At 61.9% G+C, this 56224-nt stretch carries 59 protein-coding genes and 1 pseudogene (1 of these 60 cut by a window edge); 40 read left to right on the forward strand and 20 right to left on the reverse strand.

Annotation, left to right across the window (positions count from 1 at the left end; all coding sequences use genetic code 11):
- Nucleotides 1-98: 98 nt before the first annotated feature.
- Entirely contained in the window at nt 99-380 is a 282-nt protein-coding gene (locus tag MTX36_RS30560; protein WP_374230489.1) for an IS3 family transposase, read from the reverse strand.
- 14 nt (nt 381-394) lie between these two features.
- A complete protein-coding gene (locus MTX36_RS14500; protein WP_243620450.1) occupies nt 395-883 on the reverse strand; it encodes a helix-turn-helix domain-containing protein in 489 nt (162 codons plus the stop codon).
- 188 nt (nt 884-1071) lie between these two features.
- Here MTX36_RS14500 and MTX36_RS14505 point away from each other — a divergent pair, with 188 nt between their 5' ends.
- From MTX36_RS14505 to MTX36_RS14525, 5 genes are all read left to right on the forward strand, one after another.
- Nucleotides 1072-2079, forward strand: a complete 1008-nt coding sequence (locus MTX36_RS14505; protein WP_243620451.1) for an alpha/beta hydrolase family protein — start codon at nt 1072-1074, stop codon at nt 2077-2079.
- A gap of 76 nt (nt 2080-2155) precedes the next feature.
- A complete protein-coding gene (locus MTX36_RS14510) occupies nt 2156-2641 on the forward strand; it encodes a VOC family protein (RefSeq protein WP_243620452.1) in 486 nt (161 codons plus the stop codon).
- A 186-nt stretch (nt 2642-2827) separates the two neighbouring features.
- The gene (locus tag MTX36_RS14515; protein WP_243620453.1) at nt 2828-3595 is read left to right on the forward strand and encodes a CPBP family intramembrane glutamic endopeptidase; all 768 of its coding nucleotides are present in this window, start codon (nt 2828-2830) and stop codon (nt 3593-3595) included.
- Between the two features lie 51 nt (nt 3596-3646).
- A complete protein-coding gene (locus MTX36_RS14520) occupies nt 3647-5047 on the forward strand; it encodes an amidohydrolase family protein (RefSeq protein WP_243620454.1) in 1401 nt (466 codons plus the stop codon).
- Nucleotide 5048: 1 nt separating this feature from the next.
- Nucleotides 5049-6008 (forward strand): antibiotic biosynthesis monooxygenase, encoded by a 960-nt coding sequence (locus MTX36_RS14525; protein WP_243620455.1) that lies wholly within the window; start codon nt 5049-5051, stop codon nt 6006-6008.
- On the opposite strand, the gene MTX36_RS14530 is transcribed toward MTX36_RS14525, so the two are convergent.
- Nucleotides 5996-6223, reverse strand: coding sequence for a PLD nuclease N-terminal domain-containing protein (locus MTX36_RS14530; protein WP_243620456.1), 228 nt, complete (start codon nt 6221-6223; stop codon nt 5996-5998). The genes MTX36_RS14525 and MTX36_RS14530 overlap by 13 nt on opposite strands.
- Nucleotides 6224-7076: 853 nt before the next feature.
- Between MTX36_RS14530 and MTX36_RS14535 the strand changes: the two genes are divergently transcribed.
- Nucleotides 7077-7880, forward strand: a complete 804-nt coding sequence (locus tag MTX36_RS14535) for a DUF1906 domain-containing protein (RefSeq protein WP_243620457.1) — start codon at nt 7077-7079, stop codon at nt 7878-7880.
- On the opposite strand, the gene MTX36_RS14540 is transcribed toward MTX36_RS14535, so the two are convergent.
- Both MTX36_RS14540 and MTX36_RS14545 read right to left on the reverse strand, forming a co-directional pair.
- Nucleotides 7867-8367, reverse strand: a complete 501-nt coding sequence (locus MTX36_RS14540) for a nuclear transport factor 2 family protein (RefSeq protein WP_243620458.1) — start codon at nt 8365-8367, stop codon at nt 7867-7869. The two genes, MTX36_RS14535 and MTX36_RS14540, sit on opposite strands and share 14 nt — an antisense overlap.
- 256 nt (nt 8368-8623) lie before the next feature.
- The gene (locus tag MTX36_RS14545; protein ID WP_243620459.1) at nt 8624-10054 is read right to left on the reverse strand and encodes an MFS transporter; all 1431 of its coding nucleotides are present in this window, start codon (nt 10052-10054) and stop codon (nt 8624-8626) included.
- An 87-nt stretch (nt 10055-10141) separates the two neighbouring features.
- Between MTX36_RS14545 and MTX36_RS14550 the strand changes: the two genes are divergently transcribed.
- Entirely contained in the window at nt 10142-10633 is a 492-nt protein-coding gene (locus tag MTX36_RS14550) for a MarR family winged helix-turn-helix transcriptional regulator (RefSeq protein WP_243620460.1), read from the forward strand.
- Here MTX36_RS14550 and MTX36_RS14555 read toward each other — a convergent pair.
- From MTX36_RS14555 to MTX36_RS14565, 3 genes are all read right to left on the reverse strand, one after another.
- Nucleotides 10624-10929 (reverse strand): hypothetical protein, encoded by a 306-nt coding sequence (locus MTX36_RS14555; RefSeq protein WP_243620461.1) that lies wholly within the window; start codon nt 10927-10929, stop codon nt 10624-10626. The two genes, MTX36_RS14550 and MTX36_RS14555, sit on opposite strands and share 10 nt — an antisense overlap.
- An 83-nt stretch (nt 10930-11012) precedes the next feature.
- A complete protein-coding gene (locus MTX36_RS14560) occupies nt 11013-11774 on the reverse strand; it encodes a hypothetical protein (RefSeq protein WP_243620571.1) in 762 nt (253 codons plus the stop codon).
- Between the two features lie 263 nt (nt 11775-12037).
- Nucleotides 12038-12337 carry a 4a-hydroxytetrahydrobiopterin dehydratase gene (locus MTX36_RS14565; protein WP_243620462.1) on the reverse strand — a complete coding sequence of 100 codons (300 nt, stop codon included), beginning with the start codon at nt 12335-12337 and terminating at the stop codon, nt 12038-12040.
- 16 nt (nt 12338-12353) lie between these two features.
- Between MTX36_RS14565 and MTX36_RS14570 the strand changes: the two genes are divergently transcribed.
- On the forward strand, nt 12354-12779 hold the full coding sequence (locus tag MTX36_RS14570; protein ID WP_243620463.1) for an NUDIX domain-containing protein: 426 nt from the start codon (nt 12354-12356) through the stop codon (nt 12777-12779).
- On the opposite strand, the gene MTX36_RS14575 is transcribed toward MTX36_RS14570, so the two are convergent.
- Nucleotides 12757-12978: a hypothetical protein gene (locus MTX36_RS14575; RefSeq protein WP_141210693.1), complete on the reverse strand. Its 222-nt coding sequence runs from the start codon at nt 12976-12978 to the stop codon at nt 12757-12759. The two genes, MTX36_RS14570 and MTX36_RS14575, sit on opposite strands and share 23 nt — an antisense overlap.
- A 292-nt stretch (nt 12979-13270) precedes the next feature.
- Between MTX36_RS14575 and typA the strand changes: the two genes are divergently transcribed.
- From typA to MTX36_RS14605, 6 genes are all read left to right on the forward strand, one after another.
- Nucleotides 13271-15178 (forward strand): translational GTPase TypA, encoded by a 1908-nt coding sequence (gene typA, locus MTX36_RS14580; protein ID WP_243620464.1) that lies wholly within the window; start codon nt 13271-13273, stop codon nt 15176-15178.
- A gap of 156 nt (nt 15179-15334) precedes the next feature.
- Nucleotides 15335-17116: an ABC transporter family substrate-binding protein gene (locus tag MTX36_RS14585; protein WP_243620465.1), complete on the forward strand. Its 1782-nt coding sequence runs from the start codon at nt 15335-15337 to the stop codon at nt 17114-17116.
- Nucleotides 17113-17997, forward strand: a complete 885-nt coding sequence (gene mshB / locus MTX36_RS14590; protein WP_243620466.1) for an N-acetyl-1-D-myo-inositol-2-amino-2-deoxy-alpha-D-glucopyranoside deacetylase — start codon at nt 17113-17115, stop codon at nt 17995-17997. Before MTX36_RS14585 ends, mshB begins: the two co-directional genes overlap by 4 nt.
- 105 nt (nt 17998-18102) lie before the next feature.
- Nucleotides 18103-18261: a hypothetical protein gene (locus MTX36_RS14595; protein WP_169632341.1), complete on the forward strand. Its 159-nt coding sequence runs from the start codon at nt 18103-18105 to the stop codon at nt 18259-18261.
- Between the two features lie 67 nt (nt 18262-18328).
- Nucleotides 18329-18760 (forward strand): hypothetical protein, encoded by a 432-nt coding sequence (locus tag MTX36_RS14600; RefSeq protein ID WP_374230486.1) that lies wholly within the window; start codon nt 18329-18331, stop codon nt 18758-18760.
- A gap of 15 nt (nt 18761-18775) precedes the next feature.
- Entirely contained in the window at nt 18776-19621 is an 846-nt protein-coding gene (locus MTX36_RS14605) for a uroporphyrinogen-III synthase (RefSeq protein WP_243620467.1), read from the forward strand.
- Here the strand turns inward: MTX36_RS14605 and MTX36_RS14610 are convergent.
- Nucleotides 19581-21152 carry a PH domain-containing protein gene (locus MTX36_RS14610; RefSeq protein ID WP_374230487.1) on the reverse strand — a complete coding sequence of 524 codons (1572 nt, stop codon included), beginning with the start codon at nt 21150-21152 and terminating at the stop codon, nt 19581-19583. The genes MTX36_RS14605 and MTX36_RS14610 overlap by 41 nt on opposite strands.
- Nucleotides 21149-21652, reverse strand: coding sequence for a PH domain-containing protein (locus MTX36_RS14615; protein ID WP_243620468.1), 504 nt, complete (start codon nt 21650-21652; stop codon nt 21149-21151). Before MTX36_RS14615 ends, MTX36_RS14610 begins: the two co-directional genes overlap by 4 nt.
- An 82-nt stretch (nt 21653-21734) precedes the next feature.
- On the opposite strand from MTX36_RS14615, the gene MTX36_RS14620 reads away from it, so the two are divergent.
- The 5 genes from MTX36_RS14620 to dapC all read left to right on the forward strand — a co-directional run bounded on the left by MTX36_RS14620 (nt 21735) and on the right by dapC (nt 26847).
- The gene (locus MTX36_RS14620; RefSeq protein ID WP_243620469.1) at nt 21735-21923 is read left to right on the forward strand and encodes a hypothetical protein; all 189 of its coding nucleotides are present in this window, start codon (nt 21735-21737) and stop codon (nt 21921-21923) included.
- A gap of 106 nt (nt 21924-22029) precedes the next feature.
- Nucleotides 22030-24597, forward strand: a complete 2568-nt coding sequence (locus MTX36_RS14625; RefSeq protein ID WP_243620575.1) for a bifunctional FO biosynthesis protein CofGH — start codon at nt 22030-22032, stop codon at nt 24595-24597.
- Nucleotides 24597-25355: a hypothetical protein gene (locus tag MTX36_RS14630; RefSeq protein WP_243620470.1), complete on the forward strand. Its 759-nt coding sequence runs from the start codon at nt 24597-24599 to the stop codon at nt 25353-25355. Before MTX36_RS14625 ends, MTX36_RS14630 begins: the two co-directional genes overlap by 1 nt.
- Before the next feature lie 59 nt (nt 25356-25414).
- Complete coding sequence (gene fdxA / locus MTX36_RS14635; protein ID WP_094274276.1) at nt 25415-25738, forward strand: ferredoxin; 324 nt, start codon at nt 25415-25417, stop codon at nt 25736-25738.
- 5 nt (nt 25739-25743) lie between these two features.
- Nucleotides 25744-26847 (forward strand): succinyldiaminopimelate transaminase, encoded by a 1104-nt coding sequence (dapC, locus tag MTX36_RS14640; RefSeq protein ID WP_094274275.1) that lies wholly within the window; start codon nt 25744-25746, stop codon nt 26845-26847.
- 70 nt (nt 26848-26917) lie between these two features.
- On the opposite strand, the gene MTX36_RS14645 is transcribed toward dapC, so the two are convergent.
- Nucleotides 26918-27814, reverse strand: coding sequence for a helix-turn-helix transcriptional regulator (locus MTX36_RS14645; RefSeq protein ID WP_243620471.1), 897 nt, complete (start codon nt 27812-27814; stop codon nt 26918-26920).
- A 159-nt stretch (nt 27815-27973) separates the two neighbouring features.
- Between MTX36_RS14645 and MTX36_RS14650 the strand changes: the two genes are divergently transcribed.
- Nucleotides 27974-29233 carry an MFS transporter gene (locus MTX36_RS14650; protein ID WP_243620472.1) on the forward strand — a complete coding sequence of 420 codons (1260 nt, stop codon included), beginning with the start codon at nt 27974-27976 and terminating at the stop codon, nt 29231-29233.
- Between the two features lie 46 nt (nt 29234-29279).
- Nucleotides 29280-30323: an NAD(P)-dependent alcohol dehydrogenase gene (locus tag MTX36_RS14655; RefSeq protein ID WP_243620473.1), complete on the forward strand. Its 1044-nt coding sequence runs from the start codon at nt 29280-29282 to the stop codon at nt 30321-30323.
- A gap of 119 nt (nt 30324-30442) precedes the next feature.
- Here MTX36_RS14655 and MTX36_RS14660 read toward each other — a convergent pair.
- Both MTX36_RS14660 and MTX36_RS14665 read right to left on the reverse strand, forming a co-directional pair.
- Nucleotides 30443-30883: pseudogene (locus MTX36_RS14660) on the reverse strand (thiamine pyrophosphate-dependent enzyme); the annotation flags it as partial.
- On the reverse strand, nt 30849-31004 hold the full coding sequence (locus MTX36_RS14665; RefSeq protein WP_308198228.1) for a cyclase family protein: 156 nt from the start codon (nt 31002-31004) through the stop codon (nt 30849-30851). The gene MTX36_RS14665 and the pseudogene MTX36_RS14660, both read right to left, overlap by 35 nt.
- Before the next feature lie 300 nt (nt 31005-31304).
- On the opposite strand from MTX36_RS14665, the gene pruA reads away from it, so the two are divergent.
- The 4 genes from pruA (at nt 31305) to MTX36_RS14685 (ending at nt 37024) form a co-directional block, all read left to right on the forward strand.
- Nucleotides 31305-32948, forward strand: a complete 1644-nt coding sequence (pruA, locus tag MTX36_RS14670; protein WP_243620474.1) for an L-glutamate gamma-semialdehyde dehydrogenase — start codon at nt 31305-31307, stop codon at nt 32946-32948.
- A complete protein-coding gene (locus tag MTX36_RS14675) occupies nt 32945-33880 on the forward strand; it encodes a proline dehydrogenase family protein (RefSeq protein ID WP_243620475.1) in 936 nt (311 codons plus the stop codon). Before pruA ends, MTX36_RS14675 begins: the two co-directional genes overlap by 4 nt.
- Before the next feature lie 29 nt (nt 33881-33909).
- Nucleotides 33910-35328, forward strand: coding sequence for an acyl-CoA synthetase (locus MTX36_RS14680; RefSeq protein ID WP_243620476.1), 1419 nt, complete (start codon nt 33910-33912; stop codon nt 35326-35328).
- A 97-nt stretch (nt 35329-35425) separates the two neighbouring features.
- Nucleotides 35426-37024, forward strand: a complete 1599-nt coding sequence (locus MTX36_RS14685; protein ID WP_243620477.1) for a substrate-binding domain-containing protein — start codon at nt 35426-35428, stop codon at nt 37022-37024.
- Between the two features lie 54 nt (nt 37025-37078).
- On the opposite strand, the gene MTX36_RS14690 is transcribed toward MTX36_RS14685, so the two are convergent.
- Nucleotides 37079-38458, reverse strand: coding sequence for an amino acid permease (locus MTX36_RS14690; protein ID WP_243620478.1), 1380 nt, complete (start codon nt 38456-38458; stop codon nt 37079-37081).
- Nucleotides 38458-39411: a 2,3,4,5-tetrahydropyridine-2,6-dicarboxylate N-succinyltransferase gene (dapD, locus tag MTX36_RS14695; RefSeq protein WP_243620479.1), complete on the reverse strand. Its 954-nt coding sequence runs from the start codon at nt 39409-39411 to the stop codon at nt 38458-38460. Before dapD ends, MTX36_RS14690 begins: the two co-directional genes overlap by 1 nt.
- Before the next feature lie 48 nt (nt 39412-39459).
- Here dapD and dapE point away from each other — a divergent pair, with 48 nt between their 5' ends.
- The 10 genes from dapE to MTX36_RS14745 all read left to right on the forward strand — a co-directional run bounded on the left by dapE (nt 39460) and on the right by MTX36_RS14745 (nt 47874).
- Nucleotides 39460-40530 (forward strand): succinyl-diaminopimelate desuccinylase, encoded by a 1071-nt coding sequence (dapE, locus tag MTX36_RS14700; RefSeq protein WP_243620480.1) that lies wholly within the window; start codon nt 39460-39462, stop codon nt 40528-40530.
- A gap of 17 nt (nt 40531-40547) precedes the next feature.
- Nucleotides 40548-41351 (forward strand): TIGR00730 family Rossman fold protein, encoded by an 804-nt coding sequence (locus MTX36_RS14705; protein WP_243620481.1) that lies wholly within the window; start codon nt 40548-40550, stop codon nt 41349-41351.
- Complete coding sequence (locus tag MTX36_RS14710) at nt 41345-41908, forward strand: TIGR00730 family Rossman fold protein (protein WP_243620482.1); 564 nt, start codon at nt 41345-41347, stop codon at nt 41906-41908. The genes MTX36_RS14705 and MTX36_RS14710 overlap by 7 nt, the downstream gene beginning before the upstream one ends.
- Nucleotides 41909-41991: 83 nt before the next feature.
- On the forward strand, nt 41992-43764 hold the full coding sequence (locus tag MTX36_RS14715; protein ID WP_243620483.1) for a long-chain-acyl-CoA synthetase: 1773 nt from the start codon (nt 41992-41994) through the stop codon (nt 43762-43764).
- A 30-nt stretch (nt 43765-43794) separates the two neighbouring features.
- Nucleotides 43795-44694 (forward strand): dihydropteroate synthase, encoded by a 900-nt coding sequence (gene folP, locus MTX36_RS14720; RefSeq protein WP_243620484.1) that lies wholly within the window; start codon nt 43795-43797, stop codon nt 44692-44694.
- Entirely contained in the window at nt 44691-45626 is a 936-nt protein-coding gene (locus MTX36_RS14725; RefSeq protein WP_243620485.1) for a glucosyl-3-phosphoglycerate synthase, read from the forward strand. Before folP ends, MTX36_RS14725 begins: the two co-directional genes overlap by 4 nt.
- 32 nt (nt 45627-45658) lie before the next feature.
- Nucleotides 45659-46033: a DivIVA domain-containing protein gene (locus tag MTX36_RS14730; protein ID WP_243620486.1), complete on the forward strand. Its 375-nt coding sequence runs from the start codon at nt 45659-45661 to the stop codon at nt 46031-46033.
- Complete coding sequence (locus tag MTX36_RS14735; RefSeq protein ID WP_243620487.1) at nt 46026-46601, forward strand: DNA-3-methyladenine glycosylase I; 576 nt, start codon at nt 46026-46028, stop codon at nt 46599-46601. The genes MTX36_RS14730 and MTX36_RS14735 overlap by 8 nt, the downstream gene beginning before the upstream one ends.
- Nucleotides 46602-46746: 145 nt before the next feature.
- A complete protein-coding gene (locus MTX36_RS14740; RefSeq protein ID WP_003945169.1) occupies nt 46747-46914 on the forward strand; it encodes a DUF3117 domain-containing protein in 168 nt (55 codons plus the stop codon).
- A gap of 108 nt (nt 46915-47022) precedes the next feature.
- The gene (locus tag MTX36_RS14745) at nt 47023-47874 is read left to right on the forward strand and encodes a putative RNA methyltransferase (RefSeq protein WP_243620488.1); all 852 of its coding nucleotides are present in this window, start codon (nt 47023-47025) and stop codon (nt 47872-47874) included.
- Here the strand turns inward: MTX36_RS14745 and glgA are convergent.
- Nucleotides 47858-49033, reverse strand: coding sequence for a glycogen synthase (gene glgA / locus MTX36_RS14750; RefSeq protein ID WP_243620489.1), 1176 nt, complete (start codon nt 49031-49033; stop codon nt 47858-47860). The genes MTX36_RS14745 and glgA overlap by 17 nt on opposite strands.
- Before the next feature lie 108 nt (nt 49034-49141).
- Between glgA and glgC the strand changes: the two genes are divergently transcribed.
- Nucleotides 49142-50356, forward strand: a complete 1215-nt coding sequence (glgC, locus tag MTX36_RS14755) for a glucose-1-phosphate adenylyltransferase (RefSeq protein WP_094274254.1) — start codon at nt 49142-49144, stop codon at nt 50354-50356.
- 17 nt (nt 50357-50373) lie between these two features.
- Here glgC and MTX36_RS14760 read toward each other — a convergent pair whose 3' ends face one another.
- Nucleotides 50374-51003 (reverse strand): O-methyltransferase, encoded by a 630-nt coding sequence (locus tag MTX36_RS14760; protein ID WP_243620490.1) that lies wholly within the window; start codon nt 51001-51003, stop codon nt 50374-50376.
- 326 nt (nt 51004-51329) lie between these two features.
- On the opposite strand from MTX36_RS14760, the gene sigE reads away from it, so the two are divergent.
- The 4 genes from sigE (at nt 51330) to tatB (ending at nt 54422) form a co-directional block, all read left to right on the forward strand.
- Entirely contained in the window at nt 51330-51926 is a 597-nt protein-coding gene (gene sigE / locus MTX36_RS14765) for an RNA polymerase sigma factor SigE (RefSeq protein ID WP_094274252.1), read from the forward strand.
- Nucleotides 51927-51978: 52 nt separating this feature from the next.
- A complete protein-coding gene (locus MTX36_RS14770; protein ID WP_243620491.1) occupies nt 51979-52314 on the forward strand; it encodes an RNA polymerase subunit sigma-70 in 336 nt (111 codons plus the stop codon).
- Nucleotides 52315-52453: 139 nt separating this feature from the next.
- Nucleotides 52454-53932, forward strand: a complete 1479-nt coding sequence (locus tag MTX36_RS14775; protein WP_243620577.1) for a S1C family serine protease — start codon at nt 52454-52456, stop codon at nt 53930-53932.
- A 73-nt stretch (nt 53933-54005) separates the two neighbouring features.
- The gene (gene tatB, locus MTX36_RS14780) at nt 54006-54422 is read left to right on the forward strand and encodes a Sec-independent protein translocase protein TatB (RefSeq protein WP_243620492.1); all 417 of its coding nucleotides are present in this window, start codon (nt 54006-54008) and stop codon (nt 54420-54422) included.
- A gap of 82 nt (nt 54423-54504) precedes the next feature.
- Here the strand turns inward: tatB and MTX36_RS14785 are convergent, their stop codons facing one another.
- Together MTX36_RS14785 and MTX36_RS14790 are read right to left on the reverse strand one after the other, a co-directional pair.
- Entirely contained in the window at nt 54505-55641 is a 1137-nt protein-coding gene (locus MTX36_RS14785) for an Mrp/NBP35 family ATP-binding protein (RefSeq protein ID WP_243620493.1), read from the reverse strand.
- Nucleotides 55642-55692: 51 nt separating this feature from the next.
- A protein-coding gene (locus MTX36_RS14790; protein WP_243620494.1) for a lytic murein transglycosylase crosses the window boundary here: on the reverse strand, nt 55693-56224 show its 3' portion. The gene runs 326 nt beyond the window's last position; the window shows 532 of its 858 coding nt (coding positions 327-858); the start codon falls outside the window, past its right edge — the gene reads right to left on this strand; it ends in the stop codon at nt 55693-55695.

The raw sequence follows: 56224 nt of genomic DNA on the forward strand, positions 1-56224 counted from the left end.
TGCTCACCAGATTGGTGCTCCTTGTTTCTGGAATTTTTCAACTGTCGCAAGTCGAATTATCCCAGGTAAGGGCACCAATCTTTGTTGGTGACACGGGTTTACCGCGTATTACCGTGAAAGCCCGAGGTTAGTCCGAGTGCACGCATCAGTTTGAGCACGGTCTTCTTCGCCACCGACCAGCCAGCGTTGATCAGCACCTGGTGGATGCGGCGATGCCCGTAGCGGCCGTGGTTGTCGTCGAACGCCGCTGCGATCGCGGCCTTCAGTTCGGCATACGGATCTGGATTGCTCAGTCGGGCCTGGTGATAGAAGAATGTCGACCGGGCAAGGCCGGCAACCTCGAGCAGCGTGTCCAGGCCGTGCTCAGCCTTGAGGGAGATGACGGCGTGGACCTTTACCGTCGTTCCTGTGCCCTCAAGGCTCGCAGTTTTCCCAGGTACGCGACCTCTGCCCGCAACCGCTCGTTCTCCGCCCTCAACTGCTCCAACTCAGTGCCTTCACAGGGTTCGGATTCGACAGGTCTCGGCGGGCGGCCTCTGCGTTTGGGGCGTAACCCGTCCTCGCCCTCGTCGCGGTACTTCCGCGCCCACCTCTCGATCAGCTTCGGCGACGACAAGACGAATTCCTTGGCGAGCTCGACCTTCGTCTCGCCAGCGAGGAAACGGCGCACCACATCGAGTTTGAACTCGAACGAGAACGATTCCTTGTCCGGTTTGGTCACCAACGCTCCTCTGCCGCGAACTCGCCATCTGTCGTACAACTCGCGGATCGGGTGCACGCTCGTTCCCAATTGTGTCGCGACCGCGCACGTGCCCGCACCTTCCTCGAACAACGCTACCGCTGTGACCCGCTGCTTCTCGGACAGTGAACTTCGTGCATGCATAGAACTGCTCCCCGGACGTTGGAACTGAATTTCTCAGTCCAACTTCCGGGGAGCAGTTCAATCCGTGCGTGGGCCCTTTGTGATGTCTACGTTTCGGGCCTATGTCCACATTCCTTGTTTTATGATCGCCACGTCCATCGGTCGCCGGTCCGGCGGGTCCACATCGTCTGCTCTATAAGGAATCCCTTATGCGTGTAACCCGAATTGCCCTTGCCTGCGCCGTCTCGCTGGCGTCGGCGTTGTCCCTGCCGGTGATAGCAACAGCCGACGTGGTGGAACCGCCGGCAAAAACGGTGTCCGCCGATGCATCTCCGAGAATCGCTGAGGTCACCCGGATTTCGGATCGTGAGGTTCTTCTCGACATCGACAGCCCGGCGATGCAGCGAACGATGCAGGTGAAGGTGCTTTTGCCGGCAGACCCCTCGGAACCCCGCGGCAGCTTGTATCTGCTCGACGGAAACTCCGGCCAGATCGAGGACAGCAACTGGCTTGATCCGAATAATGGAAATGCTCGGGAGTTTTTCGCCGACAAGAATGTCTTCGTGGTTCTTCCGATCGGGGGAACCGGAACTATGTACACGGACTGGCAGGAAGACCACCCGAAGTTCGGCCGGCTCAAGTGGGAGACCTTCTTGACCAAGGAGCTGCCGCCCTTGATCGAGAAGAAGTTCGATACGAATGGACGCCGGGCAATCGGCGGAATCTCGATGGGTGCGGAGGCTGCACTCATGCTCGCTCAACGTTCTCTCGGACTTTATGACGCCGTGGCCGGATACAGCGGGTGCTATACGACGGTCGGCGGTTTCGGCAAGGCGCTGACAGACCTCGTGGTAATTAACGGAATGGCCAAGTCGGAGCAGATGTGGGGCCCGGTCGACAGTCCGGCGTGGCGTGAACACGACATCTTTGCCAACGCCGACAAGTTGCGTGGAACGAAGGTGTATCTGTCATCCGGTACCGGCCTTCCCGGCCCGCACGAAACGCTCGAGACTCCGGAACTTGCTCGAGTGCTGATCGTGGGCGGTGTTATGGAACTGGGGTCAACGCTGTGCACCGACCAGATTTCCCAGGTACTGCGTGACAACGGCGTCGACGTCACCCGAAGCGCGCAACCGGTCGGCATTCACGGATGGCCGTACTGGCGCGACGAGTTGGTCCGTTCGTGGCCGCTGATGGAGTCGGCCCTGGCCGGCTGATACCCGCCCTGGTCGTCCGATGATTTTCTGCCGCCCGGGCGGTCTATCCCTACGTACACAAACGTAAGGAGTAGCTATGCCCGCAATTACGCCATGCCTGTGGTTCGACACCCAGGCGGAAGAGGCAGCAGAGTTCTACATCTCCGTTTTCGGGAAGGGAAAGATCCTCGGAATCGAGAGATACGGCGAGGGTTCGCCGTCCGGTCTCCCAGCAGGGTCGGTGATGACGGTGAGCTTCGAACTGGACGGGCAGCGGTTCACGGGCTTGAACGGCGGACCGATGTTTACCTTCTCGGAGGCCATTTCGTTTGAGATTCCGTGTGTTGATCAGGCCGAAGTCGACCACTACTGGTTTGCTTTGAGCGAGGGCGGTGATGAAGGCCCGTGCGGTTGGCTCAAGGACAAATTCGGTTTGTCGTGGCAAGTTGTTCCGAACCGGCTAATGGAACTGATGCATGATCCCGACCGTGAGAAAGCTCAACGAGCGGTCGACGCGATGATGAAAATGAAGAAGATCGATGTTGCTGAACTCGAGCGAGCGGCTGCTGCCGGCGCACCCTGATCTTCACGGATGTCGTGGTCCCGTCGCTGTGAGTGTCGACGCAAAGGGTGGCGGGCACCACTGCAGCGTCGGTACACTGGACTGAGTGAACTTTCAGCTAACGGGCGCACAGTCGGTGTTTGCCCGGGCTGCCGGATCAGCAGTGGCTACTTGCGAGTGGGCTGCGGAAACAGGTGTCGTCCGCGTATGAGTGTTTCAACCGTGCCGAATGTTGCTGCTGTAGGTCTCGATCTTCCTTCTCCGCGCTTTCCGCGTCTGCATGCGTACATCGACATTGCCGTGGTCATTGCCGTGCTGGTGGGAACTAATCTGATTGCGCACTTCACGACGGTCTGGGCGAGTATCGCGACGGTGCCGATATCGGCGCTCGTGCTCTTGGCCATGAGCAAGCGTCGAGGGTTGGGCTGGGCCGAGTTGGGGCTTTCACGCAAGCACCTCAGAAGCGGGTCGAAGTACGCGCTCATTGCCGTCGGCCTAGTGCTGACCGTAGTTGCGGTGGGTGCTTTGCTTCCGTTGACCAGGCCGTTCTTCATGGCCGACCGGTATGCGACAGTCTCCGGTGCCATCATCGCGTCGATGATCGTTATTCCGCTCCAGACTGTGATCCCCGAAGAACTTGCTTTCCGCGGAGTTCTCCACGGGACATTGAATCGAGTGAGTGGATTCCGCGGTGTCGCGGCGGCAGGTTCCTTGACGTTCGGTCTGTGGCATATCGCGTCGTCGATGGGGTTGACCAGTGGTAACGCGGGATTATCGGGCTTTCTGGGCAACGGTGTGGCGGGTCAGATTGCCGGTATTCTGGGCGCCGTTCTGGCGACGGCGGCAGCGGGACTGGTGTTCACCTGGTTGCGTCATCGCAGCGGCAGTTTGATCGCACCCATCGCGTTGCACTGGGCGCTGAACGGTGCGGGCGCTCTGGCTGCGGCTTTTGTGTGGCACGCAACCATGAACTGATCGAGACAAATCCACCAAGCGCTGACGGTGTGACTGTGATTTGCTGAATGAGTGACACAGTTGCATCGGGGCCATGTCTTTCATATTTCCGGTAGCCCGACCGTCGACACGGCGGCCGACGCACTCGTCTCCGTTCCGGACGGGGTACTGGCGTTCGATGACAGTGGCATCGTCGTCTTCTGTGGTGATTACGAGAATCTGCCCGAGCAGTTCCGACAAGGTGAAATGCACGATCATCGGCCGGGGTTCCTGCTCCCCGGATTCGTCGACACTCACATTCATTTTCCGCAGGTCTATGCCGGAGACGCGTACGGCGGCGGGCAGTTACTCGAGTGGCTCGACCTCTGTGTCTTCCCGTCCGAATCGCGTTTTGCCGATCCGGAATTTGCCACTCATGCCGCCGCATCCTTTTGTGAGCGACGGATAGCCACCGGTACCACCGCGGCGATGGTTTTCGGCTCGGCATTTCCTCACGCGCAGGACTCCTTGTTCGCAGAAACTTTGCGACGCGGCCTTCGCGTAGTCAGTGGCCGAGGTATCCAGACGGTGGGGCCGGATTCGGCCGCAGCACTCATCACGTCGGAGGAAGACGCGATCAGCCTGACCCGCGCCGAGATCGAACGTTGGCACGGCGCAGACACGGGCGACATCGACACCGCACTCCTGCACGTTGCCGTCGTACCGCGATTTTCCTTGGCGGTCACGACGGAGACCCTCAAGAACCTGGGGGAGTTGTACGACGAGGTTCGGGAACGTGGCGTCTATTTTCACAGTCATCTCAACGAGAACAACAGGCCGGGAACCGGTGAGGTAGCGACTACCCTCGCGCAGTATCAGGTCAACACCTACCTCGACACGTACGACGGCAAGTTCCTGCCGGGCTCACAGCGCGGCGGAAAGTCGTTCCTCGGACCGCGCGCAATTCTGGCGCATTCTGTTCACTGCCAGGACGCCGAGCTGGCCCGAATGGCTGAGACCGGGACGTCGATCGCGCATTGCCCGACGTCGCAGCAGTTTCTCGGCTCGGGCACGATGCCGTGGACCCGAACTGTCGAAGCCGGCGTCAATATCGCGATAGGTTCGGACTTCGGCGGCGGTGACGAGTGCCTGATCTCGCAGGTTCTCGGCGACGCCTTCAAAGTACATATTTCCGAGGTCGGTGACGCCGGAATCTCGATGCATCCGGCGGAGTTGCTGTTCACCGGCACGTTGGCGGGGGCTCGCGCCCTGGACATGGAAAGCCGCTTCGGCAACTTCGACGTCGGTAAGGAAGCAGATTTTCTGGTTGTCGATCCGAGTCGCTGGGCGCCGCTCGAAGGTTTGATCAACCACGGAACTCGCTCGCCGGACCCGGTCCTGGCGCGCGATCAGACCTTGTTCGGGCTGCTGATGGCGATGCGTGAGCCAGCAATCTCGCAGGTCTACGTCCAGGGTCGCAGGATTTCGGACTGACGTGTCGGGTTCCGCGACGGTCGTCACGGCGTTTCACCGCCTCTCGAGCGGCAGCGGCGATGTGTTCGAGGAGTGGACTACCCGCGCCGTCGACGCGGCCAAGGTAGCGGAAGGCTATGTCGGCAGCTCGGTCAGCGACGGCTCCGGTCCTGCGGATTGCGGTGTCTCCCATACCTTTACCGGGGTCGAGCAGCTACATCGGTGGCTTGATTCGCCCGAGTATGCACAGGTTGCGGAAGACGGCGCGGCGTACGGAGTTCTTGCGAAAAGCTCGGATCTTGTTCTGGTGGATGGAATTCCGCCGCCACCGGGTATCGGGGTGTATGACCATACGGTTGTCGTCGGCAGGCAAACCGAATTTCTTCGGACGCAGCACCTCTTGATCAACGCGAGTTCCCACTTCTCCGGATACGAGGGAGCGTTGCTGCTCCGTTCGGTTCAGGACGAGACGCGGTGGAAATCGGTTCTGCGCTTCCGAACAGAACAGCAACTCACCGTGTGGATGAGGTCGCCGCAGCGGGCCGAGGTGCTCCCGGAACTACGTGCAGAGTTGGCCGAGGATTTCACCGAGACCGTGCGGTCGACACCGTTCGGCACGATCTTCCGCACCGAGAACGGACACACTCGCGTGACTCCGAACTGGAAGACCGCGATGATCGTTCTTCTGGTTCTCTACCCGACCGTCATGACATTGTCGCGGTTTCTCGGTCCGGTGCTCGACGACGTCGGTGCATCACCGTGGTTGTCGATGTGGTTGAGCCAGATCGTCAGTGTCGGTGCGATGACGTGGTTCCTGATGCCGGCTGCCACACGCTGGTTCGGTCGGTGGTTGGACCCGATCGATGGTGCGAAACGTCGCACCAACATCCGGGGCACCGTTGTTGTCCTGGGTGTCTACGCGGCGACACTCGCGCTGTTCGCTTCCGTCCGATGGCTGCAGTTCTGGGATTACTTCGACTGAATGCGTCCGCGCCGGAAGTAGGCGATAGGTCCGACGAAGTTGATGGCGATGATCGCAGCCCATTTGGTTTTGCTGCCGTTCACCGACGCTCGGTCGCGTCGAGCGAGATCCGTCCAGGCCGAGATGGCGAGGATCGATTGAACGGAGAACATTGCGATGATGACGCGTCGTTGGCGGGAGGAAAGCTCACTCCAGGACTTCTTTTTACCGGTCATGACTTCACTCTGCCGCTCTCTGCGGCCGGTGGTTGTCGTAACGCGAATCGAAACCACGCGAAATCGGTGTGAATAGCGTCACGGCCGTGCTGGTCGGGTTTGTTTCGAATCGAGCCCGAGGGATTCGAATCGAGCCTGAGGGGCTCGAACAAAGCGTAAAGAACCCATGAATGCGTGTCGTGGCTGACTGATTGCGAGCGGGCAGAGTGTCCAGGGCTTCTGTGACCAGTGGAAATTGATCACGGGAGGCTGGTCAGCTCTCTCGGTACACCCACACTAATTGCTGAATATTTGCCATTATCGGGAACGGTGTTCGGATATTGTAAAGAAGTGTGCATTTCATCGCGATTTGATTACGTAGTCCGGTTGCTACCTGTGCATATGTGGATGAGATCAACGCGGGGAAATGTAACGTGCTGGACACATTTGGTGTCGCAGAAGTAACGGAAGGGCTCTACTGTTATCCCCAGCAGCCAGACAGCGGCTCGCCATCACGGACAGTTCATCACTGACAGGAGCAATAACAATGCCTAGTTCTTCGGATATCTCAGACTTCCTCGGTGCCTTCTCTGCTCTGTTCAGCTTCCTCGACTTCATCAGCGGCAGCGTCGAAGGCGTAATGCCGAAGTAGGTTCAGAAGACTTACAGCAGATCCGAAGCAGTGCCCCCGAGTCTCGGACTCGGGGGCACTGCTTTGTGTCGGACAAGGGAGTGGGCTGAGCGGTCCGCGAAATTTGGGGCTGAAGTTCCGCAAGTGTCGGACGGGGCGGTAGGACTGTGATGGAATCGAGCCGAGACAGATATTTCGACATTTCGCCCAGATTGGGCGAGCCATGCCGCTGATCGGAGCACTGTGCACGTTTCACGAAGGAATTTGTTCAAGTACGCGGCCGCGGGGTCTGCTGCCGTAGGCCTGGCCGCGCTGAGTGGAACCACGTCGGTAGCGAACGCCGGCTCGTTGGGAACACTTCTCGACTACTCGGCCGGAGTCCCGTCGGCGCACGCGATCCGCGCGGGAGGCTATGCGGGTGCGATCCGTTATGTATCCGACCGTCGTCCGGATGCGAACTGGATGGTCGGGAAGCCGGTCCGCGCGAATGAAGTCAATGCGTTGACTGCGGCGGGACTGCAGGTTGTGTCCTGCTACCAGCTCGGCAAAGGCGCTACGGCGGACTGGCGGGAGAAATTCGAAGGCGGTCGGCGCCACGCCGCGCGTGGGCTCCAGCTACATCGGGAAGCCGGTGGACCCGCGGGAGTGCCCATCTACGCGTCCATCGACGACAATCCGAGTCCATGGGAGACGGCTAACCTGGTGCGGCCGTACCTCGAAGGCTGGGCGTCGGTCATCGGCAATCAGAATCTCGGTATCTACGGCAATACAAAAGTTATCGACGCCATGATCGGTGCCGGCGTCGGAACCTGGTTCTGGCAACACAATTGGGGATCGACGGGGGTGCACCCCCGAGCGCATCTACATCAGTTCGAGATCGACAAGCGGTCGGTCGACGGCGTGGGCGTTGATCTGAATGCGATCCTCGCCGTCAACTACGGGCAGTGGTCGATGGCAGGGTCGCCCATTCCCGGAGTGTCGTTCGGATCCGTCCTACCCGCCCTACCTCCGCTACCTCCTCTGCCCCTGGGCTCTATCGGGCTATAGCGCCGAATTTGTCCAACCAGGCGCGGGCATCCTCGGGGAGGTTGCCCGCGGCTTCGGCAGCCAGGCACCAGGCTTTGGTCATCGAGAGAAAGTTCATCGGGTTGTATGCGTCTTCTTCGCGGGACCACAAGCCGTCGCCCGCGTAGTGCAGGATCGTAATGTTTGCAGCGCCGTGCGTTGAACCGTCGCCCGGATCTTCCATCGGATTGTCGATTTCGGCGATGATCCATCCGCGCTCTTCGTCGATCACGTGCCAGTTGGCGGGAAACTCCGTCATGCGCTTTCCCGGAAACTCGGTCATCGTGCGAGTGACCCACTTGCGTACGGCTTCACGGCCGTTGAGGGTTCCGTAGGCATGTTCGACGTAGACGACGTCTTCGGTGAACATGTCGGCAAACGCATTCCAATCACCACTGCGGGTGCATTCGACGACGGTGTTCTGGAACCCCGCGAATGCGTGTTCGAGTTCTGAGCGTGTCCAAGCCATGGGTGACTCCTTGGTGGGGGCGTTCAAGGGATTAGACGATCGAATCAAATTAGAACATGTTCCTATTGGTTTGCGTCGGCGATTCGCCCGACTCCGACTGTGCGGTACCGTCGTTGCCGGGTCGGGAACCCCTTACACGGAAGGAATCTATTCATGGATCTGCTCATCAACTTCATTTACACCATGCTGTCCGCGTTGCAGACCGGCAGCATCGATGGTTCCTCGTCGAGCTAGCGTCACCGCGAGGCTGATTCCCTTATGCGGCTTTCCGTTTGGGAATCAGCCACGCGAACAACATGGTGGCGCCCGCGGCGATGATGGAGATCAGGAACGTCGCTCTGAACATGTCGAGTGTCGGGAAAATGCGGTCGTGGACAACAATCGTGGCGCCGGCCAATACGACGCTCACGACAGCGGCGGAACTCGACGTTCCGATCGATCGCATCAGTGAGTTCAACCCGTTGGCAGCAGCTGATTCGGTGATCGGCACCGCTCCCATGATCAGGGCGGGCATGGACGAAAATGTCAGCCCGACGCCGGCACCGATGATCATTCCGGCCAGTACGATCTGCCAGACCGTCGACGTCGCGAAATATGCGACGGCATAACCGAGTCCGACGATGAAGCCCCCCACAGTCAAGGTGATCCGGGGCCCTTTCCACATCGAGAGTCGAGCCGAGACCGGTGAGAGCGCCATCATGACAAGGCCACCCGGTGCGAGCGCCAACCCGGCGGCGACCATGGAAAGACCCATTCCATAGCCAGTTTCCTTGGGCGCCATCAGAAGTTGTGGGAATGACAACGAGTTTCCGTACATCGCAAACCCGACCGATATCGATGCAAGGTTTGTAAACAGGATCTGTTTTCGGGCGGCGATGCGCAGGTTGACCAGCGGCGCATCCAGTCGCAGTTCCCACAGTCCCCAGATAACAAAGATTACTACCGACGCCGCAAGCAGTCCTAAAGTCTTCGGATCACTCCATCCCCAGGTTCCGCCCTTGGTGATGGGGAGAAGTAATGCAATCAGGCCGGCCGCCAGTCCCAGTGCGCCGATGAAGTCGAAGCGGCCCGGACGGCGCACCGTGGACTCCGGAATGACGAAGTACACGGACAACATGCAAATGATTCCGAGTATTGCGGATACGACGAACAGGTAGTGCCAATCGGCGGTCTGGGCGATGATTGCGGCGACAGGGAGGCCGATCGCGCCACCGACGCCCAATGTGGCGCTCATGACGGCCATGGCGCCGCCCACCTTCTTGGGTGGCAGAACGTCGCGCAGGATGGCAATGCCCAGCGGGATTGCGCCCACGGATGCGCCCTGGAGTACTCGGCCGATCACCAGCACGATGAGGGAGGGCGCCAAGGCGCAGATGACGGAACCGATGACAACTAAGCCGAGGCTGGCCAGGATCATTAGTTTCTTGCCGAACATGTCGCCGAGGCGACCACTGATGGGCGTGATCACGGCGGCGGCGAGGAGTGTCGCGGTGATTGCCCACGAGGTGTCGGACGGGGAGGCGTCGAGCAAGCTCGGCAGTTGCGGAATGATCGGGACGACCAACGTTTGCATCAATGCAACGACGATCCCGCAGAGTCCCAGGACGGTCAGGATCAGTCGCGGTTTCACGGTTGGCGCCGGGTCGGCGTGAGTGCCCGCATTCAGTGGATCTGCGTGGACGGACATGTAACTCCCGATGAAATTGCGCGGTGCCTGGCTGTGCGGCAGGAACTCTAAGTGTGCACGCTACACATTATGTGTATCCTGCACAATATGACCGCCGTGCAAGAACCGACGCCTGATCGAAACAGTGATTTGGTCGATATCGAGTACGAACTGACTTTGTTGTCGCGATATCACGCACTGGCTCAACGCGCGGAGCTTCATCTGGACCGTTCCGCTTATCTCTTGCTCGGGCGTCTCGAACTGGACCATCCCAAGAGCCTCAAAGAATTGTCTTGCGCATTCTCCTTGGATATCTCGACCATCAATCGTCAGATCGGTGCGCTTCGACGCCAAGGACTGGTTGAGCGCGTCGAAGATCCCGAAGGCGGTTTGGCTCGAAAAGTTCAGCCGACGGCCGCAGGGTTGTCGAAACTCCGTGCGGACCGCGAGCATTCGATTGTCGGCGTCGAAAGGGTACTGGGGGATTGGTCGCCGGACTCGCGACGCGCGCTCAGTGAACTTCTGCGGCAATTCAATCAATCAGTCGAGAAACTCGAGGGCCGAGAGTGGCCGCGACCGAATCCGGTGGATCAGGTCTGAGAACCAGACAAACTCGAATCAGGTTCGGGCGCAATGACAACAAGCTTCGGATGATCCTCCGGAGACGAATGGTTTCCGCGCCACGACATCAGTGACCACCGCGAAAGTCCGGACAACGCCGAGCCCAGGCTGGCGAATGATCCGGAACTGAGCAATGACGCGGTCGAGCCGATACTTCCGACGGACAGAACCGAGAAGGCACTCCCGATCGAGAGGATCGAGTACGCGCTACCGATCGAGAGAATCGATCCTTCGGAGCGAATCGACAAAATGGATCTACTTCGTGAATGTCCCATTCCTTGGTCTATCACGGCACGGAACCACACAAAAGAGGCCCGCCGAAATTCGGCGGGCCTCTTCTTGCGTTGCGTGTGTCAGATCAAGCGACCGCGAACATGCCTATGGTCGGCAGGAAACTGCAGGTGATGCGCTCTGCGCCCTCAGGCTGTGTGGTCAGCGAACCGCTGATCACGGACAGTACGCGTCCCGGACCGGTGTCGGCGATTGCCGACAACGTGGCGGGGCCGTCCGGGTTGATACGGGCAGCGTTGGTGAGGTTCTGGGTAGCGCCGCGCTGGTTGTCGATGTTGATCCAGGTGACCGTCATCGGTACCGGCTGGTCGTCGGTAGCCGGAGCGGTTCCGAGGGCCGTGAAGACAAATCCGGCCTGACCGGCGGCAGGTCCCGGAGGCGGCAGGTGTGCCGGGCCGGGAACAGCGAGGGCGGTGCCGACGGAATCGGCGGTCGCGCCGATGCAGCCCTTGCCCAATGTGGGGTAGAGGAACTGGGCGATGACGGGTGCGTTCTCGTTCGGAATTTCCGGTCCGCCGCCGCCGCTGCCGTCGAGGAAGGTGATGACCTTCTCGAGGGTGGCCTTGAGTTCAGGCGGAAGTCCTGCGGAATTAAGAATCGCACGGGCCTGGTCGAGCAGTGCGGCCTGCGGGTTGCCGGCGACCTGCATGTTGCCGGTGGCATCCACGGGACCAGCTGCTGCGCCGATGATGGCGGGGGCAAATGATGCCAGGAACTCGATCGGCACACTTCCTGGTGCCGGCGGAGCGGCCGGATCGGCCATCGCCTGTGCCGGCAATGCCAGTCCTGCTACTGCGGCAATTGCGACGGCGGTGAACGCCTTACGCATACCTCGGGTTCGAAGCACTGTTTCCCCATCCATTGGTCATACTGCGCAGATGCCGGGGCACCCACGTTTGACGGCTCGAGGGGTCACTCTATGTACAGAGCCCCCGGGTTGTACAGCTGTTCAGTTTCTGATCAGCTACGGATCCCGCAGGAGTCTATTACATGACTGGCCCCGATATGATTTCTCGGCGACCATACCTGTGGCAGAAGTGATCTATGTGAATGTTGATGCAACTGTTATGTCGGCTTATTCAGTTTCGGGGCTTACCGGCTCACGAAATTCTGAATGAGGGCATCAATTTTCCGAGCAAACTTTACATCGAGTTCGGTGATACCCCCGGCCGAATGGGTCGACAGTGTGTAGGTGACTTTTCGCCAGCGGACGTCGATATCGGGGTGATGATCGGCGGCCTCGGCAGCGGCGGCGACCTCTTGCAGGAGCGCGATTGCGTCCGGGAAGGTCGAGGATTCGACGGTGCGCGCGATGGCATCTCCGGTGCGGTGCCATTCGGGTAGGTCGTCGAGGGCTGCGAGAATTTCGGAATCGGACATCACGGTGGCCATACTCCATCATGGTGTCATGAGCGACGAGCCTGCAAGGGTGTCCGTAGTGGTGGCCGGCGCGATCTTCCGCGACGGCCGGCTGCTGCTGGCGCAGCGCGTCCGGCCACCGGAGTTGGCCGGCAAATGGGAGCTGCCGGGCGGGAAGGTCGAGGAGTTCGAGTCGCCGCCGGAAGCGCTGGAGCGAGAATTAGCGGAAGAACTGGGCGTCGAGGTTCGGTGTGGATCCCGGATCGGCGTCGATGTTGCACTCGGTCAGGGGCGAGTGTTGCGGGCGTATCGCGTCGACATGCCGGAAGGCGAGCCCGAGGCGCTTGATCACGCGCAACTCGCGTGGGTCGACGCGGACAGCTTGGAAAAGTTCGATCTGGTGGCGAATGACGAGGCCTGGGTCCCGGATCTGCTCGCCGAATTGCGATCGCTCAGGCAGCCCGAGCCTTCTTGAGGCCCGCTTTGAGCTCCTTCTTGGATGCTCCGGCGCTTTCGAGCTTCTTCATTCGCATGATGACGACGGGGCATTTGATGCACCGGGTCTTCTTGCGGCAGCACTTCTTTTTAGGCTTGAGCTGTGAGACTTTGCTTGCCTTGACTTTACCCATGTGGCGCTGCGGCTTTCCTGTGTCGAGATGGCGGAGAAACCGCACTTCAAACAAGGTTAGCGTACCCTTAAGTGTGATGTTTGACCAGGCGTAACCCCGGATGGATTCAGGGTGTTGTAAATCACTATCTGCAGGTCGGGGCCGTGATAGACACCGCACTATGCGCGAGTCTGTGCTCAGAGCGAGTAGGATTTACTAGGCCGCGGTGCCTTCTCAAGGCGATTCGTGCACCTACTCGGATCACACATTCGTACAGCGGCCACCAGAAGAGCCGTGCGTGCGAGTTTCGCGTGGCCGAATCTACTCAGCCGAATTACTCAGCCAGGAGAGCCATCGCGTGACCACCACCAGCTTCCGTAACGTTGCCATCGTCGCACACGTCGACCACGGCAAGACCACCCTCGTTGACGCCATGCTTCGTCAGTCCGGCGCCTTCGAGGAGCGCGCCGAGCTGGTCGATCGCGTCATGGACTCAGGAGACCTCGAGCGCGAGAAGGGAATTACGATTCTCGCGAAGAACACCTCCGTACATAAGCGCAACGAGGACGGCTCGATCACCGTCATCAACGTGATCGACACCCCCGGCCACGCCGACTTCGGTGGAGAGGTCGAGCGCGGCCTGTCCATGGTCGACGGTGTTGTCCTGCTCGTCGACGCTTCCGAGGGCCCGCTTCCTCAGACCCGCTTCGTGCTCCGCAAGGCACTTGCTGCCTCGCTGCCCGTCATCCTGGTCGTCAACAAGACTGACCGCCCCGACGCGCGCATCGAAGAGGTCGTCGCCGAGGCTCAGGATCTGCTCCTCGACCTCGCATCCGATCTCTCGGACGAAGCGGCCGAGGCTGCCGAGCTCGCGCTCGGCCTCCCCGTCCTCTACGCCTCCGGCCGTGAAGGCAAGGCTTCGACCGTGCAGCCCGAGAACGGCCATGCACCCGACGCCGAAGACCTCGAAGCACTTTTCCAGGTTCTGATGGAGTACGTCCCGGCCCCCAAGGGCAAGGCCGACGCACCCCTGCAGGCTCACGTCACCAACCTTGACGCTTCCGCATTCCTCGGTCGCCTCGCGCTGGTTCGTATCCACAACGGCGAACTGCGCAAGGGTCAGACCGTGTCCTGGTGCCGCGAGGTCGACGGCGAGCCCGTCATCACCAAGACCAAGATCACCGAACTGCTCACCACCATCGGTGTCGAGCGCGTTCCCTCAGAGCTCGCTGTTGCCGGCGACATCTGTGCTGTTGCAGGCTTCCCGGACATCATGATCGGCGACACGCTCGCGGATCTCGACAACCCGGTGCCGCTGCCCCGCATCACCGTCGATCAGCCGGCCATCTCGGTCACGATCGGCACCAACACGTCGCCGCTCGTCGGCCGCGTCAAGGGTCACAAGCTGACCTCGCGCATGGTCAAGGCTCGCCTCGACCAGGAGCTCGTCGGTAACGTCTCGCTCAAGGTCCTCGACATCGGTCGCCCCGATGCGTGGGAGGTCCAGGGTCGTGGAGAGCTCGCTCTCGCCATCCTCGTCGAGCAGATGCGTCGCGAAGGCTTTGAGCTGACCGTCGGCAAGCCGCAGGTGGTCACCCAGACCGTCGACGGCAAGATCCACGAGCCTTTCGAAGAGCTGACCATCGACAGCCCCGAGGAATACCTCGGCGCCATCACGCAGCTTCTCGCAAACCGCAAGGGCAAGATGGTCCAGATGGCGAACCACGGCGCAGGCTGGGTTCGTATGGAGTTCATCGTTCCTTCGCGTGGCCTCATCGGCTTCCGTACGGAATTCCTCACGGACACCCGCGGAACCGGTATCGCCAACGCTGTCTTCCACGGTTACGCACCGTGGGCCGGCGAGATCCGTGCGCGCCACACCGGCTCGCTCGTTTCGGACCGCTCCGGCACGGTTACCCCGTTCGCCATGATCCAGTTGGCTGACCGCGGAACCTTCTTCGTCGAGCCCGGCGCCGACACCTACGAGGGCATGGTCGTGGGCATCAACCCGCGTCAGGAAGACCTCGACATCAACGTCACCCGCGAGAAGAAGCTGACCAATATGCGTCAGTCTTCCGCAGACGTGATGGAGACCCTCGCAAAGCCGATCAAGCTCGAACTCGAAGCAGCCATGGAATTCTGCTCCGGCGACGAGTGCGTCGAGGTCACCCCGGAGGACGTCCGCGTCCGCAAGGTGCACCTCAACGCAACCGAGCGCGCTCGTGAGCGCTCGCGCAGCAAGTCCCGCGACAAGGCTTCTCTCTAAGTCTTTCGCTGGTAACAACCTGACAGGCGAATGTGCCTTTTGCTCGGAGTTCTTCCGGCGAAAGGTACATTCGCCTTCATGGTTTCCAGGAACCGTGCACACCTGGAAGTCGTGGACTGAGGGGCGCCCTGCACCTCGTACGGAAGGAATTTTTCTGTGGTTGGTGGACGTCGTTACCTGGCGTTGGTAGTGGCTGTGACGGCATTGTTGTTGGCTGCTTGTACGGCAGATCCGCCTCCGCCGGTCGAGAGCACCGAGACGGTCAAGCCCACGCCCGCACCGGCGACTCCGGCGATGAAGGTCGTGTCGGTCGGCATCGACGAGGTAGGCGACGGATTCAACCCGCACCTCCTCGCAGACCTGTCCCCGGTTAACTCGGCAGTGGGTAACCTGGTCCTGCCCAGCGTTTTCCGTCCGATCAGCTCGGCCGTCAATCCGGGAGTGACCGAGTGGATGCTCGACGACTCGTTCGCACTGTCGGCCGAGGTGGTCTCCGAGGCGCCGTTCACGATTCGCTACCAACTCCGTAACGAGGCGCAGTGGTCGGACGGTGCGCCGATAGCGGCCGAGGATTTCCGCTACCTGTGGCAGCAGATGATTTCGGTTCCCGGCGTCGTCAATCCTGCCGGGTACCAACTGATTCAAGACGTGACGTCTTCCGGCGGCGGAAAGACCGTGAACGTCGTGATGCGTGCGGCCTATCCGGCGTGGCGTGAACTGTTCACCGATCTTCTTCCGTCCCATCTGATCAAAGACACCCTCGGTGGCTTCAGTACCGGTCTCAGTGAAGGAATCCCGGTGTCGGGGGCTCATTTCCACGTCCGTTCGGTCGATCGTGGCCGCGACGAGATCGTTCTCGAGCGCAATGACAGGTTCTGGGGCAAGCCTTCGGATCCGGACCAGATCGTGATGCGCCGTGCGGGAACCGGGGCACAAGTGGCCGACGCGATGCGTACCGATGACTCCCAGGTCGCGCAGATCCATGCCGGTAGTGCTACCGAGATTCAGCTGTCCGCAGTTCCGGGAGTGCAGACTGCCTTCACGTACGTGCCGCGCACTCTCGATATGACCGTGAACGGGCGCAGCGCCACTTTTGCCGATGTTCGTGTCCGGAAAGCCGTACTGGGACTTATGGATTCCGATCTCCTTGCTGTGGTGGCTGCGGGCAGTGAGTCTGCTTCGGCGCCTGCCAAAGCTCAAATTCTCTCGCCGTCCGACCCGGGTTACGCACCCACAGCGCCGCCCAAGCAGAGTCGCGAACAGTCGGTCGAACAACTCGTCGAGTCGGGCTACGTCGTGGAGCAGCCGAGCGGCCCCGTGCCGGTCGGAGGAACTGTCGGACAGATTGTCCGCGACGGTAAGCCTCTCACTGTGGTTGTCGGGGCTCCGGAAAACGACGATATCGCGATCGCGGTAGCGAACACCGCTGCCGACGAGCTACGCGATGCCGGAATTGCAGTAACTGTGAAATCCGTTCCAGCAGAAGAGTTGTACGGCAAGGAACTTACGACGGGACGCGTCGACATGGTGGTGGGCTGGGTTCGCGCCGGCGCAGACCCAGCGACGTCGTTGGCCTCTCGATTCAGTTGCCCACTGGTTCCGATCGCGGTGGCGTCGGCAACTCCGGCGCCCACCTCGGTGGCACCCACGCCGACCACTGCACGTGAGTTCAATTCCGAAGCGCCGAGCAATATCTCGGGCCTGTGTGATCCGTCGTTGCAGCCACGGATCGACGAAGCCCTGAGCGGTATCGGAGATTTCGGCGCCCTGATCGCGGATGCAGAACCGAAACTGTGGGATCTGGCGGCGGTATTGCCGATCGCGCAGGACCGCACTTTGGTCGCAGTGGGAACCGGGGTGGAAGGCGTCACCCTGGCAGGCCCCGTACAGGTCGGAATTTTTGGTAATGCCACCAACTGGGTGAGGGTGAAGAAGTGACTGCCACGACCAAACGACTCCTCCTGGTGCACGCACACCCCGACGACGAGACGATCACCACCGGTGGAACCATCGCCCGGTACGTCGACGAAGGCGTCGAGGTCACCGTCCTTACCTGCACGCTGGGTGAGGAGGGTGAGGTGATCGGTGATCGTTGGGCCGGTCTCGTCGCCGGTGAGTCGGATCAGCTCGGTGGATACCGGATCTTGGAACTGACGTCGGCGCTGTCTGCTCTCGGTGTTGATGCTCCTCGATTCTTGTTGGGAGCCGGCCATTTTCGTGATTCCGGAATGATCGATACCCCGTCGGCCGCCAATCCCCGGGCATTTGTCAACGCTGACACCGAGGATGCTGTTCGCGGTGTGGTTGCGGTGATCCGTGAACTGCGTCCGCACGTCGTGATCACGTACGACACCAACGGTGGGTACGGGCATCCTGATCACATTGCGGCCAACGCGATCACCACCGCTGCGGTCGACGCCGCCGGAACTTCCGTTTACCCGGAAGCCGGGCTGCCGTGGACGCCGCAGAAGTTCTATTGGACAGTGACCGAACGGAGTTCACTGGAACGAGGGATCGCGTCCATCTGCGAGTTCCCTGAGCAGTGGCGATTGCCGGAACCGGGCGAACTGCCCAGCGTCGACGGCGCCGAGGTCACCACCGCGATCGATATCGGTGCGGTACTGGAGTCCAAGGCCGAAGCTCTCGCCGAGCACGCGACGCAGGTGACGGTCGCTCCGAGCGGCACCGAATTTGCGCTCTCCAACAACGTGGTGCAGCCGATTCTGTCGGTGGAGCACTTTGTTCTCGTCCGAGGCGCGCTCGGTGAGGTCGGCGCCGACGGTCGCGAGAGCGATCTGTTCGGCGGTACACACGACTGACCTGGCAGTTGCGGGTCAGGCATTGCGGCTCACACCGGAATGCGGTGTGATGCATGTCACCGGACGGGTGGTCCTTCGGGTGACAGCAAGGATGGTGGCGCGCACATGTTCAACTGGGACGTACAGAATCAGATCGTCGCGTTTGTCGATTCTCTGCGACCGATGGCGGGGTTTTACCACGATCAGTACTACGGATCGTTGTACGCGTTCGCGGATCAGCAAAGTCACCTCCTGACATTGCTCGGGTTCCCGCCGGTTCCGTGATCGTGGATCCGTGTGTGGACGGGACCCGCGCTCACCGGCATTCCGCCGATAGACCAAAATTGAGTCCATGACCACGGCCCCGCCGACCTCGAACACAAACATCGTGAAGACAGAAGGGATGTCGTTTCTCGATCCTGTCATCCTCGGTGTTCTGATCTTCGACGGGTTTCTGTGCGCGGTGCTCGCGGTGATCTTTCTTCCGAGCTACCTCGGCACCACACCGTTCCCCGTCAGCATTCTGGTCGCCGCTGTCGTCAACCTCGTTCTGGTCATTGCGGCGCGGACGGTGACCACGGCAGGCAAAGCCGCACTGCCGCTCGCTGGTTGGATCGCCGGATTCCTGTTGTGCATGGTCGGCGGGCCGGGCGGCGACGTTCTGGTGCTGTCGTCGCCGTTGACTCTCCTCCTTCTCATCGGCGCGCTTGCGCCGGCAGTTGTGTATTTGTTCAAAGTTGCGAGCACAGCACCCACGTCATCGAAGGATTTCGGCCGCGCATAGGGGACACTGACATCTGTGGCTGAACTAGACCTTGCGGGTGCAACTATCGCTTTGACGGCGGAGCGACGGACCGAAGAATTTGCGGCCCTCCTCGAACGGCGGGGCGCCGAGACCGTCCGTACGCCGGTAATCCACGTACTGCCTTTGATCGATGACGCCGATCTGCGCGTGCAGACGGCGGCGTTGATCGCTGATCCGCCGGAACTGGTGGTCATCAGTACGGGCATCGGGTTTCGGGGTTGGCTCGAGGCCGTGGCGTCGTGGGATCTGACCGAGCAGTTTCTGGGCGCACTGAACCGGACCCGCATCATTGCCCGCGGACCCAAAGCGATGGGCGCGATCCGTGGAGCGGGTTTGCGTGAGGCGTGGTCGCCGGCGGGGGAGTCCTCCGAGGAAGTCCTCGACCACCTTCGCAGTGAGGGCGTCGAGGGAGTGCGCGTGGCAGTTCAACTGCACGGCATCATCACCGAGTGGGAACCGCTGACCGACCTGAGTGCGTCGTTGGCGGACCTCGGAGCCGCCGTGACCGCGATATCGGTCTACCGGTGGATCCGGCCACCTGATCAGGGTCCGGTGCGGGCACTGGTGTCTGCGGTGCGGTCCGGCAATATCGATGCACTCACCTTCACCAGTGCCCCCGCCGTCTCTTCGATGCTCAGTACGGCCAAGGAGATGGGCGAACTTGAACGATTTGTTGCTGCGATGCGAGGGTCGGTGCCCACCTACTGCGTCGGCCCTGTGACAGCGGCGCCGTTGGAACTGCTCGGAGTGCCTACGATTCAGCCGGAACGATCGAGGCTCGGATCATTGGCGCGGCTGATTATCGACGATCTGCCCAGACGTCTCCGGCTCCAGGCGTGACAGCTTCGATCAGGCTCCAGGAATCCTGAGCGGGCAGGTCGATCACGGCGTAGCCGCCCGTGCCGGCCGGCGTCGCGGCAATGACGGTGGCAACTCCGGCGCGCCGCTGGAAGAACGTTTCACGAACCGTCCAGCCGATCACGCCGTCCGCTTCCAGGCTGTGCCGTTTGCGGTCGAGTGAGCCGCTGCGCGTGATCAGCCATCCGGGTAGTACGGCGTGACCAAGGCCCGTGGCTCGGTCGTAGGCGAGGGCCGCGCCGCCCACTGCCAGCACAGCAACGACGACCCACGCGTAGACCGGAACCTGAACTCCGAACGTGAGGCACGCGAGAAGTGCCACAAGCGCGATCCCGGAGGCGAACAGGCCTCGGGTGTAGCGGCGCCGACGCGCGGCGCTGCCGTGACCGACGAGGGCGACTGAGGCCTGCCGGGTATCGCCTATGACAGTCGCCATCACCCGTTCAGCTTCGGCCCGCGGACCCTGCGGCAGCAGAAGCGAGGATTCCTTCTTTTCTGCGCTCACTCCGGTCATGATGGCGTCGAGGCGAGCACCGCCGGCCAGGCGAAGCAGGAGAGGTTCTTTCAGTGTCGTACCGCGTAGGCGCGCTCGATCCAAGGTGGTCTGGCGGGTCTTGAGTAGACCGTGACTGACATGGAGGATGCGGCCGTTGTCAGTCAATGTCATGTTGCCGAACGCGATCAGATACTGAACGCACGCGAAGATGCTGGAAAGGACGAGTAGCGCTACGAGAGCAACGATGACCAATACGGTGATGCCGAGGCTTTCGAGCGAGTCGACGCTATTGGAGACTGCCGACGATTGTGCGATTGCGCTGCCGACTCCGTATTGGAATGCGATGCCGACTATCGCGGCGATAATGAAGATGCCGGTAAACGAAAAGGGCGCGTACCGTACCCAACTCGGCTGCCAGTGCCCGATCTCGGTTTCCGAGGATTCTTGCGTCAGCGGTGTTTCGGACGTGGGCTGTCCCGGTCTTTCAGGCTTGCCCTGTGCCCCGGCGAGGAGTGCGGCGCGAAGATCGGGGATAAGTGCGCTCGAGAGTGCGTTGAGCTCGAACTTGTTGGACTCGTGCCCTTTACCGGCACGCTGGCCGGTGCCGATCCGGACGATGGAAAGCCCGAGCAGGCGGTGCATGACACCGGCTTCGACGTCGACGGATCGAATTCGGCTTCGCGGCACCGAGAGCAGTTTCTTCTGGAAAACTCCGGTACGAAGCTGAACATGTACCGGGCCGATGCGGTAGGTGGTGGTGAACCATCGAAGCAGGCCGAAGATCACCAGCAGCGTGACCACACCGATGCCCCACAGATGATTCCCGCTCTGGCTGCCGAGAATGAACGAGACCACCAGGACCGGAAGTAGTTTGACGACTTCGTTGACCGGGTGAACCAGCAGCATTCGCCGGTCGAGGCGAAGCCACGGCTGTTCTTGCTCCGCGGCTTCGGCGGCCGCAGATTCGGATTCGGCGGGGATGTCGACCATGGGTTCGATTTCTTGGTATTCGGTCATGTTGCGTCACCGACGTTGCTGCCGGCGATCTGGGTCAGCTGGGCCACGGTACGGTCTGCGACATCCTGATCGAGGGCCGAGATCTTCACGGCTCCGGCGGACGACGCCGTCGTCACGGTCACTGTGGCGAGTCCCAGCATTCGGTCGATGGGGCCACGCTCGGTGTCGACGGTTTGAATCCTCGAGATGGGGGCGATGCGTCGTTCGTGGGTGAACCAGCCGGTCCGGGTATACACGGCGGTGTCGCTGATTTCCCAGCGGTGCACGCGATATCTCCAGGCTGGAACCATCAGGATGTGGACGGCGCCGCCCAGAACTGTGACCGCAGCGAGTGCTCCAACCAGCCAGGTCGGCAATCCGGGGATCAAGATCGCGGCGACGATTTCGGCCACGATGATCGGAGCCCAGGTGAGGGCGGCGGTGATTGCCCATAGTTTGGGGGCGTTGGTGCTCGGGCGCCATAACGGGTCGGCCATGGTCACAGTGGAAGGCGCGGTCATAGTGCCTACTTTGGTCGAGTTGGGGCGATCTGTCGACAACCGCCCTATGGTGGAGTGTGGCGACCGATGAAGGGAGCACGTGATGACTGAACAAGATTCGGCATTCGATTCGGAGGCACCGGAGCCGGACGCTCTGGAGCAGGCAGCACTGGTAGATCCCAATACTCCCGACGAACCTGATCTCACTGATATTCCGCCTGATGCACCGGCAGCCGATGTTGTCGATCAGCGCCGAGAAGTTGCGCTCGACGAGGAGTATCCGCCCACCTGACGGGCGCTGGTGTTCTGGGAGTTCTGGCACCGAGTGGCAGTAGCCGTCCGGTATGGCGCATGATCGCTAAGTGAACCGAACTGGTGATGACTCCGGCAAACCCACCATGCTTCCGATGCCCGGCATATCCGCGTCGGCCGGCTCGAGCGCATCGTCGAGCTCGCCGGCCCCGTCTGCTTCGGCGATGCGTCGTGTGCTGCGTCGCGCGCGCGACGGAGCGACTCTGAACGTCGACGAGGCATCGACGCTGTTGCAGGCACGTGGCTCCGATCTGACGGATCTGTGCGCGTCAGCGGCGAAGGTCCGTGACGCCGGGCTGTTGGCTGCTGGACGTCCGAACACCGTGACGTACTCGCGCAAGGTTTTCATTCCGCTGACCCGCCTGTGTCAGGACAAGTGCCACTACTGCACTTTCGTGACGGTGCCGGGCAAGCTGCGCGCCGAGGGACACGGAATGTACCTCGAACCTGACGAGGTGCTTGATATTGCCCGGGCCGGCGCCGAATTGGGTTGCAAGGAGGCGCTGTTCACCTTGGGTGACCGCCCGGAGGCACGCTGGCCCGAGGCCAAGCAGTGGCTCGACGAGCGCGGTTACGACTCCACCCTCGACTACCTGCGGGCAATGTCGATCCGAGTGCTCGAGGAAACGGGACTGCTCCCGCACCTGAACCCCGGTGTGATGAGTTGGCAGGAACTTTCGCGTCTCAAGCCGGTCGCTCCGTCGATGGGCATGATGCTCGAGACCACCGCTACCAGGCTGTTCACCGACAAGGGTGAATGCCACTACGGCAGCCCGGACAAAGACCCGGCCGTTCGGTTGCGAACGTTGACCGATGCGGGCCGTCTGAACGTTCCGTTCACGACCGGCATTTTGGTGGGCATCGGGGAGAACTTCCTCGAGCGTGCCGAGTCGATCATGGCGATTCGTAAGTCGCACAAGGCCTTCGGTCATATTCAGGAAGTCATCATCCAGAACTTCCTGGCCAAGCCGGACACCGCGATGCGTGATACTCCCGACGCAAGCCTCGACGAGTTCCTGGCTTCTATCGCCGTCGCCCGTCTGCTCCTGGGCCCGACGATGCGGATCCAGAGCCCGCCCAATCTGGTCTCCAACAGCGAATGCCTGGCCCTCCTCGGTGCCGGCGTCGACGACTGGGGCGGGGTTTCGCCATTGACTCCCGATCACGTCAACCCGGAGCGCCCGTGGCCGAACCTCGAGACCTTGGCCGCGATCAGTGCGGAGGCAGGCTTCGCGCTCACCGAGCGCACTGCCGCGCAGCCTGCCTATGTTCTGGCCGGAGCGCCCTGGATCGACCCGCGGATCGCCGGTCATGTTCAGGCACTTGCCGACCCGAAGACGGGCCTGGCCAAGCTCGACACCAAGCCGGTGGGTCTGCCGTGGCAGGAGCCGGACGAATCCTGGGAATCCAGCGGACGCGTCGACCTCAATACCGAGATCGACACGGACGGCCGCAATACCGAAACGCGCAGTGACCTGGGCAGTGCCTTCGGTGACTGGGAGACCGTGCGCGAGCAGGTTCTCGAACTGAGCGCTCCCGTTCGCGTCGACACCGATCTTCTTGCTGCCCTACGCAGTGCCGAGCGTGATCCGGCCGGATGCTCGGACGACGAGTACCGCGCCCTCGCCATTGCCGAAGGCGCCGGACTGGAAGCTGTTGTGGCACTGGCAGATGCGCTCCGCAAGGAGGCCGTCGGTGAGGACGTCACCTACGTGGTGAACCGCAACATCAACTTCACCAACATTTGCTACACCGGTTGCCGGTTCTGTGCCTTCGCGCAGCGCAAGGGTGACGACGACGCCTTCACACTCTCGGCTGAGCAAGTCGCCGATCGGGCGTGGGAAGCGCACGTCGCCGGGGCCACCGAGGTGTGTATGCAGGGCGGCATCGATCCGGAACTTCCCGTCACGGGCTACGCCGATCTGGTGCGCGCGGTCAAGAAGCGCGTGCCGTCCATGCACGTCCACGCGTTTTCGCCCATGGAAATTGTGAACGGTGCATCGCGCAGTGGTGAGAGCATCCGCGATTGGCTCACGGCGTTGCGTGAAGCTGGACTCGATACGATTCCCGGCACCGCAGCCGAGATCCTCGATGACGAGGTGCGCTGGATCCTCACCAAGGGCAAATTGCCGACGGCAGAGTGGATCGAAGTAGTCACGACGGCGCACGAAGTGGGTCTGCGATCGAGTTCCACCATGATGTACGGACACGTCGATCAGCCGCATCACTGGGTTGGTCACCTCAACGTATTGCGCGGAATCCAGGATCGCACAGGCGGATTCACGGAGTTCGTTCTCCTGCCGTTTGTGCATCAGAGCGCTCCGCTGTACTTGGCCGGAGCGTCCCGGCCGGGCCCGACCATCCGGGACAACCGCGCTGCGCATGCCTTGGCGCGCATCATGCTGCACGGCCGGATCCCCAACATCCAGACCAGTTGGGTCAAGCTCGGCACCACCGGAACGCAGATGATGCTCAACGGCGGCGCCAACGACCTCGGCGGAACTTTGATGGAGGAGACCATCTCGCGGATGGCCGGATCCCAGCACGGCAGCGAGAAGACGGTCGCCGAACTACGCGCTATCGCCGAAGGCATCGGTCGACCCGCAGTCGAGCGCACAACCACGCATGCCCGACGCGAAGGAGTGATCGCCTGATGGCGGATGTCCTGGGTGACCGCAGAGTTGTCGACGTGCTCGATCGAGCGGTCTGGGGCATCAACCCCGTCCTCGACCTTGCGTACAGCGATCCGCTCGGGATCAAGCGTCGTACGTTCGAACCCACGGATCCGGAGCGAGGCGCCGCCGAGGCTGTTCTCGACGCCGTCGCCTGGGTTCTGGATGTCATCAAATTCCCCGGCACCGCAGCCTGGTCGGTCATGTCCGACGATCAAAGATCCCAGTGGTGGACCACCAGACTCGGTGCACTCAACACGCTAGTTGTCGCATTTCCCGGGATTTTCGGAGTTTTGCTCAGCCGATTACCGATCCAGGATTTGCTTGCTTTTGCCAATCAAGCCGTCGTCCTGGTGGCTGTTGCGCGTGAGCATGGAGTGACCGCGCGCGATCAGCAAGTTGATCTTCTTGCGTCAGTTCTGTGCCGCCGCGAGGTGGAATCACGCTCGGTGCTGGCCGGTGAAAATCTTGCCGAACAGCCCGTGACCAGCGTCGACGAGACCTGGCGACCGTTTGCGCTGATCGGAACGTTGTGGCGCACTGCCAAGACTTTTCGGGCAATCAGCGACGAACTGCACAAGCGTCCCCAACGGGCGAAGCCGTACGAGATGGCCGGAAAGATCCCCGTGATCGGCGTCGTAGCCGACTATCTCGGTGAGCGCGGTGCGCTGATCCGTGCTTCGGCTGCCGGTGAGAAGTGGATAGCGATTCGGACGAAGAACGCCACCACAGTAGGCTGAAATGTGTTAAGTCGCTTGCGCGGAGCAGGTGCACCTCTGGAAGGTAGGGAGAGAAGGCAGTGACCTACACGATTGCTGAACCGTGTGTAGATGTGTTGGACAAGGCTTGTATCGAGGAATGCCCTGTCGACTGCATCTACGAGGGTGGGCGCATGCTCTACATCCACCCCGACGAATGTGTCGACTGCGGCGCGTGTGAACCTGTCTGTCCCGTCGAAGCGATCTTCTACGAAGACGACGTTCCCGAGCAGTGGAGCCCGTACATCAGCGCCAATGTCGATTTCTTCGACAACCTCGGCTCGCCTGGTGGAGCCGCCAAGCTCGGCAAGGTCGACTATGACACGCCGTTCATCAAGGCCCTGCCTCCCATGGGTGAGGAATAGAAATCTTGTCTCGTACTCCGGTTGCTGCCGGGCTTCCCGATTTTCCGTGGGATTCGCTGGCAGATGTCACAGCCAAGGCACACGCGCATCCCGACGGCATCGTGAATTTGTCGGTGGGTACGCCGGTCGACCCGGTTGATCCGGTGATCCGGGAAGCTCTGGCATCCGTTGCAGAGGTCCCGGGTTACCCGACTACGCACGGAACTCTCGCTCTGCGTGAGGCTGTTGCCGAGTCACTCGATCGCCGCTACAACATTCCGGATATCGATCCGGCAGCCGTGCTGCCGGCCATCGGTACCAAGGAAATGATCGCGTGGTTGCCGACGCTCTTGGGCCTCGGTGCCGACGACCTCGTTGTCATTCCGGAGTTGGCGTACCCCACCTACGAGGTCGCTGCGAAGTTGGCCGGCGCACGGATCATTCGTGCCGACGGGCTGAACAAACTGGGTCCCGAATCGGCATCGCTGATCTTCGTGAATTCGCCGTCCAACCCCACCGGCAAGGTGCTCGGCCTCGAACACCTGCAGAAGGTTGTGGCGTGGGCACGCGAGCGAGGCGCCATCGTCGTCTCCGACGAGTGCTACCTCGGCCTGACCTGGGAATCGGATGCACTGTCCATTCTCGATCCACGCGTCAACGACGGTGACCTGACCGGCCTGCTGGCCGTGCATTCACTGTCCAAGACCTCGAACCTGGCGAGCTACCGCGCAGGTTTTGTCACCGGCGATCCGGCCTTGGTCGCGGAACTTCTCGAAGTCCGCAAGCACGCCGGAATGATTCTGCCGCTGCCCATTCAGGCTGCGATGGAAGCTGCACTCGGCGACGATCTGCACGAGAACGTGCAACGTGAGCGCTACCGCGAGCGCCGAAGCGTGTTGCTCGACGCCGTTCGCGGTGCCGGATTCACCGTCGACAATTCCGAGGCCGGCCTTTACCTGTGGGCTACTCGCGGTGAAGCCTGCCGCGACACGGTTGCGTGGTTTGCCGATCGCGGCATCCTGGTCGCTCCCGGCGAGTTCTACGGACCGAGCGGAAGCAAGCATGTACGTATTGCTTTGACGGCTACGGATGAGCGGATTGCCGCTGCGGCAAAGCGACTCACGGCGTAGCCAATTCTCGAAAACGATTGTCCGGCACCTGAACTTCAGGTGCCGGACAATTCTTTTTTGCCGTCCGGAGTCAGTGGCCGGTAGATTCCTTTGCCGGCGAAGTGGGAACCGGAGCACCATATTCGCTGGCGGCCCATGAGGCGAGCAGTCGCAGCGCTTGTTCGGATCCGGAGTCCGGCTCTGCGGTGTAGATGGTCAGTGTCAGGCCGGGTTCGGCGGCCATCTCGAGTCCCTCGTACGCAAGGGTGAGTTCACCGACGACGGGGTGGTGGAAGGTCTTGGAACCAGTGCCGTGGTGTCGGACATTGTGTGCGCTCCATCGACGGCGAAATTCTTCGCAACGGGTGCTGAGCTCACCGATGAGGTCGTGAAGTTCCTTGTTGTGTGGGTCGCGGGCGGCTTCGGTGCGCAAGATGGCGACCGTCACCTCGGCAAAGAGTTCCCAGTCGGGGTAGAAGTCGCGTGCCCGCTCGTCGAGGAAGGTATACCGGGCGATGTTCGGCGGCTGGCCAGGCATGTCGTAGACGTCCCCGTAGAACGCGCGGGCCAGCATGTTGACAGCAAGGATGTCCATGCGTCCGTTGCGGACGAATGCGGGGCCGGCGGTGATCGCGTCGAGGGCCCACTGCAAACTCTGGTGCGGGACCCACGTTTTCGAATTGCGGCGCCGCGGGGGCCTGGCCACGGGACTTGCTGCATGGGCGAGATCGAACAGATGTGCACGCTCGGCGTCGTCAAGGCGCAATGCCTTGGCGAGACTGTCGAGGACCTCGGGTGAGGCGCCGCTGATCGCGCCGCGTTCTATGCGTGTGTAGTACTCGATGCTGACGCCGGCCAGGGTCGCGACCTCACTGCGGCGAAGCCCTTCGACCCGCCGATTAGTTCCCGCTGGGAGTCCGACTTGTTCCGGAGTGACCAGGGCACGACGCGAGGTCAGGAATTCTCGGACTTCCGCTCGATTGTCCATACGTCGACGGTAGTCGAGGCCCCGGTGTCGAGGGAGTCCCTTGCAGTACCTCCACCAACCGGGACTCCCTCCCGTGCGCATTGAGTGGTGTGCTGGTGAAGAGGGAAATTGCCAAGGCTCCCGCCTGCGACCCGTCGACGAAGAAGAAACGAAACTACCTTGAAGTCAGAGACCAAGCCGATCGAAACCGTAAGCGTGCTAGCGCAATCCGCTTCCGTCGACCCAAACACGCCGATGCCGGCCAGACTCGTGGACTCGTCGTATCCACGTGGCAACCTACCGTTGCAGGCACTACTCGTCATGGCGCTCATGGGGTTCATTCTCATCGCCACCGAAACCATGCCCGCCGGTTTGTTGCCGCACATCGCGGGCGGCTTGAACGTCTCCGAAGGAGCCGCGGGACAGCTGGTCAGCGCCTACGCTCTGGGTACCGTGGTCCTCACCATCCCGGCGATAGCATTCACCCGCGGCATGCGACGCAAACCTGTGTTCCTCGTCGGCATCCTGGGATTTCTGATCGCGAACACGATCACCGTTTTCTCCCCGGATATCGCGCTGACGTTGATCGCGAGGTTCGCAGCCGGCGCTTTCTCCGGTCTGGTGTGGGGAATGCTCGCAGGATACGCACGTCGCATCACCGCCCCCGAACTTGCCGGGCGAGCTCTCACCATTGCTTCGATCGGCACACCCCTCGGCTTGGCCATCGGAACGCCTTTCGGATCGTGGCTGGGCACTACATTCGACTGGCGCTGGTCTTTCGGAGTCCTCTCCGTGTTGACGGTTGTCACCGCCGTCCTCGCCCTGACGATCGTTCCCGATGCCCCGGGACAACGTCCGGAATCACGCGTCCCCCTCGTGCGGGTGTTTGCCATTCCCGGCGTCACCGTCATCCTCGTCGTCATTTTTGCGTGGATGCTCGCGCACAACACGGTCTACACCTATATTGCGTCCTATCTCCGGACCGCGAATGTGTCGATCTCGGTAGACGTGGTTCTGATGGTGTTCGGGGTTTCCGCGCTGATCGGCATCGCGATCACCGGCGTCCTCATCGACCGCGTCCCTCGGCCACTGATTTTGGGCAGCCTCTCCCTCTTCCTCACTGCGGGTGTGATTTTCGGTGTCCTAAGCCAGTCGCTCGCTGCGGTGTTCGTCGCCGTTGTTCTCTGGGGAGTCGCCTTCGGCGGCGCGGCGCCACAGCTGCAGACAGCTATCAGCGCAGCAAGCGGAGAGAACGCAGACATCGCCAACTCCCTGCTCGGGGTCGCGTTCAACGTCGCCATCTTCTCGGCCGGAGTTCTGGGAGCGGTACTCGTGAGCACCTTCGACGGAATGGCTCTGCCTTTCCTCATGATCGGGCTCGCCGCAATCGCCGTCTCCATCGCCTTCACTGCCCGCCACACAGCATTCCCCGCCCGCTAGCTCACCGTCACACCCATCCGACCAACCACACCCCGGAGATAGATACATGCACACCGTCACCGCTTACGCCGCCCCGTCCGCAACCGAACCCCTTGTCCGCACACGCATCGAACGCCGCGACGTCGGCCCGAGCGACGTGCTCATCGAAATCAAGTACGCCGGAATCTGTCACTCGGACATCCACACCGTCCGCGGAGACTGGGGTCCCCAGAACTACCCCCTCGCTCCCGGTCACGAAATCGCCGGCATCGTCACCGAAGTGGGTTCGGCCGTCACCAAGCACGCCGTCGGTGATCGAGTGGGTGTCGGCTGCATGGTCAACTCGTGCCGCGAATGCGTCCACTGCCGTGGCGGCGAAGAGCAGTACTGCCGCGAAGGCAATATCGGGACCTACGGCAGCGTGGACCGCGACGGCACCATCACCCAGGGCGGATACTCCACGCACGTCGTCGTGGACGAAGACTTCGTCCTTCGCGTTCCGGTGAGCATCGACTTCGCAGCGGCCGCCCCACTGCTGTGCGCCGGCATCACCACCTACTCACCACTCAAACACTGGGGCGCCGGCCCCGGCAAGAAAGTTGCGATCGTGGGGATGGGCGGACTGGGCCATATGGCGGTCCAGATCGCACACGCGCTGGGCGCCGACGTCACCGTCCTGTCCCAGACCCTGAGCAAGAAGGACGACGGTGTGCGTCTCGGCGCAGATCACTACTACGCCACCAGTGACCCGACAACATTCACCGATCTTGCAGACACCTTCGATCTGATCGTGAACACCGTCAGCGCACACATCGATATCAACTCCTACCTGCAGTTACTGACTCTCGACGGCACTCTGGTGAACGTCGGCGCACCGTCGGAACCGCTTCCGGTGGAAGTTTTTTCGCTGATCCTAGGGCGCCGTTCCTTCGCAGGGTCGGCGATCGGCGGCATCCGTGAGACCCAGGAAATGCTCGACTTCTGCGCCGAGCACGGCATCGCTCCCGAAACCGAACTCATCGCCGCCGATCAGATCAACGACGCCTACGAACGCGTCCTTACCTCCGATGTTCGGTACCGGTTCGTCATCGACACCGCGACCCTCCTCTAGACCCGGTGCGAACTGCAATCGCGACAGAAGGAACCCATGCGACAAAGTTTGTCATCGCCGGAACAGTGGCCATCGTGTTCGCCGTCACCGGATGCACGACATTCGTCGAACGTTCCACCTCACATTCGACGATTCCGGCTGCCGCCAGATCGCTCCCTTCGTCCGCGAGTAGTTCTGCCGACTCGGCAATCGAGGTGGGCATGGTCGAAGGGACCGTCGATGACGAGGGGCCGATCACGTGAGCCGTCTACCCAGTTACGTACCGCATTAAAATCTTCCGAGGTGCGGACGGCGACACCTTCGGCGCCGTAACCGCGGGCAATTGCCGCGAGGTCGGTTTCCGGAAAGGTCACTATCGAACGGTCCATCTCGGGATCCGTGAAGTGATGGACCTCGGCGCCGTAGGCGCTGTCGTTGTACATCACAATCACCAGGGGAAGTTTCAGGCGGACAACCGTTTCGAGTTCCGAAATGCCCATCAGAAATCCGCCGTCACCGAGGGCTGCGTCGGGTAAGCGATCCGGTTTAGCCAGCGCGGTGCCGATCGCAGAGGCCAATCCGTTGGCCGGAGCAGATGTGGCGACCAATGCTCGGAATCTGATCGAAGCTGAGACCATCGCGGCGGCTCACCCAATGGGTCGGCGCGTCCAGGTGCGTGCCGGTGTGCTCGCCGGTATGCAGTTTATTTCAGCTCCACAAGGGTCCGTCGTCGTCGAAATTGCTCACAGGTTGAGTGTTGCGGCGATCGTGTTCGCGAACGGCTCCGGCAATCACAGCACCGGGGTGGTGGAACTCAACGGGGCCGTGAGGTCGATGATCTCGATGGACTGGGTGCCGATTTTAGCGAGCAGTTAGTTGAGTGTCCTCATATGCCATCCTTCGATTCGAGCGAATCGGGTGTATCCGCACACTATCGAGCACTGCGTTCTGCCACTCGCCGGGTTAGCCTGAAGGAAGGTCCTCACGGGTCAAGGAGTCAACATGGACGGCGTTACCGCAGTTCCGATTCCGGTCAATGAACCGGTTCATTCCTACGTGCCGGGTAGTCCTGAGCGTGCTCGGCTTCGATCGGCCTTGAGCAGTGTGTCCAGTGAATGCATCGAGATCCCGCACGTGATCGGCGGCTCCGAAGTGCGTGGAGCAGGCGTATCTGTGGATGTCGTCGAACCTCACCGGCACGCGCATGTACTGGGCACGTTCCGCAACGGCACCGGTGAGGACGCTGCTGCTGCCATCGATGCGGCGACAGTTGCAGCCCCTGGTTGGCGTGAACTTTCGTTCGACGACAGAGCTGCGGTGATTCTGCGGGCCGCAGACCTACTCTCGGGTCCGTGGCGTGAACGAATCGCGGCGGCAACCATGCTGGGCCAGTCGAAGTCGGTGCAACAGGCCGAGATTGACGCGCCCTGCGAGTTGGTGGACTTCTGGCGATTCAACGTGCACTTTGCACGCCAGATCCTGGCCGAGCAGCCACAGTCGTCGCCCGGAGTCTGGAACCGGATGGAATACCGTCCGCTGGAAGGATTTGTCTACGCGATTACGCCGTTCAATTTCACCGCCATTGCCGGTAACCTCCCGACTGCTCCGGTGCTGATGGGAAACACGGTTCTCTGGAAGCCGTCGCCCACGCAGACGGTCGCGGCGTACTGGACGATGAAACTGCTCGAAGAAGCTGGACTTCCGCCCGGGGTGATCAATCTGGTGACCGGCGATGGGCCGGATATTTCTGCAGTGGCACTGCGGGATCGGCGTCTGGCCGGCATTCACTTCACCGGTTCCACCCGAACTTTCCAATCCTTGTGGGCGCAGGTAGGCGCGAACATCGGGGACTACGCGGGCTATCCACGATTGGTGGGGGAGACCGGCGGGAAGGACTTTGTGGTTGCTCACCCGTCGGCGGATCCCGACATCCTGAAAACAGCGCTGATCCGGGGAGCGTACGAGTACCAAGGCCAGAAGTGTTCGGCCGCTTCCCGTGCCTACGTTCCGCGAAGTCTGTGGTCGGTGATGCGTGAGGAATTCCTCGAAGAAGTGGACGGAATCACTTACGGCGACGTGACGGATCTCGAGAACTTCGGGGGCGCAGTCATTGATCGTCGGTCATTCGACAAGAGCGTGGCGGCAATCGGGCGGGCTCACGCGACGCCGGGCATCGACGTTGTTGTCGGCGGAAAATCTGACGACAGTGTCGGCTATTTTGTTCGCCCCACGGTATTGCTGGTGGATGATCCACACGACGAGGCGATGACGACGGAGTACTTCGGGCCGATCCTCTCGATTCATCTCTACGACGACAATGCACCGGACGCATTTGCGCGGATCCTGTCGGAAGCAGATTCCGCGGCCCCGTATGCACTGACCGGATCGATCTTTGCCACAGATCGCGCTGCAGTGGCGCAGGCAACAGATGCTTTGCGATTTACGGCCGGAAATTTCTACGTCAACGACAAGCCCAGTGGGGCAGTGGTGGGGCAGCAACCGTTCGGTGGTGCCCGTGCGTCCGGCACTAACGACAAAGCGGGCTCCCCGCTCAACTTGATGCGGTGGGTATCGGCTCGAACGGTGAAAGAAACGTTTGTTGCTCCCGTGGATTACCGGTATCCGCACATGGAGCCGGAACCGTGAAACCGCCTGTTGTACTGACCAATCCGCTTCGGCCGGTAATCTTGGCGGCTGCACGATCCTCTCGGTGTGAACACGCGATTACGTCGACGTCTCTGAGTCGGCAGTTGGTGAATCGGTTTGTTGCCGGCAGCGGGCGCAGCGACGCGATCGACGTGGTGAGTCGATTGCTCGACGGGGGGCGGTACGTCTCGGTCGACTTTCTGGGGGAGCACGTCACCGATACGGCTGCTGCGCAGGCAACCGTGGACGAATACCTGTCGCTGATCGAGGAATTGGGAAAACTCACCGACTCGACTACCTCGGTGCCGCCGGTGGAGGTGTCGATGAAACTTTCCGCCTTGGGCGTCGAGTTCTGTGCCGAAGATGCCGTCAAGAATGCTCGAATCCTCTGCGAGGCGGCACAGTCTTCCGGAGTTTGGGTCACCGTCGATGCCGAAGATCACACCACCACTGATTCGACCCTCGCCGCTGTTCGCTTGTTACACAACGATTTCCCGTGGTTAGGCACAGCGCTGCAGGCCTATCTGAAACGTACCGAATCGGATTGTCATGAGTTCGCGGATGCCCGGATCAGATTATGCAAAGGCGCCTACAACGAACCGTCGTCAGTGGCGTACCGGCGTCGGGACGAGGTGACGGCGTCGTATCTGCGGTGTCTTGACGTTCTGTGTGAGGGAACGGGATACCCGATGGTCGCGTCACACGATCCTGCCGTGATCGAGGCGGCGGCACACAGGGTTCGGCGACAGTTCGAATATCAGATGTTGTACGGCATTCGAGAGGACGAACAGGCGCGGTTGGTGGCTGCCGGAAACCGCGTCCGGACGTATGTTCCCTACGGCAGCGCGTGGTACCCGTACTTCATGCGCCGGCTTGCTGAGCGCCCGGCGAATCTCCGGTTCTTCCTGAGATCGCTTGTCTCTCGCAATTGACAGTCAGTGCGTTGTGAGATGCTGTCGGTATGCTGCTCCGATCACTGAATTCCCTTGCCATTGCCCGCGGCGACGATGTCGAGGACGCGATCAGGATCGGGGACACGACGCTCTCCCGAAGCCAGATTCTCGGTGCGGCCACCTCGGTTGCCGAGCGGGTCGCGCAGGCTCAGCGGGTTGCCGTGCTGGCGACACCGACGGCAAAAACGATCCTCGCGGTAGTCGGCGCTCTCATTGCGGGCGTCACCGTCGTTCCGGTTCCGCCGGACGCCGGGATTGCCGAACGCGAGCACATACTTAATGACTCCGGGGCCCAGGCCTGGCTGGGGGAGACCGACGAGTTGTGCGTTGGTCTGCCCGTCGTTCCGGTTCGGCTGCATGCCCGTTCGTGGCACAGCTACCAGGAGCCTTCCCCGGAATCCACGGCATTTGTTCTCTACACTTCCGGCACGACCGGGCCGCCGAAGGGCGTACTGCTGAGCCGCCGCGCTATCGCCGCCGGCATCGACGCTCTGGCCGAGGCGTGGGAGTGGACGGGGAAGGACACCGTCGTACACGGACTTCCGCTCTTCCACGTACACGGTCTGATCCTGGGCGTGCTGGGGCCGCTTCGGGTGGGAAGCCGATTGGTCCATACCGTCAAGCCGACCCCGCAGGCCTATGCGCAAGCCGGTGGCTCCCTCTACTTCGGGGTGCCGACGGTCTGGTCGCGGGTCGTCGAGGACGAGGCGTCGGCGCGCGCATTGTCGTCGGCGCGGTTGCTGGTTTCCGGCAGCGCGCCCTTGCCGGTTCCGGTGTTCGAGAAACTGCGCGATCTCACGGGTCTGACACCGATCGAGCGTTACGGAATGAGCGAGACGATGCTGACGCTCAGTACGCGCGTCGACGGCGAGCGTCGGCCCGGTTGGGTGGGCGTACCCGTTCGCGGCGTGGAAACTCGGTTGCGCGACGAAGCGGGCAACGACGTGCCTCATGACGGCGAGAGCATCGGCGGCCTCCAGGTGCGTGGTCCGATGTTGTTCGACGGTTATCTGAACCGTCCCGACGCGACGGCCGAATCCTGGACGGACGATGGGTTCTTCAAGACCGGTGATGTTGCGGTGATCGACGAGGGCGGATTCCATCGAATTGTCGGCCGTGAATCCATCGACCTGATCAAGACCGGAGGCTTTCGCGTCGGCGCCGGTGAGATCGAGACGGCACTTCTCGGGCATCCTTCGGTGGCTGAAGTTGCGGTAGTCGGTGTCCCCGATTCGGACCTCGGCCAGCGGATTGTGGCATTTGTCGTTCGGCGTCATTCCGAACCGGAGGTGTCCGAGACAGAGCTGATCGATCTGGTTGGTGGACAGCTGTCGGCACATAAGCGTCCGCGCGAAATTCGGTTTGTCGAGGCGCTCCCGCGGAACGCGATGGGCAAGGTACAAAAGCGACTTTTGATGCCCGAATAATCTCGTTTGGTTGGATTTTCCGTGTTCTTCGCTACACTTCCCGCCGGTACGGATTGCTCCAGTCGCACCTGCGACTGGCTTCGGGAGGGCAGATTTCATGGCGGGCGGACGGCACTCGAGCGCTGACAGCGGGCGTTCATTCGGGTTTTACGCGTTGAGCGGGTTGGTTCTGGTTGCAGTAGCTGCCACCGGAATTGTCGTTTTCAAGGCAGTCCAACCCGAGACCTGTCCGAGCGTCGACGAGTTCACTCTGGCAGCGGATCCGTCGATCGCACCCGCCGTATCCGAGGTGCTGGGCGACGTGCCGCCGGAGCAGACGGACTGCGCGCGGATCGTCGTCGAAGCTGCACTCCCGGGCGACATCGTGGGGCGTCTCGGTAAGGGCGTCGATGCACCCGATCTGTGGATTCCCGACTCCGCCGCGTGGGTCGGCAAAGCCGCTCTTACAGCGGCGGGGCCGGTTGCCACGGCGGGCGGGTCGATCGCGACCACTCCGGTCGTGCTGGCTTCGGGCGGCGGTGAGCAGTTCGCGAACTGGCTGTCGGTGTTGGAAGTGCCGGACCTTGCAATGGGCAACCCCCTGTCCACCGGTACTGCGTCGGCCCCGATCCTGGCCGCGCTCGCCGAACACAGTGGTGGGGCGGAATCGGTACGTGCGGCATTGGTGCCGCACGCGCAGTCGGAGAGTGTGCGGACCGAGGATCAGCCGGTCGGAGCCAAGATGCTGACCGAGCTGGTCAGCACCGGCAAAGTCGGGGTATCGACCGAGCAGCAGGTCGTGCAGTTCGGTAATCCGTCCATCAACGCGACCGTGCCGGCCACCGGCACCATGATGATGGACTACCCACTGGTCGTGAGCGCCTCGGACCCCGAGCGTCACTATCTGTCAGCCAAGAAAGCTGATGCCCTCGAAGTGATATTCAAGAGTGAAGCATCACAGGAAGTATTGACCCGCAACGGTTTCCGTGACGCCTCCGGAGCGACGCCGGTGGATGGCGGAATCGGAAACGTCACGGCGCTGCCGGCACCGGACCAATCCGCGGCAGATCGAACGCTCGGTGCCTGGACGCTGATGGCCAAGCCGATTCGCACCCTGGTCGCGATCGACGTGTCGTCTTCGATGGACTTCCCGGCTACCGGCGGAAAAAATCGGATGCAGCTCACGACAGCCGCAGCGCTGGCCGGTAACCAAGTTTTCCCGGACAGTGTGGCCGCTGGGTTGTGGGCTTTTTCCCAGGGTATGAACGGAACTCAGGACTACCAGGAATTGGTTCCGATCCGACGCTACGACACCATTGTCGACGGAGTGTCTCAGCGAACGCTGATGGCAGAGCAGGCCAATCGGTTGACCCAACTCAAGCGCGGGGCGACGGGTCTCTACGACACCACCCTGGCAGCGTTTCGCAAGGTACAGGAATCGTACGATCCGCGAGCAGTCAACAGTGTGATCGTGCTGACCGACGGCGCCAATGAGGATGCGGACAGTATTACTCGGGAGCAGCTACTCGATGTGCTTGCACGTGAGCAGGATCCGGCCCGCCCGGTGATCATCGTGACCATCGGTATCACCGACGATGCCGACGCAGCTGCGCTGGCGGATATTTCGAGAGTTACCGGCGGCTCCACGTACATCGCGCGTGACCCGTCGGAGATTTCCGAAGTGTTCGTGAATGCGTTGGCTCACCGCGGCGCGTAAAACCCCTCTGATGGTGAAGGATTTCGTTCGCTCAGCGAACGAAATCCTTCACCATCAGGGCTGCTTCGCCTTCCGCAGTCGGGTGTTCAGATACCCGAGTGCCGCGATTATCGCGAAGAGGACCGATGTCGAGATCAGCTGGGCGCGGGCGTCGTCGTCGAACAGCATGAGGATGACAAACGCTCCGAGCATCGCCAGGGTGGCGTAGCTGAGATACGGGAACAGCCACATGCGGATCGAGAGCTTGCCTTCGGCCTCGAGTTGCCGGCGCAACCGAAGGTGCGAGACGACGATGAAGATCCAGATGACGAGCAGTGCCGCGCCGACTGCGTTGAGCAGGATGCCGAGCAGGTCGTCGGGCAGAAGCCAGTTCAGGAGCACACTGACGAAACCGAAGAAGACCGAGAGCAATACCGCGTTGGTGGGTACACCGGTTTTCGAGAGTTTTGCCATGAACGCCGGACCGTCGCCGCGCCGGGCCAATGAGAACGCCATACGTGAGGTGCCGTAGATGTTGGCGTTGAATGCCGACAGCAAGGCAACAACCACAACAAGTTCCATGAATCCCGCGACGCCGGGGATGTCGGCCTTGTTGAGTACGGCGACAAACGGGCCGCTCTCGAGTCCCGGATCGTTCCACGGCAGCACCAAGACCATGATCGAGATGGCGCCGATGTAGAAGACGCTGATACGCCACACCACGCTGCGGACAGCGATGGCGATGGAGCGTTCCGGATTCTCGGATTCGGCGGCGGCAATGGTGACGATTTCGATACCGCCGAAGGCGAAGGCCACCACCAGAAGTCCGGCAGCGACGCCCGAGAATCCGGTGGGCATGAAGCCGCCTTGACCGAACAGGTTGGAGGTTCCTACCGGGTCGGTACCGGGAAGAAGTCCGAAGACGAGCAACACACCGACGATCAGGAAGCCGATGATGACGGTGACTTTGATTGCGGCGAACCAGAATTCGAACTCGCCGAAGTTGCTGACCTTGGCCAGGTTCACGGCGGCGAAGAACACCACGAAGACGAGGGCCACCACCCACTGGGGTACCCCGGGTAGCCAGTTGTCGACGATGTCGGAGGCTCCGGTGATCTCGGCGCCCAGAACCATGATGAGCATGAACCAGTAGAGCCAGCCCATCACGAATCCGGCCCACTCGCCGATACCCAGACGGGCGTAGTGCGAGAAGGAACCGCTGGCCGGAATCGCCGCGCCCATCTCGCCGAGCATCCGCATCACGAAGACGACTACGGCGCCCGCGACGATGTAGGAGAGCAGGACCGCGGGCCCGGCCGTCGCAATACCGACGCCCGTTCCGAGGAACAGGCCGGCGCCGATGGCTGAGCCCAGGCCCATCATCGTGAGATGTCGGACCTTGAGGCCGTGACCGAGAGCGGTGGGTGCTTCCTCGCGGGCGTCGGTGTTACTCATCAGTCGTTGGCGTGGAGTGCAGCATTCAATTCGACGCCGGTGCCCTTCCACGGCACGACCTCGACGGCACCCGATACGGAGTTACGACGGAACAGAAGGTTGGACTTGCCGCTGAGGTCCTTGGCCTTGACGACGGTGCCGTCGGGGCCGGTGACCTTGGTGCCCGCGGTGACGTACAGGCCGGCTTCGAGGACGCAGTCGTCGCCGAGGGAGATGCCGAGGCCCGAGTTGGCGCCGAGGAGGCAGCGCTTGCCGAGGGAGATCGTTTCCTTTCCGCCGCCGGACAGGGTGCCCATGATGGATGCGCCGCCGCCCACGTCGGATCCATCGTCGACGACGACGCCGGCGGAGATGCGGCCTTCGACCATGGAGTTGCCGAGGGTGCCGGCGTTGAAGTTCACGAAGCCTTCGTGCATGACGGTGGTGCCGGCTGCGAGGTGTGCGCCCAGGCGGACGCGATCGGCATCGGCGATGCGTACGCCGGCGGGGACGACGTAGTCGACCATGCGGGGGAACTTGTCGACGCTGAAGACGGTGACGACGCCGCGGATGCGCAGACGCGAACGGACCTGCTCGAATCCTTCGACGGCGCACGGGCCGAAGTTGGTCCAGACGACGTTGGCGAGGAGACCGAACTGGCCGTCGAGGTTGACGCCGTGAGGCGCGACGAGGCGGTGGGAAAGTAGGTGAAGGCGCAGGTAGACGTCGTAGGCGTCAACCGGGGCCTTGCTGAGGTCGGCGATGGTGGTGCGGACGATGACCTGCGAGACCTCGCGAGCTTCGTCGTTGCCGGCCAGCAGGGCGAGATCGGAAGGAATGTCTGTTCCCTCGACGTTCTCGGTACCGGATTTGTCGAATGTTCCCAGCTCCGGTGCGGGGAACCAGGTGTCGAGGACGGTTCCGTCCGCGGTCACGTTGGCGATACCTACTGCTGTTGCTCCCTGTGCGCTCACAGAACTAGAGATTACTGGTGTCGTGGCCGGCGGCCTATTCTGGTGCGTGTGAGCATCCTCGATCTTGCCTCGGACCCCATCGACCTGACGGCTGCACTGGTCGACATCCCCAGCGTTTCCCACGACGAATCTGCCATCGCACAGGCTGTCGAGGACGCGCTGCGTGAGCAGACCACCGGCTTCGAGATCATTCGCAACGGCAACGCGGTGCTGGCGCGGACGTCCCTCGGACTGCCCAGTCGGGTCATGTTGGCGGGGCACCTCGACACGGTTCCGATTGCCGACAACGTTCCTTCGCGTCGTGAGGGCGATATCCTGCACGGTTGCGGCACCGTGGATATGAAGTCTGGCGACGCGGTGTTCCTGCACCTCGCCGCGACCATCGAGAACTTGGCACACGATCTGACGTTGGTCTTCTACGACTGCGAAGAAATTGCTGCCACCTTCAACGGACTGGGCCGGATCGAACGTGAGATCCCCGAGTGGCTCGCTGCGGACGTCGCGATCCTGGGCGAGCCGACGGCCGGGTTCATCGAAGCCGGGTGCCAGGGAACCATGCGAGTGCGCTTGAGTGCTTCGGGCACCCGTGCGCATTCGGCGAGGTCTTGGCTGGGGGACAACGCCATCCACAAGTTCGGTGCGGCTCTCGAACGCTTGTCTGCGTACCAGCCGCGCTCGGTCGACATCGATGGTTGCGGTTACCGCGAAGGCTTGTCAGCTGTGCGGATCTCCGGTGGCGTCGCGGGAAACGTGGTGCCCGACGAGGCGGAGATGGATGTCAATTTCCGTTTTGCGCCCGACCGTAGTCAGGAACAGGCGGAGGCCCACGTGCGGGAAGTGTTCGACGGACTGGGTCTCGGTTTCGAGGTCACGGATTCCTCGCCCGGCGCTCTGCCGGGGCTGGCGAACCCGTCGGCTGCCGCACTGATCGAAGCTGCCGGCGGCCAGTTCCGCGCCAAGTACGGCTGGACGGATGTCTCCAGATTCTCGGCACTCGGTATTCCGGCCGTCAACTACGGCCCCGGTGATCCCAACCTCGCGCACAAGCGCGACGAGCACGTCCCGGTGCAGCAGATTACCGACGTCGCGGCCGTATTGAGGAAGTACTTGTCGGCCTAGCCGTTAGCCTTGCGTGCATGGCACCTGAGAAGAGTTCAGCCTCCAAGAAGCAGACCTCGTCCATCAAGCATCGCGGCCCGGTTCAGTTGCGTCGTAAACGCAAGGATGAGTCGACCACCACCGACCAGCGGTTGCTGGACTCGCGGGGACCGACCGACTGGGTGCATACCGATCCGTGGCGGGTGCTGCGCATCCAGAGTGAATTCATCGAAGGGTTCGGTGCGCTCGCGGAGGTGCCGCGTGCGGTAACCGTTTTCGGTTCGGCGCGCACTCCGGTCGACCATCCCGAGTACCTCGCCGGCCGTGAACTCGGAACTGCCCTTGCAGAGGAGGGCTTCGCGGTTATCACGGGCGGTGGCCCCGGCGTCATGGAAGCTGCCAACCGTGGTTGCAGCGAAGCGGGCGGCTACTCGATCGGACTCGGCATCGAGTTGCCGTTCGAGCAGGGGCTCAACGAGTGGGTCGACCTCGGTATCAACTTCCGGTACTTTTTTGCGCGTAAGACGATGTTCGTGAAGTACTCGCAGGCCTTCATCTGCCTGCCGGGCGGGTTCGGAACGCTCGACGAGTTGTTCGAGGCACTCACTCTGGTCCAGACGCACAAGGTCACACGCTTTCCGATCATTCTGTTCGGGACCGAGTACTGGTCCGGGCTGGTGGAGTGGATCCAGGGCACCCTCGAGCGCGAAGGAAAGATCTCCGCGGGCGATGCAAACTTGCTGCACGTCACGGACAGTGTCGAAGAAGCAGTCCGAATTGTTGTCGACGCGAACAAGGGCGTCGACGAGGCAGCAGATCTGGGGAAAGAAGAAGAATGGTGACCGATAGTCGCGAGGGCAAGAAGTTTTCGGTGTGCGTTTACTGCGCGTCGGGTCCGGTGGACGAATCGTTCCTGGCTCTGGCTACCGAGGTGGGCACGGCGATCGGTCGACGCGGATGGCAGTTGGTCTCGGGCGGCGGCAACGTCTCGATGATGGGCGCTGTGGCCGAGTCGGCACGGGCGGCGGGGGCGTGGACCATCGGTGTTATTCCGAAGGCCTTGGTGCACAAGGAAGTTGCGGATGTCGATGCCGACGAGCTGATCGTCACCGACACGATGCGTCAGCGCAAGCAGTTGATGGAAGACAACGCGGACGCGTTCATCACGTTGCCGGGCGGTATCGGGACATTGGAAGAGTTGTTCGAGACGTGGACCGCCGGCTACCTGGGAATGCACAGTAAGCCGGTGGTGCTTCTTGATCCGGTCGGGCACTACACGGGTCTACTCGAGTGGTTGAACAAGTTGGACGGCACCGGTTTTGTCGGTCGTAGGGCTTTGGACACGCTGTTGGTCAGGACCGACGTGGAGGCCGCACTGGATGCGTGCGTAAGCGACTGATCAAGTGCGTGACGGGCCACCTTACTGTGAAGTAAGGTGGCCCGAGGCGACCGCGCCGGCGCTGGATACATGATTGGGGAAACATGAGTTCGGAAGCCCGCAGGACTATCGGTCTACTGGATCTCGCGGTGAAACTGCCGTCGATGATCACTGAAGTGCCCATCCTCTTGCAGGGGGCAGCGGGCCTGACCCGCAAGCCCTCCGCCGCAGAGTCCATCGGACTGATCTTTCAGAAGAACGCTCATGCCCATCCGTCGCGGCCGTTCATCCGGTTCGAAGGCCGCGCAACCAGTTACGCCGACGCCAACACAAAGGTCAACCGCTACGCCGACGTCCTGCGAGGCAGCGGAGTCCAGCGCGGCGACGTTGTTGCGATCCTGGGCAAGAACACGCCCGAATCGCTGTTGATCGCTTTGGCTGCAGTCAAACTCGGTGCGGCCGCAGGCATGCTGAACTACAACCAGCGTGATGATGTTCTCGCGCACAGTCTTACGCTGATCGGCGCCCGGGTGCTGGTAGTGGCCGACGAGTGCGAAGAGTCGCTCGAAACCCTGCCCGACGCCTTTGTCGCGCCACAGCAACTTCTTTACAGCGAACTCGAAGAACGTGCGAAGACGGCCGACGCCACCAACCCGGCAGTGACGGCCGAAATCCTCGCCAAGGAAAAAGCGTTCTACATCTTCACGTCCGGTACCACCGGAATGCCCAAGGCCAGCTTGATGACTCACTTCCGCTGGCTCAAGTCGATGTCCGGTCTCGGACTCATGGGCGTTCGTTTGCGCAGTTCGGACACCCTGTACTGCTGCCTGCCGCTCTATCACAACAATGCCTTGACGGTGTCGCTGTCGTCGGTGCTGGCGTCCGGTGCAACGCTCGCCATCGGACGGCAGTTTTCGGCGTCGCGATTCTGGGACGACATCTCCCTGAACAAGGCAACGGCATTCGCCTACATCGGCGAACTGTGTCGCTACCTGCTCAATCAACCCGAGAAGCCCACCGATCGAGACAACGCCGTCCGTCTCATGGTCGGAAACGGGTTGCGCCCCGAAATCTGGGCAGATTTCACCGAGCGCTTCGGCATCAAGCGAGTAGCCGAGTTCTACGGCGCCAGTGAGTGCAACATCGCGTTCGTCAACGCCCTCAACGTCGACAAGACCGCCGGAATCTGCCCGCTGCCACACGCTGTCGTCGAATTCGACGAAGAAACCGGGAAGGCTCTGCGCGGTCCGGACGGGCGGTTGCGCAAGGTGCCGACAGGATCCGTCGGCCTGCTGCTCTCCAAGATCACCGATCGTGCGCCTTTCGACGGATATACCGACGAGGCCGCGAGCAACAGCAAGTTGGTCCGGGACGGTTTCAAAGACGGGGACACGTGGTTCGACACCGGTGACCTCGTGCGCAAGCAGGGCTGGGGGCACGTGGCCTTCGTCGACCGACTCGGCGACACCTTCCGCTGGAAGGGTGAGAACGTCGCGACCACCGAAGTCGAGGGCGCACTCAGTTCACATCCCGCGGTCGAGGAAGCCGTCGTCTACGGCGTCGAAATCCCGGGTACCGACGGCCGCGCCGGTATGGCAGCAGTGAAGTTGCGCGACGGTCACGCCGTCGACGACAGCAACATCGCGGCCCACCTGTACGGAAAACTTCCCGGCTACGCCGTTCCGTTGTTCATTCGCATCGTCGACTCTCTCGAACACACCAGCACGTTCAAGTCGCGCAAGGTGGAACTACGCAATGACGGATACGACGTCGGCGCAGACAGCCTGTACGTTCTCACCGGTCGTGAGAGCGGCTACGCGGGTTCGTACGACGGTTACGTCGGCGAGGTCGCAGCCGGTGCGATCCCCAAGGGCTAGAGCCCTCTCTGTCATGCCAGTATGAACGGCATGTCTTCATTCGCCGGTTCACCCGCGCAGCCAGAGCCGGCGCCCACATTGTGTGGGCGCCTCGTCGCGGTCGATCGTGCGTTGGTCATGGCGATCGTCAACCGAACACCCGATTCGTTCTACGACCAGGGCGCGACGTTCTCCGATTCCGCCGCGATGGCGGCGGTGGACCGCGCTGTGGACGAGGGCGCCGATCTGGTGGATATCGGCGGCGTGAAAGCCGGACCGGGTGATCTGGTGGATACGGACGAGGAAATCCGTCGGGTGGTGCCCTTCGTGGCCGCGATTCGCGCCAAGTACCCGGACATGCTGATCAGCATCGACACCTGGCGAAGTGACGTCGCGCTTCTTGCTCGTCGGGAAGGCGCTGACCTGATCAACGACACCTGGGCCGGCGCCGATCCCGAGTTGGTGATGGTGGCCGCCGAAACCGGGGCGGGAATTGTCTGCTCGCATACCGGGGGAGCCGTTCCGCGCACGCGTCCGCACCGCGTCCGGTACGCCGATGTTGTCGCCGATGTCGTGACCGAAGTTGTCTCGGCTGCGGAACGCGCCGTCGCCCTGGGTGTTCCGCGCGACGCAATTCTGATCGATCCCACCCATGATTTCGGCAAGAACACCTTCCACGGGCTCGAGTTGTTGCGAAAAGTGGACGTTCTTGTAAACACCGGGTGGCCAGTGCTGATGGCACTGAGCAATAAGGACTTCATCGGGGAGACTCTTGGTGTGGAGCTTTCCGAGAGGTTGGAGGGAACATTGGCAGCGACAGCAATGGCCGCGGCGGGCGGCGCCCGAGTGTTCCGGGTCCATGAGGTGGCATCTACTCGCCGGGTGGTCGACATGGTGGCGGCAATTCAGGGGCGTCGTGCTCCGGTTCGGACTGTTCGGGGGCTGGCATGAGTGTCACTGGGTCAACGCGCACCTGGTCCGAAGCCAACAGTTGGGATCACCCGAGTTGGACGGTCGAGGAACTCGAACAAGCGAAAGCCGGCCGCACCATTTCGGTGGTGCTGCCCGCACTTAACGAAGAGAAAACCGTCGCATCGGTGGTCGACACTATTCATCCGTTGCTTGGCGGTTTGGTGGATGAACTGATCGTGCTCGATTCCGGATCCACCGATCGCACCGCGAAGCGGGCCCGCGCGGCCGGCGCGCGCGTGATCAGCCGCGAGAGCGCTGTCCCGTCGCTCCCACCGGCAGCCGGTAAGGGCGAGGTGCTGTGGCGGTCGATCGCGGCGACGACGGGTGATCTGATCGCCTTCGTGGACTCCGATCTGATCAACCCGGATCCGGCGTTTGTTCCGAAGTTGTTGGGTCCCTTGTTGACCGTCGACGGCATTCACCTCGTGAAGGGGTATTACCGCCGCCCGTTGCGCGTCAGTGGGACCGAGGACGCCAATGGCGGTGGACGGGTTACCGAGTTGGTGGCTCGGCCGATGTTGGCGGCTCTGCGACCCGAACTCACGGCAGTACTCCAGCCGCTGGGCGGAGAGTATGCCGGAACTCGGGAACTGCTGTCCGCCGTGCCTTTCGCAGCCGGATACGGTGTCGAGATCGGACTGCTCCTCGATACCTACGACTCGTTGGGGCTCGGCGCGATCGGACAGGTCAATCTCGGGGTGCGTAAGCACCGCAACCGGCCGCTCAGCGAGTTGGGTGTGATGAGCCGTCAGATCATCGGGACGATGCTGCGCAGATGTGGCATCGAGGATTCTGGTGCCGGGCTGACGCAGTTTCTTGTCGACGGTGATTCCTTCGTGCCGGAGACCACTGAGGTGTCGCTGCTCGATCGGCCGCCGATGAATTCGCTTATTCGCAGCGCGGGGGTCTGACTCGGCGGACAGCTGTGTGAGAGCATCGGGGAATGCTGACGATCCTCCTGTACCTGATTGTCATGGCGCTTGTCGGCGGGGCGATCTTCCTCGCTGCGAGTGCGGTTTTCGGGCGCTCGGAAGAACTGCCGCCGCTTCCCCCGGGGACTACCGCGACGGTTCTGCCTGCCGAAGGTGTGACGGGTGCAGACGTCGACGCGCTGCGATTCCAGCAGGTTCTGCGCGGCTACAAGGCCAGTGAAGTTGACTGGGCTCTGCATCGCCTCGGAATGGAAATCGATTATCTCCGTACACAATTGGAGAAGCGGGATTCCGTGCCGAGCGAAGAGATCGCGACCGAACCCGAGACGGCCGTCGAACCGGCACCGGCACCGGCACCGGTGAGTGAGCGTCCGACAGATGACTGACGGACTGATTCGATGCGGCTGGGTGACGTCGAGCGCCGACGACACCATCTATCGGGACTACCACGACCACGAATGGGGACAGCCCCTTCACGGGCGTGACGCACTGTTCGAGAGGCTGGCACTCGAAGCTTTCCAATCCGGGCTTTCGTGGATCACGATTTTGCGTAAACGTGAGGCTTTCCGATCTGTATTCGACGGTTTCGATCCGGAGAAAATCGCAGAGTACGGCGCTGCCGACGTCGATCGGTTACTCGCGGACGCGTCGATCGTCCGCAACAGGTCAAAAATCGAAGCGACGATTTCCAATGCTCGACTACTCGTGAATTCTCCGGAATTGGACCTCGATTCGTTGCTTTGGTCGTTTGCACCGCCGCGACGCACCGCGCGTCTTGCATCAATTGCGGACGTCCCTGCAGTAACCCCGGAATCGACTGCGATGGCCAAGGAACTCAAACGTCTCGGGTTCAAGTTTATCGGCCCTACCACGGCTTATGCACTCATGCAGGCGACTGGCATGGTGGACGATCACGTTGCCGATTGTTGGGTTCCGGTACCGCCCGGAAGGTAGGCGGAACCCCCGTAAATGTGACTCAAATTCCCGGTTCCCGAGCCAATAGGGAACAATGGAGGCTACGAGCCTCGCTGATCGTTGGCGGGGCACACCGTTTGTCGACGCGCAGTGCAGTGCAGCGCAGATCTGGAGGGAGCAGAGGATGGCGGCCATGAAGCCCCGGACCGGGGACGGTCCCCTCGAAGCAACCAAAGAGGGACGAGGAATCGTCATGCGGGTTCCACTCGAGGGTGGCGGACGCCTTGTCGTCGAGCTGACCCCGGATGAAGCTGCTGCGCTCGGTGTGGAACTCACGAACGTCACCAGCTAGTCGGGTCCAGGTAGAAGAGTGCACGCAGGCTCCGTAACCGATCTTCGGTGCGGGGCCTGAAGTGTGTGTGCCTGCAGTATGTGTAACGGATATGTGGGACGAGGACCAATGCTTGCCGAAGTGATCGATCTATTGGCGTGTCCGCAATGTCGCTCTGAACTAGACCTCGTGGACGGCGCCGCAGAATGCCCGCGGGGGCACCGATTTGATATCGCCCGGCAGGGCTACGTCTCGCTGATCAGTGGTGGGTCCACCAAATTCACCGGCGACAGCGCGGAGATGATTGCGGCGCGGTCCAGACTGCTCGGTAGCGGGCACTTCAGGCCCTTGATGGACGGCGTAGCGTCAGCGTGCGCCGGTACCGCCGGAAAAGATCCGGCTCGGATCGTCGAAATCGGTTCCGGCACAGGACAATATCTCGAACACGTGATCAGTAGGCTTCCCGAGTCACGAGGCATTGCCCTCGACGTATCGAAATTCGCGGCACGCCGAGCTGCCAAAGTTCATGATCGCATCGGTTCGATCGTTGCAGATGTGTGGCAGCCGTTGCCCATTCGCGACGGGTCGCTCTCTCACGTGCTCTGTGTGTTCGCTCCACGCAACGGCAGTGAATCCCATCGGATCTTGGCTGATGACGGTTTCCTGGTGGTTCTCACGCCCACGGATCGGCATCTGCGCGAGCTCGTGGAGTTGCTCGGCATGGTTCGGGTCGACGACAAGAAGGTAGAACGTCTCGGGTCCTCGATGGCCGGACTGTTCGAGCGTGAACATTTCGAGGATGTCGAGTACGGGTTGAACCTCACCCATTCCGACATTCTCGATCTGGTGGGGATGGGTCCGTCGGCGAGACACCTGTCGACAGGGCAGCTTGCTGCCGCGGTGGAACAACTCCCCGAGCGCACCCCGATCACCGCGTCGGCAACAATCTCCACCTACCGAAAAATTAACAGCGGCGCTTGACGGCGTCGTCGTAGACCTCCAAGGTCTGCTTGGCGATTTCAGCCCACGAGAATTCGTTGATCGCTCGGACGCGGCCCGCCCGGCCCATAGCGTCGGCGCCGATTCGGTCAGCGACAACGGCGTTTACCGTTGCAGCCAGCGACTCCTCGAAAGCCGTGGGCTCGTAGGAGTTGTAGTGGACGAGGCGCCCGGTCGCTCCGTCGTCGACAACCTCGGGGATACCGCCCACGTCTGAAGCGACAACGGCGGTTTCGCAGGCCATGGCTTCGAGATTGACAATTCCCAGCGGTTCGTAGACGGATGGGCAGACAAAAACCGTTGCGGCCGAGAGTATTTCCCGGATTTGTTCGGTGGGAAGCATTTCGCGGACCCAGAACACATTGCCGCGATGCGCAGCGAGATCCGCGACCGCCTGCGCCGTCTCGGCCGCGATCTCCGGAGTATCCGGGGCACCCGCACACAGGACTAGTTGGATCGACGGATCAAAATCATGCGCCGCGGCAATCAGATGCCCGACACCTTTCTGCCTCGTGATGCGCCCGACAAACGCGACAATCGGCTGCTCGGTGTCGACGCCGATGGTAGCCAGGGCAGACTGGGCGGCCACTGCCGCCGGGCCAGGATGCCAGACAGTCGTGTCGATTCCGTTGCGGACCACATGAATACGGCTCGGGTCCAGCGACGGATAGGCGTCGAGCACATCGAGGCGCATGCCGGAACTGACCGCAATGACGGCGTCGGCGTTCTCGATTGCCGTGCGTTCGGACCACGACGAGACGCGATACCCGCCGCCCAACTGCTCGGCCTTCCACGGACGTCGAGGTTCGAGGGAGTGCGCGGTCAAGATGTGCGGTACGTCGTAGAGTGCCGCTGCCAAGTGCCCGGCCAATCCGGTGTACCAGGTGTGTGAGTGAACGATGTCGACTCCGCTTGCCGCAGCAGCCATCCGAAGCTCGGTGGAGAGCGTCGTCAACGTGGGATTAGCTCCGGCCAACGCTGGATCGGGGGAGTGAACGATCGCGTCGTCGCGGGGAATTCCCATGCAGTGGACATCGACGTCGACGAGTCGCTTCATCTGAGCGACGAGCTCGGTGACGTGTACTCCTGCGCCGCCGTAGATCTCCGGCGGATATTCCTTGGTCATCATCGCGACTCGCACGGGCTAAACCTAACCGCCCGTAGTCGATCCGGCTACCGCTCGGCGTTCTTGCGAGTGTCGCGGGTGCCATCGCTAGCGGGAGTAGTGCAGTGCGGATAGGTTAACGGTGTGAGAAGCCAGCCGCATGTGCTTGGAATCGTGCTCGCCGGAGGCGAGGGCAAACGTCTCTATCCGCTGACGGCGGATAGAGCGAAACCCGCGGTGCCGTTCGGCGGCGCCTATCGACTGATCGACTTCGTGCTGAGCAACTTGGTGAACGCAGGCTATCTGCGTCTCTGTGTGCTCACGCAATACAAGTCGCATTCACTCGACCGACATATATCCCAGACCTGGAGGCTGTCCGGATTCGCGGGCGAATACATCACCCCAGTCCCGGCGCAGCAGCGGCTCGGGCCGCGCTGGTATACCGGTAGTGCCGACGCAATTCTGCAGTCGCTCAACCTGGTTTACGACGAGGACCCCGAGTACATCGTGGTGTTCGGTGCCGACCACGTGTATCGCATGGACCCCGAACAGATGGTGCAGCACCACATCGATTCCGGTGCCGGTGTGACCGTCGCCGGTATTCGGGTGCCGCGCAGCGAGGCGTTCGCCTTCGGATGCATCGACAGCGACGAGTCCGGCCGCATCACCCAGTTCCTCGAGAAGCCGGCTCATCCGCCCGGCACCCCCGACGACCCCAATTCCACCTTCGCGTCCATGGGTAACTACGTGTTCACCACCAAGGTGCTCGTCGACGCCATCCGTGCGGATTCGGAGAATTCCGATTCGGATCACGACATGGGCGGAGACATCATCCCCGCGCTGGTCGCCGCCGGTGAAGCTTCGGTATACGACTTCAAGGACAACATCGTCCCTGGCGCCACTGATCGTGACCGCGGCTATTGGCGTGACGTCGGTACCCTCGACGCTTTCTACGACGCACACATGGACCTGGTGTCAGTGCATCCGATCTTCAACCTCTACAACCGGCGCTGGCCTATCCGCGGCGCCACCGAGAACCTGGCACCGGCCAAGTTCGTCAAGGGCGGGCTTGCCCAGGAATCGATAGTCGGCGCGGGATCGATTCTCTCGGCTGCCACGGTGCGCAACTCGGTTCTCAGTTCCAACGTGATGATCGAGGACGGGGCGACTGTCGAGGGCAGTGTTCTGATGCCGGGTGTGCGCATCGGAAAGGGAGCTGTCGTTCGTCGAGCCATCCTCGACAAGAACGTTGTCGTGGGTCCCGGCGAGATCATCGGCGTCGACCTCGAACGAGATCGGGAACGATTCGCGATCAGTCAGGGTGGCGTCGTCGCCATCGGCAAGGGTGTGTGGATCTAGCTAGAGGTTGCTTACCGCTAGATCTTGCTTGCGCACAGGAGTCCCTCGCCCAACGGTAAGAGAACACGAATGAGGCGTGTGTCGTCCGCAACAGCTTTTGCTGCTTCGCGGACGGCCACGGTGGCTGCGTCGCGTGCTGAAGGGTCCGCGACCCGGCCACCGGCCAGGGCGGCGTGGAGAACGATCACTCCGCCGGGACGAAGCAACCGGACGCCTTCGCGGACGTAATGTGGGTGGTCAACGGGCTCGCAGTCGACGAAGACCAGGTCATAGCCGCCGTCGGCCAGACGCGGCAGCACGTCGAGCGCGTCGCCGTTGATCAGGCGAGTACGGGCCGGTGCAATGCCGCTTTCGCGGAAGGTTGCCTTGGCCGCGCGCTGGTGCTCGGGTTCGCTGTCGATAGTGGTCAGGACCCCGTCGTCGCGCATGCCGTGCAACAGCCACAAACTACTCACGCCGGCTCCGGTACCGATCTCGACCGCTGTTTTTGCTCCGAGCATGCGGGCGAACATCGCCAGTACTGCTCCCACCGCAGGCGTTACCGGAGTTGTGCCGAGGTCGTTGGCTCGGTTCCGCGCCGCAGTCAAAATCTCGTCCTCGGAAACAACGTCCTCGACGTGGCGGAGTATCTGTTCGGCGTGGGTCACACCATGAGGTTATCGGGCGCCTTCCCTTGTCTGTGCAAGGCGCGCAACTTGTCTGTGCCGGGCATGTGCCGAGGCAAGATTCTCAGCAATCCCTCAGGCTCCTCATAGGGCATGCACACCGCGATGCGAAAGGGTAGGTACATCGCCGGAAATGAAGATCACCGCCGGCGATGACAGCATGGCTGATTCGGTGTTCCGGGAACAAAACACCACGGTGTTCGGTTGTCCCAGTCACCACGTGAGCTGACAGCGCCGTCCCGAGCGAGCAGGAGGACCAACCTATTTTCCAGATCAACGACGAGCCTCGCCCTCGAGAGTCGGAAGTAATGACGACGGAATCGGCTGTGGATTCCGAATTGATCGGTACTGCTGTTTTCGACGCGACAGGTGAGAAGTCCGCGATGCCGTCGTGGGACGAACTCGTCCGCCAGCACGGTGACCGCGTGTACAGACTTGCGTATCGGTTGTCCGGTGACGCCCAGGACGCCGAAGATCTGACCCAGGACACCTTCATCCGTGTGTTCCGCTCGCTCTCCGATTACCAGCCCGGCACCTTCGAGGGTTGGTTGCACCGGATCACGACCAATTTGTTCCTCGACATGGTCCGTCGCCGCAATCGCATCCGGATGGAAGCACTACCGGAGGACTACGACCGCGTACCGTCGGCGGGTCCGAACCCCGAGCAGATCTATCACGACGCTCGTCTCGACGCGGATCTCCAGGCCGCTTTGGACTCTTTGGCACCGGATTTCCGTGCTGCAGTTGTGCTCTGTGACATCGAAGGTCTGTCGTATGAGGAAATCGGTGCCACACTGGGAGTGAAGCTCGGAACGGTACGTAGCCGGATCCACCGTGGACGACAGGCGATTCGTGATCATCTGGCGGCGCAACGCGCAGCCGAATCCGAATCCGTCGGCGTCTGACGGCCGGGCAGTGAGACGGCAGGGACAGTTGGTCGATCATCTGGAGGGACGAATGACGGAGACGCGGGCACCCCGCCAGTTCGGCTCGACCGAGCACCTGGCAAGTGAGGCAATTGCCGCCTACGTCGACGGAGAACTCCGGATGCAGGCCTACCTCCGGGCCTCCCATCACATTTCCATCTGCCCCGAATGCGCCGGCGCAGTCGATGCGCAGCAGCAGGCGCGCGGTGCACTCCGACGCAGTGGCGAGATGACGATGCCACTCTCGCTTGTCGGATTGTTGAGCCAGATTCCGTCGTGCAACAGCCACACCGCCGAAAGTGCACCCGGAGCCGACGCCGGGTTCGGTGCCATCGGCAAACGGTTGTCCCGTCGTTGGCGCAAATGAGCGCTTCGGGGCGGCTGCATCAGCTTTCATTCGTCGATCAGCGATACTGGACCGCGTGACTGACGGACAGCGTGTGACTGACGGACAGCGTGTGACTGACGGACAGCGTGTGACTGACGGACAGCGGGGGCATTCCGGGGTGGATACCAATTCTTCGGCAAACGGTTCGGTGGATCGCCCGGCAGATGCGCCTGTTCTCGAACCTCGGCCTGTGTACCGGCCGCAGATCGATCCGGCGTCCCGACAAGTTTTCGGTCGCCCCAGTGGAGTCGACGGATCATTCTCGCCGACGTCGGTGCGGGGTATGCCGGCACCGGATGTGTCGGTCGGATCACCGGACCCAGTCCTTGCCGAGGCCTTCGGACGACCGGACGGCGAGAGCGAATCCATCGGCCGGGATCCCGACGCGGAATCGGCGAGCGAGCCCGAAGACGAACAACCGAGCGACCCGTGGCGTGATCCGGCGTCGTCGGTGGCATTGGGGTCACCCGCAGCGCAGACGCAGCCGGAGATCTTGCCGCCCGCCCCGAAACTCGATGTCAGGGACGTGCTGTTCGGCCGTAAGGTTGCGCCGTCGGCATTGGCAGCTCTTGCCGGAATGGCGCTGGTGATCGCATTGGTAGGCGGATTGCTGGCGACGGTGATCACCGCTGATCGAGGCGCGTTGACCAGCCAGCGGGTCACCCTGGTGCAATCGGGCAGTGGCGAACAACCTCAGTCGCAGGTGGCCAAGGTCGCGGATGCCGTGCTGCCGTCCGTCGTCTCGATTCAAGTTGCCGTGGGCGATCAGGGCAGTACCGGTTCAGGCGTCGTGATCGAAGGTGCCGGATACATCGTCACCAACAACCACGTGATTTCGTCAGCTGTCCCACCGGCTCAGAACGCTCGTATCCAGGTCATCTTCTCGGACGGAACGAAGACCGACGCTCAGATCGTCGGCCGTGACGTGAAAACGGACCTCGCAGTGCTCAAGGTGGCGGCAGACAATCTGACAGTTGCACAACTCGGAAAGTCAGATGACGTTCAGGTCGGCGACGAGGTCATCGCGGTCGGTTCACCGCTCGGGCTGAGCAAGACGGTAACTTCCGGAATCGTCAGCGCCTTGAACCGTCCGCTCCGCTTGTCCGGGGACGGCACCGACACCAATGCTGTCATCGATGCAGTCCAGACGGACGCGGCCATCAACCACGGCAACTCCGGTGGCGCTCTGGTCGACGACGAGGCCCGGGTGATCGGTATCAACACTGCGATGCTCAGCGAGTCCGGCGGTTCCGTGGGACTGGGTTTCGCGATTCCCATCGATACCGTCACTACGGTGGCGCAGGCCATCATTCGTGACGGTTTGGTGCATCACCCCGATATCGGCGTCAACGCGCGCACTGCGGTCAACGACGCCACCAGCGGTGCGGCGGTGGCCAACGTTCGTGACGGCAGTCCCGCGCAACGGGCCGGAATTGTCGAAGGCGATGTCATCGTCAAGGTCGGGGATCGCCCGGTGACGAGTGCCGACGAACTGGTGGTGGCGGTCAATGCCACGACCGTCGGACAACCCGTCAACGTGCAGTTGATCCGCGACGGACGCCAGGTCGACATATCGGTCACGCCGGTTTCCGACTGATCCAACCTCCGACCTTGCTGTGAAGTTGATCCGGACCCGCACGAACCTGGCGAGCACACAGTAGGCTGACCCTGTGTTTGGCAACATCGGTTGGGGCGAGTTCATGATCCTCCTCGTAGCGGCTCTGGTCATCTTGGGACCTGAGCGGCTTCCGGGCGCGGTCTCCTGGGTAACCAAGTCATTGAGGCAGGTGCGTGAATACGCCTCCGGCGCTTCCAATCAACTCAAGGAAGAGTTGGGAACCGACTTCGAGGATCTGCGCAAACCTCTGGCAGATCTGAACAAGCTGCGCGGCATGACACCGCGCGCTGTGATCACCCAGCACCTTCTCGACGGTGACGATTCCATTTTCACCGGAAACTTCGACAAGAAGCCGGGTGGAGCAGACAAGCCACAAAGTGGGGTGCAGCAGCCCACGACGATGTCGCTCTCCAAGAACACGCCACTGTCGGCCGGCGAGCGCCCACCAGTCGACCTCGACGCGACCTAGCCTCCGACCAGACGCGCCACAGGCTTGTACAGACAAAAGTGCCGCCCACCTTTCGGTGGGCGGCACTTTTGGTACGTGCGTACTACATGTTTCGAACGGTATTGATACCCAGCGACATTCCGGCCAGTCCGCGCTGACGGACGGCCAACTTGTCGGCGATGTCCTTCAGCGCGATTGCTGCTGCGCTGTTGGGAGCGCTGAGCACGATCGGTGTTCCGGCGTCACCGGCTTCACGGACCGCCGGGTCCAACGGGATCTGGCCGAGAAGCGGAACCTTGGCGCCGACGGCCTTGGTGAGGCGATCGGAAACCGTCTGGCCGCCGCCCTCGCCGAAGACGTCCATGCGGGTGCCGTCGGGAAGTTCGAGCCAGGACATGTTCTCGACGACGCCGGCAATGCGCTGACGGGTCTGCAGGGCAATGGCGCCGGCGCGTTCGGCGACCTCGGCGGCTGCCTGCTGTGGGGTGGTGACAACCAGGATCTCGGCGCTCGGAATGAGCTGGGCGACAGAGATCGCGATGTCGCCGGTTCCCGGCGGCAGGTCGAGCAGGAGGATGTCGAGGTCGCCCCAGAAGACGTCGGCCAGGAATTGCTGCAGAGCGCGGTGCAGCATCGGTCCACGCCAGACGACGGGGGTGTTGCCCTGTGTGAACTGAGCAATCGAGATCATCTTGATGTCGTGGGCGACTGGCGGCATGATCATGCGCTCGACCTGGGTGGGCTTGGCATCCGTGCCCAGCATGCGGGGGATGGAGTGCCCGTAGATGTCGGCATCCAAGACTCCGACGGACAAGCCGCGTGCAGCGAGCGCGGCAGCGAGATTGACTGTGACACTGGACTTTCCGACGCCGCCCTTGCCGGATGCGACTGCGTACACGCGAGTGAGTGAGCCGGGCTGAGCGAACGGGATCACCGGTTCGGCGGAGTCGCCGCGAAGGGACTTTCGGAGTTCGGTGCGCTGCGTGTCGTTCATGACGTCGAGTTCGACGCTGATGGCGCCCACACCGGCGACGTCGGCGACGGCCTTGGTGACGCGCTCGGTGATCTCGGTGCGCAGCGGGCAACCGGCCGTCGTGAGGTAGATATCGACGTGAACACTGTTGGCATCACCGAGTGTGATGCCTTTGACCATCCCCAATTCGGTGATGGGCTTGCGGATTTCCGGATCGAGAACTCGCGCGAGCGCGGAGCGTACGTCGGACTCGGTCAGTACAGACATGGCTCCATGGTAGGTCCAGGTCCTCGACGGGGAGGAAGCGAGGGCCGTGGATCAGTGAATGCGAGGCAGGTCCGATGCGGCGGGAACGATGCCGGTGGAGTAGCCCGCGGTCCAGGCCAGGACGTTGGCGACGTATGCCGCAGAGTTGTTGTAGCGGTGGATCGCTTTGGCGGCCTGAGTGATGTCCTGCATGTTCAATCCACCGTCGCACAGGTATTTTCCGGTGGTCAGCGCGGAGTCGAACAGGTTCTGCGGATCGGAGATGCCGTCACCGTTGCCGTCGCCGGCGTATTGCGTCCAGGTGGACGGGATGAACTGCATGGGGCCCACAGCGCGGTCGTAGACACTGTCGCCGTCGAGTGCGCCGCCGTCGGTGTCCATGATCACGGCCTGGCCGGGGAGGCTGCCGTTGAGGGGCAGTCCAATCACGGGGTCGAAGAGGTTGCCGTTCGCGTCGGCATCCTTGCCGTCGTGAGCGTGGCCGGATTCGACGCGGCCGATACCGGCCATCAGAGTCCACTGCATGTTGCAGGTGGGGTTTTCGACAGCGAGGATGCGCTCGGCATTCTGGTACGCCGCGACG

This window comes from Rhodococcus sp. ARC_M6, from assembly GCF_022810305.1.
In the GTDB taxonomy this organism is placed as follows: domain Bacteria; phylum Actinomycetota; class Actinomycetes; order Mycobacteriales; family Mycobacteriaceae; genus Rhodococcus_F.

Coding starts and splice junctions, on each gene's coding strand:
- MTX36_RS14500 (WP_243620450.1), bottom strand. CDS start 883: ATGCATGCACGAAGTTCACTGTCCGAGAAGCAGCGGGTCACAGCGGTA.
- MTX36_RS14505 (WP_243620451.1), top strand. CDS start 1,072: ATGCGTGTAACCCGAATTGCCCTTGCCTGCGCCGTCTCGCTGGCGTCG.
- MTX36_RS14510 (WP_243620452.1), top strand. CDS start 2,156: ATGCCCGCAATTACGCCATGCCTGTGGTTCGACACCCAGGCGGAAGAG.
- MTX36_RS14515 (WP_243620453.1), top strand. CDS start 2,828: ATGAGTGTTTCAACCGTGCCGAATGTTGCTGCTGTAGGTCTCGATCTT.
- MTX36_RS14530 (WP_243620456.1), bottom strand. CDS start 6,223: ATGACCGGTAAAAAGAAGTCCTGGAGTGAGCTTTCCTCCCGCCAACGA.
- MTX36_RS14540 (WP_243620458.1), bottom strand. CDS start 8,367: ATGGCTTGGACACGCTCAGAACTCGAACACGCATTCGCGGGGTTCCAG.
- MTX36_RS14545 (WP_243620459.1), bottom strand. CDS start 10,054: ATGTCCGTCCACGCAGATCCACTGAATGCGGGCACTCACGCCGACCCG.
- MTX36_RS14550 (WP_243620460.1), top strand. CDS start 10,142: ATGACCGCCGTGCAAGAACCGACGCCTGATCGAAACAGTGATTTGGTC.
- MTX36_RS14555 (WP_243620461.1), bottom strand. CDS start 10,929: ATGGGACATTCACGAAGTAGATCCATTTTGTCGATTCGCTCCGAAGGA.
- MTX36_RS14560 (WP_243620571.1), bottom strand. CDS start 11,774: ATGCGTAAGGCGTTCACCGCCGTCGCAATTGCCGCAGTAGCAGGACTG.
- MTX36_RS14565 (WP_243620462.1), bottom strand. CDS start 12,337: ATGGCCACCGTGATGTCCGATTCCGAAATTCTCGCAGCCCTCGACGAC.
- MTX36_RS14570 (WP_243620463.1), top strand. CDS start 12,354: ATGAGCGACGAGCCTGCAAGGGTGTCCGTAGTGGTGGCCGGCGCGATC.
- MTX36_RS14595 (WP_169632341.1), top strand. CDS start 18,103: ATGTTCAACTGGGACGTACAGAATCAGATCGTCGCGTTTGTCGATTCT.
- MTX36_RS14600 (WP_374230486.1), top strand. CDS start 18,329: ATGACCACGGCCCCGCCGACCTCGAACACAAACATCGTGAAGACAGAA.
- MTX36_RS14610 (WP_374230487.1), bottom strand. CDS start 21,152: ATGACCGAATACCAAGAAATCGAACCCATGGTCGACATCCCCGCCGAA.
- MTX36_RS14615 (WP_243620468.1), bottom strand. CDS start 21,652: ATGACCGCGCCTTCCACTGTGACCATGGCCGACCCGTTATGGCGCCCG.
- MTX36_RS14620 (WP_243620469.1), top strand. CDS start 21,735: ATGACTGAACAAGATTCGGCATTCGATTCGGAGGCACCGGAGCCGGAC.
- MTX36_RS14625 (WP_243620575.1), top strand. CDS start 22,030: ATGCTTCCGATGCCCGGCATATCCGCGTCGGCCGGCTCGAGCGCATCG.
- MTX36_RS14630 (WP_243620470.1), top strand. CDS start 24,597: ATGGCGGATGTCCTGGGTGACCGCAGAGTTGTCGACGTGCTCGATCGA.
- MTX36_RS14645 (WP_243620471.1), bottom strand. CDS start 27,814: ATGGACAATCGAGCGGAAGTCCGAGAATTCCTGACCTCGCGTCGTGCC.
- MTX36_RS14655 (WP_243620473.1), top strand. CDS start 29,280: ATGCACACCGTCACCGCTTACGCCGCCCCGTCCGCAACCGAACCCCTT.
- pruA (WP_243620474.1), top strand. CDS start 31,305: ATGGACGGCGTTACCGCAGTTCCGATTCCGGTCAATGAACCGGTTCAT.
- MTX36_RS14680 (WP_243620476.1), top strand. CDS start 33,910: ATGCTGCTCCGATCACTGAATTCCCTTGCCATTGCCCGCGGCGACGAT.
- MTX36_RS14685 (WP_243620477.1), top strand. CDS start 35,426: ATGGCGGGCGGACGGCACTCGAGCGCTGACAGCGGGCGTTCATTCGGG.
- MTX36_RS14690 (WP_243620478.1), bottom strand. CDS start 38,458: ATGAGTAACACCGACGCCCGCGAGGAAGCACCCACCGCTCTCGGTCAC.
- MTX36_RS14705 (WP_243620481.1), top strand. CDS start 40,548: ATGGCACCTGAGAAGAGTTCAGCCTCCAAGAAGCAGACCTCGTCCATC.
- MTX36_RS14710 (WP_243620482.1), top strand. CDS start 41,345: ATGGTGACCGATAGTCGCGAGGGCAAGAAGTTTTCGGTGTGCGTTTAC.
- MTX36_RS14715 (WP_243620483.1), top strand. CDS start 41,992: ATGAGTTCGGAAGCCCGCAGGACTATCGGTCTACTGGATCTCGCGGTG.
- folP (WP_243620484.1), top strand. CDS start 43,795: ATGTCTTCATTCGCCGGTTCACCCGCGCAGCCAGAGCCGGCGCCCACA.
- MTX36_RS14725 (WP_243620485.1), top strand. CDS start 44,691: ATGAGTGTCACTGGGTCAACGCGCACCTGGTCCGAAGCCAACAGTTGG.
- MTX36_RS14730 (WP_243620486.1), top strand. CDS start 45,659: ATGCTGACGATCCTCCTGTACCTGATTGTCATGGCGCTTGTCGGCGGG.
- MTX36_RS14735 (WP_243620487.1), top strand. CDS start 46,026: ATGACTGACGGACTGATTCGATGCGGCTGGGTGACGTCGAGCGCCGAC.
- MTX36_RS14740 (WP_003945169.1), top strand. CDS start 46,747: ATGGCGGCCATGAAGCCCCGGACCGGGGACGGTCCCCTCGAAGCAACC.
- MTX36_RS14745 (WP_243620488.1), top strand. CDS start 47,023: ATGCTTGCCGAAGTGATCGATCTATTGGCGTGTCCGCAATGTCGCTCT.
- sigE (WP_094274252.1), top strand. CDS start 51,330: ATGACGACGGAATCGGCTGTGGATTCCGAATTGATCGGTACTGCTGTT.
- MTX36_RS14770 (WP_243620491.1), top strand. CDS start 51,979: ATGACGGAGACGCGGGCACCCCGCCAGTTCGGCTCGACCGAGCACCTG.
- MTX36_RS14785 (WP_243620493.1), bottom strand. CDS start 55,641: ATGTCTGTACTGACCGAGTCCGACGTACGCTCCGCGCTCGCGCGAGTT.